Source organism: Mesorhizobium calcicola (assembly GCF_042682105.1).
In the GTDB taxonomy this organism is placed as follows: domain Bacteria; phylum Pseudomonadota; class Alphaproteobacteria; order Rhizobiales; family Rhizobiaceae; genus Mesorhizobium; species Mesorhizobium calcicola.
Map to the genome: position 1 here is coordinate 1 of NZ_JBHUGY010000013.1, position 54,805 is coordinate 54,805.

A 54,805-nucleotide genomic window follows, 5' to 3' on the forward strand; every position below is an offset into this window, starting at 1 on the left:
CACGGCCGCGACGGCGCACGAAGCACGGCAGAGCTTAAAGCCGCTATCGCCTGTCCTCGATGCGGCCGGGGACCAGTCAGCGCGTCCGGAAGCGTGATGAGGGCTGGCATGCTAGCAACTGCGTCCGGCGTTGTGTCGGCGCTGTTGCATCGACTCAGAGACCTGTGACGCGCACATGGCGCTTCGCGCGCGTGCGAAAGGTCGTCGACTATCAGGACATCGCCTATGGCGGCCGACTATCTTGACCGGCTCGACCTGGCTCGTCGCGCTGGACAGCGCCGACATGCTTATGCGCTGTCCATCGCCGCCGCCAAGCATCTCGCCAACGCGCTGTGCTATGACGACATGATCCGCGTCGCCGACCTGAAACACGCGCGACGCGCGACAGGCGCTGTGCGCAAGGAAGTCGGCGTCAAGGACGGCTCGATCCTGCAGGTCACGAATATTTTCATCGCGCATCGAGGAGTTCTGCGGCACGATGCGGCGGGGCTGGGCAGCTATATCGAGAGCCGCGCCCGAAGCTTGCGCTTTCCTCGACCGTCGCATCAACCATGGCCGCCGCATCCGCACGGACAGCTTTGCCGGCTTCGCGGCACTCTGTCATCGGCGGCCTGCGCCGCTGGCGCCGCGGCCCTGCTGCGCCACAGGTCCAGACCGCGCATCTCGATCGCTGGTACGCGCTGGCGCTCGCCCATGCGCCCGAGGACTATGCGCTCGCCGTCGAAATTCTCAATTGCCGCCGGCTGATCAAGGGCTACAGCGACACCCACGTCCGGGCGCAGTCGAAATTCGACCGCGTGCTGTCGGCGCTCCATCTGGTCAAGGGCCGCGCGGATGCCGCCGACTGGATCCGCCGCCTGCGCGAGGCGGCGCTGAAGGACGAGAAGGGCGATATGCTCGACGGCGCGCTGAAGACCGTGGCGACGTTGGGGGACGAGCGTCTGTAACGAGACCTTCCATGCGGGTGCATCCTATGCCCCGGAGCGAAAGGTGTGCTCGATTCCGTTGTCTGCAACACCTTGGGTTGGAGGCCGGCACCGAGGCGCCGGCCCCGCGCATTCTACCAGTGATGCCGGCGATGCCAGACATGGTGCCGATGCCAGGCGTAGAAGGCCGGGCCATGCCAATGGTGGTAACGAGGGTAGACCACCACACGGTTCGGAACGCAGCGTCCCCAGGGATTGGGATGCCAGCCCGGTCCACAGCCCCAGGCGACATGCTCGACCAGCGCCGGCGCGGCTGTTCGATCGAGCGGCGCCATTGGCATCGCCGAGGATGCCGCGGCCGCCGCAACCGTTCCTGTCACGGCAAGAACGGCGGTGAGCGCGTATTTTGTCAGATGATTCATGACCATGCTCCAAAAGTTTCCAATGAAGAAAGACCTGTTCGCACCACACGGGTCCGGCAGGTCCTGCCCTTCTCCTGTTAAACGACGGCGTCGACGCTTTCCGTCGGTCGTCACGGCGATTTTTTTGGCACCGCAAACAGCCGCGGCCCGGCGCGTTTTGTCAGCCCTTCCGCCAGCACGCTGCGACCCTCGGCAGAACTCGCCGCCGCGAACTCGACGATGCGCTGCTCCAGCCGCGTGCGGACTGCGACGTCGGCATTGCGGGCTCGCTCCAGCGCCGCCGACAGGGCCGTCGTGTCCAGAACCGGCTGTTGCAGCAGGTCTGCGGCTTCACGCCTGGCCTGCTGGCCGTCGAGAATGCCCTGTTGGGATTCACGGCGAACGTCGCGCAACGCCTTGCGGAACATCGTGCGATCCTGCTCGGGAAGCCGGCCACCGGCCGCCTCCAGCGAGTAGGGTTGGCCTTTTCCGCTTCTTATCCAGATGGCCCCGCCGGCAAGCGCTCCGGCGAGGAAGACGTTGAGCACCACCGACAGGGTGACAAGGTTGCGGCTCATGTTCATAGGTCTTCCTCGATCGTGTCGCGGTCGGGGCTGGCATTGCCGAACGCCGTCGCATCGGCATCCAGCACATAGTGGTCCGGCTGGACCTCGGGCGTGACGATGCTCACCAGGGCCAGTCCAGCGACAGCGCCGGCCAGACCAATGCCGGCAAGTCCCAGTCCCAGCCACCAGAACCGGCGACGCCGGCGTTGGACGAGGTGCCGGCCGGCGGCCTGCAGGATGGCGCCATGCAGCGCTTTGCCGGGGGTCTCGACGCCATAGCTGTCGAGCAGCCTGTCAAGGGTCCCGGCATGCCGCAGGATGGCCAGGCCTGCCTCGCGTTGAGCAAAGATCGTGCCTGCCATCCGTTCGGCCGCCGGCCATCGTCGCAAGTCACCGCCATAAGCCGCCGCCAAGGCCGCAAAGCGCTTGGCATCCATAGCCGGTTCGTTCCTGGACCCTTCAGCCATGTGTCTCCCCCATCGGTGCAAGGCGCGATGGCCGTTGCGCGGTCAGGCTTGCCCGGTTCTCACTCATTGGCGCCATCCCTGGCCAGGATCGTCTGCAGCGACCGCCGGCCGCGCGAAAGCAGGCTCTCCAGGGCATCGACGCTGATCGCCAAGGTCGTTGCCGCCTCGAGGTTGGACATGTCCTGGTAGTAGACCAGAATGATCGCTTCGCGCTGGCGCGGCGCAATGCCTTGCAATGCCTGTTCGACCCGTTGCGCGTCCTCTTGGCGATGGGCATCGGGAAGCGCCGCGGGATCGACCACATCCGGCACGTCGTCGGTCACCCATTCGCGCCTGCGGCGCAGCCGGTCGTAGCACAAGTTCAACGTCACCCGGTGGATCCAGCTGTCGAAGCGTGCATTGCCGCGCCGCCAGCTCGAGGCATGGCGCCAGATCCGCACAAAGGTTTCCTGCGCGACATCCTCGGCCTCCGCCGCATCGCCGAGCATGCGCACGGCAAGCGCCAGGATGCGCGGCAGCTTGCGCGCGACGAGCGTTTGCACGGCTGCCGGATCGCCGGCGCCGACACGGCGAACCAGCTCCTCGTCCGGATCGGCGCTCATCAGCCGGCGCACTCCCGATGTTCATCGCGCGTCATTGCCTCTTGGTCATTGCTCCGGCTTGGGAGCGGTTTTAAGGCCCGGCAGTTCGTCGCCCGTGAGCACGCCGTCGGCATTCTTGTCCAGCCTGGCAAAGCGCTTGGCGAAGAACGCATCGAGTTCGGCGCGGTCGATGAAGCCGTCATGGTTGGAATCGAGACGTGCAAAGGATTTGCTGGGGTCGCCCTTGACGTTGCGTTTGGCCTGAAAAGCTTCCCATTCCAGCAGGCTGATCTTGCCGTCGCCGTCGGTGTCGGCCGCCATGATCGCCTTTTCCCGCCGCTTCTGGAACTTGGCCAGCGTGATGTCGGATTTTGCCGCCGGGGCAGTCGGTGCGACGGTCGGCGGTGTCGGGGCTGGGGGCGGTGTCGTTGTCTGGGCGAGGGCCGCAGCGGTCTGCAAACCCAAGGCAACGACGATTGTCGAACGGCTGATCATGCTTGGCGTCTCCGGGTTGGCGCGTTGCCGGCGGCCTTGCCGCCATCACGCTTCAACCGTTAAACGCCGCGACGAACGAAATCCGTCGGTCGCCAATGTCGATCCATTCGCGCGGCTGGACGAGCCGCCGGAGCATGATGCCGAAAGTTAGAGGTGGATTCAGATTTCAGGTCGATTCGACCTGAAATCATCCGTCTCTAGTCTGATTGGTCAGCGGCGACCAACTGGTCAGGTTTGAAGCCGGCATGTTGCGGGGTCCACACGTCACCCTCGCGGTTGAACCAATGGCACATAAATATGCCTGAGGCCGCGCCGTCGCTTATGGTCATCTTCGGGCCCCCGGACTTCAGCCTGACGACGTCTCCGGTCTTGAAACTGTTGGGCATTTTCGACCTCCCATGCTGAGGCTCCAAGTTTCACACCAAACCAGGGTCCCGACAATGGCCGATATGCTTCGCCGGACGGCGGCCCGTGGCGCGCCGATCGATCTCCCCGGCCTTAACCCTTCCGTAAATATTTGGCCGCTACTTGAACGGCGATGGCCTCGTGGCGGAGCGGCTACGCTGGAGACGGCAAATCTCTGAAGCCTCGGTTCGATCCCGAGGCGAGGCCTCCAACCTTGCGAAGATGGAATCATCCCTCCAATTTCTCCGGACGCCAGCCGGTTGGTGCCGAAAGGGTTGCGAGAGGACGAAGTCCGTTGCTTCACTGTGGCGGGCTTCAGAACTTCTTGATGGGTGGTACGTTAGAGGATGGCCGAATGATCTTCAGGCTATCCATTTGAACTTGCTTAATTTTACTGGAAAATATGGTGCCGCTTAGGTGACTCGAACACCTGACCCCATCATTACGAATGATGTGCTCTACCAACTGAGCTAAAGCGGCCCGGGAGGCCAAGACCTCCAAGATGGGCTGGGTGATAGACTCAACCGGCCGCGAATTCAAGATGCGACTTGGCAATTCCTGCGGATGTCATGCCGCGTTGACAGTGCCGGAATGGACTTTGCACACCCCGACAAGGCAGAATGCGCCGCTCGCCCGTTGATTGATTGGTCGCCTGCGGCTAACGATCATGGCAAGGTTGGGCAAACGTGCAGAGGGACCCGCTTGGACGCGATCGAAAAAGCGATCCGGAACGCCTTCGAGAAAGGCAACGCCGAGGACCGCGCGTTCCGCGAAAGGGTCTATCGACAGGCTTTTGCCGCGCTCGACCGCGCGCTGAAGGCCAATCCGGACGTGACCGTGGAAACCGCCATCAAGCGCCGCAAGTCGATCCAGGCGAAAATCACCGAAATCGAATCCGAGTACCTGCCGGCGGTGGCGGATGTCGGCCCGCAAGGCGATGCACCGGTGGTCGAGCTTGGCGCGGGCTCCGCTCCCGCGGTCGAAGCCGGCTCACCTCCCGCGGTCGAGACTGGCTCATCGGCGTCATCACCCGCCGTCGACGCGCCGGTGCCATCCGCCTCCGATGCGCCGCGCTCGCGCGTGCTGCCGGTTGTTCCCGACATCATGCCGGACGCCGGCCTTCCCGACGCGCCGGCCATCGACATGTCGGCTCCTGCCTTGGCCGGCGCCGCGACGGAAGTGGCGCCCGATCGCGATGAACGGCGCATAAGGGGGCGTCGGCTGCCGCTGACCGCCATCTTCCTGACCGTGACGCTGCTTGCCGCTGTCGGCATCGGCCTGTTTTTCGCCGTGCAGACCGGCGTGTTCAAGACACAGGCGCAACTCGATACCGCCCCGCCCGAAGCGCCGCCGACCGTCAACGACGACGATTTCACACCCGCCGATGGTGACGCCGGACCGGCAAAGCCCGGTGCCGCGGACCAGTCGCGCGACTGGATCAACGTGTTTTCGCCGACCGACGCGTCGCATGTCAGCGCCCCATCGGATGCCAAGGCCGAGGTGATGAAGGACGATACCGGGTCGTTCCTGCGCATCCGTTCGGGCGCCTCTGGTTCGGCGATCAGCTTCGACGTCGGGCAAGGCGTGCTGGAGAAGCTCGCCGGCAAACATGCCGTGTTCGACATCATTGCCCGCTCCGAAGAGGACAAGGAGACGCAGATGTCCGTCGACTGCAATTTCGGCGAACTGGGCGACTGCGGCCGCAAGCGCTACGCGGTCGGCCAGCAGCAGAACGAATATCTGTTCGACGTGCAGTTTCCCGACAAGCACCCGGGATCGGCCGGCACGATCGCCGTCAATTCCGATTTCGACAAGCAGGGCAAGGCCGCCGACATTTACGAGATCCGCGTCTCGGTCGAACCGTAAGCACATCCGTGCGAGGTGACTTAGCGGTCGAGCAGCGCTTGCAGCGTCTCGATGCGGTCGGCCTCGTTGGCGGGTTTGTCCCAGCGCAGCCGTGAAATGCGGGGAAAGCGCATGGCGACGCCGGATTTATGCCGGGTTGAGCGATTGAGCCCTTCGAAGGCGACTTCCAGCACCAGGCCGTTGTCGCGATCGGCCCGCACCGAGCGCACCGGCCCGAAGCGCTCGACCGTGTTGTCGCGGACATATTTGTCGATCTGCTTCAGCTCTTCGTCGGTGAAGCCGAAATAGGCCTTGCCGACCGGCACCAGTTCCTCCTCGCCTTCCCCGCCGGACCAGACGCCGAACGTATAGTCCGAGTAGAAGCTCGAGCGCTTGCCGTGGCCGCGTTGGGCATACATCAGCACGGCATCCACCGTGTGCGGATCGCGTTTCCATTTGAACCACGGGCCTTTCGGCCGCCCGGCGACATAGGGTGAATCCCAGCGCTTCAGCATCACGCCCTCGATGATCGGATGCGGCGGCGCCCGGCGCAGTGCCTCCAGTGCCTGCCAGTCCGTGAAGTCGACGAAGGGCGAAAGATCGAAACGGCTCGGGTCGAGCGTTCCGACAAAGGTTTCCAGACGGCCGCGCCGCTCGCGAAACGGCAGCGCGCGCAAATCCTCGTCGCGGATCTGCAGCACATCGTAGCAGCGCATGAAGGCCGGATACTGCTGCTGCATCTTCGGCGTCACCGTCTTGCGGTTCAGCCTTTGCTGCAGGTCCGAGAAGGTTCCGGTGGCCTGCCGGGGATCGCCGACGAGCAGTTCGCCGTCCAGCGTCGCGGAAAAATGCATGGCCTCAGTGAGGTCCGGAAAGGCGCCGGAGACATCGTCGCCGGTGCGTGAATAGAGCCGGCGGATGCCGCCTTCGGCGACAGCCTGGACACGGATGCCGTCCCATTTCCATTCGGCCGCATAGTCCGCGGGATCGAGCTTCTCGAGATCGCCGTCGCCGACCGGGTTCGACAGCATCACCGGGCGGAACAACGCCATCGCTGTATTCCTGGGTTTTTCGGCCTTGCCTTCCAGCCACGCGAACAGCGCCGTGTATGGTGGCGACAGCCCATGCCAAAGCTCCTCGATCTCGGTGACGTCGACCTTGCCGAAATCCGCCAGCGCCTGTTTGGCCAGGCGCGCCGACACGCCGATGCGCAGGCCGCCGGTGACCAGCTTGATGATGGCAAAGCGCGCCGAGATGCCGGCGCTGTCGAGCAGCCCTGCCAGCACCTTCGGTCCGTCGGAGCGGCTTGCCGCCTGCAGCCTGGCGACGACCTCGCCAAGCGTCGGCTCGCGGTTCGGGATGTTGCCTGGCGATTGCGGCCAGACCAGCGACACCGTTTCGGCGAGATCGCCGACATAGTCGTAGGAATAGCCGAACAGCACCGGGTCCATGCGCTCGGTGACCAGGGTGCGCAGCATCGCCGGCTTGACCGCGGCTATGTTGAGATCGCCGGTGATGGCAGCCAATGCCAGGCCACGGTCGGGATCCTCGACGCCGCGGAAGTAGTCGACCAACAGCGTTAGCTTGCCGTTGCGCGACGGCGTCAGCACCAGGCGATCGAGAAGTTCGGCGAAGCGGTTCATGACGTGATGAACCTTGCCAACCGGCAAACACAGCGTACATCGGCCACAGGTGCCATCAATCGCCCTCGTCCTCGTAGCCGACCAGATGCATCGGCCGCGCCGCGATGCCTTCGAGCTCGCACCAGCGCACCAGCGCTTCCTCGCGGCCATGCGTCACCCAGATTTCCTCGGCTCCGGTTTCCTTGATGGTGGCGGTCAGTTCGTCCCAGTCGGCGTGGTCCGAGATGATCAGCGGCAGTTCGACGCCGCCTTGCTTGGCACGCTGGCGGATGCGCATCCAGCCCGACGCAAAGCACGAGATCGGATCGGGAAAGCGCCGCGCCCAGCGGTCGGCGAAAGCCGAAGGCGGACCGACCACGATGGCGCCCGCGAAATCTCGGCCGCCGCCCTCCACCGTTGCCGGTTCGAGCGTCCCAAGGTCGATGCCCTGGCCCTGGTAGTATTCGCTGAGCCTGGCCAGCGCGCCATGGATGTAGATCGGCCTGTCGTGGCCGGCGTCGCGCAACAGCCGCATCACACGCTGCGCTTTGCCGAGCGCATAGGCGCCGACCAGATGCGAGCGTTCGGGAAACTGCGCCGCCGATTTCAGCAAGCGGGCGATCTCTTCCGTGTCGGGTGGGTGGCGAAACACCGGCAGGCCGAAAGTTGCCTCGGTGATGAACACATCGCACTGGATAGGTTCGAATGGCGCGCAGGTTGCGTCTTTGCGCCGCTTGTAGTCGCCGGACGCGACGATGCACATGCCCTGGTGCTCGACGGCGATCTGCGCCGAGCCCAGCACGTGGCCGGCTGGATGGAAGCTGACGCTGACGCCGTCGAGAGCGATCGTCTCGCCGAACCGTGCGGCTTGCGTGGCCCCGGCAAAATCCTCGCCATAGCGCAGGCCCATGATGTCGAGCGTCTGCCGTGTCGCCAGCACCGAGCGATGGCCGGAACGCGCATGGTCGGAATGGCCATGCGTGATCAGCGCCCGGTTCACCGGCCGCACCGGGTCTATGAAGAAATCGCCCGGCGGGCAGTAAAGGCCCTCGGGCCGGGGATGAAGCAGGTCTGCGGCGCGCATGATCCCAAGATAGGATATAATTCCGCTGCGGGAAGCCTGTTGTAAGTGACTGCTGACTCCCGCATACAGCACCGCCGGCTCGATCCGCCGGCAGGACCCATCGCCATGAAACCGCTTCAGGCCTCGTCCGGCGACTTGAACGCCGATCGCCGCGCCGATTATGCCGAGATGCTTCATGCGGATGGCGATCATGCGGCGGCGGCGCAATTGCTGCTCGGGGCGCTGGAGCTGTCGCCGCAATGGGCGATGGGCTGGTTCCGCCTCGGCGAAATGCAGCAGGCGGCCGGTGCTCCGGATCTGGCTGCACAGGCATGGACGATGTCGCTGCAACTCGATCCGACGGATCGTCAAGGGGCCGCGCTGAACCTGCAATTGATCGGCAAGGCGCCACGGACCGACGCGCTGCCCAGCGCCTTCGTCGAAACGCTGTTCGACCACTACGCCGCGAGCTTCGATGAATCACTGGTCGACAGGCTGGGGTACCGGCTGCCCGAGTTGCTCGACCAGGCCATTCGAACGGCAAGGCCGGGCCGTTTCCCGCTGGCGCTCGATCTCGGCTGCGGCACCGGGCTGATGGGACAAAGGCTGCGGCCGATCGCCGATCGGCTGGAGGGGTATGACATTTCGGCCAGGATGCTGAAGCAGGCGCGGGCCAAGGGCGTCTACGATTTCCTCGGCAAGGCCGATCTGCGGGGTTTTTCCTATGCCGGCCCGAAAGCCGATCTGGTGACGATGGCCGATGTCTTCATCTATGTCGGTGCGCTCGACGGCGTGGTGAAGACGGTTGCCGACTTGCTGGCCAGGAATGGCCTGTTCGCCTTTTCCGTCGAGAAATTGGCCGGCAACGGCGATTTTGTGCTACAGCAATCGCGCCGCTACGCGCATTCGGAACACTATGTGCGTGAGGTCCTGGCTGCCAACGGGTTTTCGATCCTGTTGCTGGAAACAACCGTGATCCGGCAGGATCGCCGGGAGCCCGTCAACGGGTTGGTCGTTGTGGCAGGCAAGCCGGCAGGTTGAGGCGGCAATCTTCTTTCATCGTCCTTGTGGATATCCATGCTGCGAAAAAGTCTGATTTGCATGCGCGACTGATATTTGCGATCTGGTCGCATCGAGGCGGGATATCAGGAGGAGCATAGTCGATGCGATGGAACATGATTGTCTTGGCATCATGCCTGGTGGCCACCGGCTGCGCAGGCAGTTCCATGGCCGAGCGGCAGGATGCCGACATCCAGTCCTCCCTGCAGTATGACAGCGTGCCCTGCGACCAGTTGCTGGCGCGGCGCAACGGGCTGGCGCAGCAATACAATTTGTCGACGAAGGCCAAGCCGACCTTCTCCAATCCGGCGATGGGCTTCGGCCCATTCACGCCTGATATGCGCTCCAAGGCCAAGCGCGACGCCGACAAGGCGACCGGCGAGATCGATGCCATGAACCGGTCGATCGATCGCCGCGACTGCGGCAAGCCGAACCAGCAGAAGAAGCTGCTGCCTGGCTAGATGGGGCGCCCACCGGCCCGAAATGAAACGTTCGGTGTGCGTCCAAAGGACGCCTGCCCGCTCTAATATCCCGCCTTGCGATCCACCAGATTGTCGAGCTTTTCGCCACGCTCGAAAGCGTCCATCTGGCGCAGCATGATCGGCGCCAGGTGCACGGGGTCGGAGGTCGCCGCGGAGTGCGGCGTCACGAACACTTTTGGATGTCCCCACAGCGGACTGGTCTTCGGCAATGGTTCGACCTCGAACACATCGAGGCTCGCCTCCTTCAGCGTGCCGTCATCCAGCGCCCGCACGATGTCGGCGTCCTTCTGCAGGCGGCCACGTCCGGCATTGATCAGCACCGAGCCGCCGAGACCGTTGCGTTTCCTCAGCTCCTTCAGCACGCCGTAATTGATGATGCCATGGGTGTCTGGCGTCAGCGGCAATAGCACCACCAGGATATCGGTCGCCTTGAGGAATGGGATCAATCCGGCCTCGCCGGAATAGGTCGCGACGCCTTTCATCGGCCGCTCGCTGCGCGACCAGCCATTGACGGCGAAGCCGAGCGACAACAGCACCGAGGCCGCGGCGCGGCCGAGATGGCCGAGCCCCATGATGCCGACCGAAATGTCACTGGCCGGCCGTTGCTGCGGCTCGTGCCAGATCTTCTTCGGCTGCTGCGACCGGTAGAGCAGGCCCTGGCGGTGATGATCGAGCACCCGCCAGACGACATATTCGGTCATGTACTGGGTGAGGTTGTCGGCGACGACCTTGACGATCGGCACGTCGGGCAGGCCTGGGTCGGCGAAGATATGGTCGACGCCGGCGCCGATCGAGAAGATGGCGCGCAGATTGGGCAGCGACGCCAGAATGTTCGGCTTATGCTTCCACACCACCGCATAGGTGATCGAAGGGTCGCTGGCGCCGTCCGGTTCAAGCACCACCTCGCGCTCAGCCGACAAAAGGTCGCGCCAGCGCTGCGGATGAAAGCCGGTGACGGCAAGCAGAATGCGGCCTTTTTCCATCAGTGGAGTTTCCCTGTTATGCGTGCCCGTTGTCCAGGCTATTCGCTGACGATGCCGACCGGCGCCGTCTCTATCTTGAAGGCGGCCGAGATCAGCGCCCGAGTATAGTCCGTTTGTGGATTTCCAAAAATCTGCTCGGACGGACCGGCTTCGACGATCCTGCCATTGCGCATGACGATGACGTCATTGGCCAGCGCCCGGATGACCTTGAGGTCGTGGCTGATGAACAGATAGGCGAGGTCGTGCTTGGCCTGCAGGCCGCGCAAAAGGTCGACGACCTGCGCCTGCACGCTCATGTCGAGCGCCGATGTCGGCTCGTCCAGCATGACGAAGCGCGGGTTGAGCACCATGGCGCGCGCAATGGCGACACGCTGGCGCTGGCCGCCGGAAAACTCGTGCGGGTAGCGGTTACGGGTCGCAGGATCCAGTCCCACTTCCTTCAGCACCTCGGCGACGCGCGCATCGCGCTGGTCGGGCGACAGCTTCGGCTCGTGGATCTTCAGGCCTTCCTCGATGATCTCGGCGATCGACATACGCGGGCTGAGCGAGCCGAACGGATCCTGGAAGACGATCTGCAATTCGCGCCTGAGCGGCCGCATGGCGTTGAAGGACAGCTGGTTGATGTCGCGTCCGTTGAACTGGATGGTCCCGGTCGACGAGATCATGCGCGCCAGCGCCAGGCCGAGCGTCGTCTTGCCCGAGCCGGATTCGCCGACCACGCCGAGCGTCTGGCCGGAGCGTACGGTGACATCGATGCCGTCGACCGCCTTCACATTGTCGACGGTGCGGCGGAAGAAGCCCTGCTTGATCGGAAACCACACCTTGATGTCCTTGCCGGTCATGACAGGCTTGGCCGCGGCGTTGGCGGCCGGCGGCTTGCCCTTCGGCTCGGCGGCCAGCAGATGGCGCGTGTAGGCGTGCTGCGGGTTGGCAAAGATGTCCCTGGTCGGTCCGGTCTCGACGATCTTGCCCTTGGTCATCACGCAGACCCGGTCGGCAATCTTGCGCACGATGCCGAGATCGTGGGTGATGAACAGCATCGACATGCCCTTGCGGCTCTTCAAGCCGGCCAGCAGTTCGAGGATCTGCGCTTGCACGGTGACGTCGAGCGCCGTCGTCGGCTCGTCGGCGATCAGCAGTTCGGGTTCGTTGGCCAGCGCCATGGCGATCATCACGCGCTGGCGTTGGCCGCCGGACAGCTGGTGCGGATAGGCGTCGAGGCGCTTTTGCGGATCGCGGATGCCGACCTCGTTGAGCAGGGCCAGCGTGCGCGCCTTGGCCGGGCGATCGGCCATGCCCTGATGCAGCTTCAGGATCTCGACGATCTGCTGCTCGATCGTGTGCAGCGGATTGAGCGAGGTCATCGGCTCCTGGAAGATCATGGTGATCTTGTTGCCGCGCACCTGCCGCAACTGCTTCTCGCTCATGGCCAGCAGGTCGGTGCCCTGGAACACGATCTTTCCCGATGGGTGGCTGGCGCTGGGATAGGGCAGCAGCTTCAGCACCGACAGCGCCGACACCGATTTGCCGGAGCCGGATTCGCCGACCAGCGCCACCGTCTCGCCCTTGGCGATGTCGAAAGAGACATTGTCGACCGCCAGCGACTGCTGTCCGCCTTGCGCAAAGGCGACGCTGAGGTCGCGAACGGAGAGCAAAGAAGCAGTCATGTATCAATTTCCGCTATGACTTTATCCAGGGCAGAAATCTCCGGTCGTATGATCGAAATTTGTGCTGTCAATTGGGGAGGGACAAGCCGGTTTGGCGTGACAGAATAGGCGTCCTTCAATCTGGTGTCGGCAGTCAGAAATTGCGTGCACCCGAAATGCATCGCCGTCGAAAGGTGAATAGCATCCGGCAGCCTGAGAGAAATGAATTGCGAGCGAAGCTGCGCCGCGTGCCAGAGAACCTCGCGAGTTACCGTCCCGATCGAGACAAAGGCGTTGCCAATCGAGATATTGTCATAGAGCTCAACAAGCGGCTCGTTGCTCTTTTTCAGAGGGTCGACCATCAACTCTGCCAGCACGAGTTCGCTTGTCGCGAGGAAAGGCTGCTTTCTGCCCTCGTTCAGTGAAATGAGCTGAAGCAGTTTTTTTGCCAGAGCATCGTTATTTTCGAAAGCGTAGATGAAAATGTTCGTATCGACATAAAGCCGGAAGGCGGCCATCAATCCTCCCACTCATCGCGGAGGGCACGAACACGCGCAACAGCCTCTTCGAGACTTGTTCCCGCCGCGTTGGCCTGCGCATTCCGCATAAGTTCAAGCAATTGCTTTTGGCCGAGAGGCCGTTTGGCTTCTTCTTCTACCGTCACCTTAACCGAGGCGCTCAAAGCTATACCCTCTCGCAGTTCATCCGGGAGCTTGGATGCAGGGTAATGCTCAAGGATGACCTTATTCACAACTCTGTCCTTCCGCTTGTGATCCGCCACTGACCATGGCCATCAGTCGTTTCGACAATTGATGCATACGCTCATTTTCGTTCGAACTGCCGCATTGAGAATATATCATGCTGAATGCCGGTCCGCATCGTTGTCATCGGAACGTCTTGCGCGGATCGAAGGCGTCGCGCGTCGCCTCGCCGACGAACACGAGCAGCGACAGCATCAGCGAGATGACGACGAAGCCGGAAATGCCAAGCCACGGCGCGTTGAGATTGCGCTGCGCCTGCTTGAGCAGCTCGCCGAGCGAGGCGGAGCCGGGCGGCAGGCCGAAACCGAGATAGTCGAGCGAGGTCAGCGTCGAGATCGAGCCGCTAAGCAGGAAGGGCAGGAAGGTCAATGTCGCCACCATGGCGTTGGGCAACAGGTGCCGGAACATGATGGTGCGGTTGGGCACACCAAGTGCACGGGCCGCGTTGACATATTCGAAATTGCGGGCGCGCAGGAACTCGGCCCGCACCACGCCGACCAGCGCCACCCAGGAGAACAACAGCATCAGCCCAAGCAGGATGAAGAAGCCCGGCGGCAGGATGGCGGCGACGATGAGCAGCAGATAGAGAACCGGGATCGCCGACCAGATTTCGATGAAACGCTGGAACAGGAGATCGGTCCAGCCGCCGAAATAGCCTTGCACGGCGCCGGCCGCGACGCCGATCAGTGCCGAGCCGGCGGTCAGGATCAGGCCGAAGAGCACCGAGATCCGGAAGCCGTAGATGACGCGCGCCAGCACGTCGCGCGCCTGGTCGTCGGTGCCGAGCCAGTTCCAGTTGCCGACGATGCAGGCCGGGTCATCAGCCCCTTGCGGAAACTGGCTGCAGCGCGTCTTGGCGTCATACTGCCAGGACGGCCTGGCCGGTGCTGCTTCCGGGATGGCGTTGTTGACGGTCTGGTAGGAGTAGCGCACCGGCGGCCAGATCATCCAGCCATTGGCATTGATCTCGTCCTGGATGACCGGGTCGCGATAGTCGGTGACGGCATAGAAGCCGCCGAATTTTTCCTCGGGGTAGGCGACCAGCACCGGAAACAGAATCTCGCCCTTGTAGGAGGCGATGATCGGCTTGTCGTTGGCGATGAACTCGGCAAACAGCGACAGCACGAACAGGACGAGGAAGATCCACAGCGACCAGAAGCCACGCCGGTTCGCCCTGAAATTCTGCAGGCGGCGCTTGTTGAGCGGTGACAGCCACGGCCGTGCGATCCGCTCCGGTGCCGCCTGTGTGGTGGTGGCCTCCGACATCAGACGTCTCTCCGCTCGAAATCGATGCGCGGATCGACCCAGGTGTAGAGCAGGTCGGACAGCAATCCGACGAACAGCCCGAGCAGCGAGAAGATGTAGAGATTGGCGAACACCACCGGATAGTCGCGCTCGACCACCGACCGGAAACCGAGCAGGCCGAGACCATCAAGCGAAAAGATGTTCTCGATCAGCAGCGAGCCGGTGAAGAAGGCCGAGATGAAGGCACCCGGAAAACCGGCGATGACGATCAGCATGGCGTTGCGGAAGACGTGGCCGTAAAGCACCTGCCGTTCCGACAGGCCTTTGGCGCGCGCGGTCACCACATACTGCTTGCGGATCTCTTCCAGGAACGAGTTCTTGGTCAAAAGCGTCGTGGTGGCGAAGGCCGACAGCACCAGCGCCGTCAGCGGCAGGGTCATGTGCCAGAAATAGTCGATGATCTTACCCGACCAGGACAATTGATCCCAATTGTCGGAGGTGAGGCCGCGCAGCGGAAACCAGTCCCAGAACGATCCGCCGGCAAACAGCACCATCAGCATGATGCCGAACAGGAAGCCAGGAATGGCATAGCCGACAATGACGACGCCGCTGGTCCAGACGTCGAAGGGCGAGCCGTCCTTGACCGCCTTGCGGATGCCGAGCGGGATCGAGATCAGATAGGAGAGCAGCGTGATCCACAGCCCGATCGAGATCGACACCGGGATTTTTTCCAGGATCAGGTCGAGCACCGAAATATCGCGGAAATAGCTGTCGCCGAAATCGAAGCGGGAATAATTCCACAGCATCATGCCGAAGCGCTCGAGCGGCGGCTTGTCGAAGCCGAACTGCTTCTCCAGTTTCTTGATGAATTCCGGATCGAGACCCTGCGCGCCGCGATATTTCGAGCTGACATCGCTGGCGGCATCGAAGTTGGCGCCGCCGCCCGCGTCGCCACCGCCGCCACCAAGCCGATCACTGCCGCCCTGGTTGGTCAATCGGGCAATGACCTGTTCGACCGGGCCGCCGGGGGCGAACTGGATGACGGCGAAGGATATCGCCATGATGCCGAACAGGGTCGGGATCATCAACAGGATGCGGCGCAGGATATAGGCGCCCATCAGTTTTTACCCTCCCCCTGTGTGGGGAGGGTCGATCCGCGAAGCGGAGCGGGGTGGGGGCCTCGCAAAGCAAGGCTGGCGTCCGCACCCCGGTTCGCCATCCGCGCTGCGGGCGGAGTGCTCACCGACCCTCCCCGCAAGGGGGAGGGTGAAGTGCTGCCCAACATCTCAGCCTTTGCCAATTTTTGCCGCCTTGCCCTTGTCGAACCACCACAGCGTCTCGACCGGAAAGCCGAAATCGGGCTTTTGCTCGAGAAAACCGAACATATCCCAAAAGGCGACGCGGTGATTCGCCAGATAGTATGTTGGAATCCAGTCTAGCCGCGCGCGCAAGACCCGGTCGAGCGCTCTGAGCGCGGTGATGAGTTCTGTTCGGCTTTTCGCCTTGCCCGCGGCCACGATCAGCGCGTCGATGGCCTTGCTTTCCGTACCCGGATAGTTGCGCTGCCCCGGCGTTTTCGCCATTCGGGAGTCGTAGAGTATCTCCAGCCCGTCATCGGTGGGCGTCGCCCCGATCGACCATGCGAGCACGGTGAGATCGAAGTCGAAATCGTTGTGCCGCTGTTCATATTGCGTCGAATCGACCTGCCGGATCGAAGCGTCGATACCGATCGCCTTCATATTCTCGGACCACGGCGTGAAAATGCGAACGATGCCGTCGTCCTCGGCCAGCATTTCCACCCGCAGCCGCTCGCCCTTGTCGTTGACGACGAAACTGCCGGTGCGCTTCCAGCCGGCTTGCGCAAGCAGTCTCGAAGCCTCGCCCAGCAGCTTGCGGTCATGGCCCGAACCGTCGGAGAGAGGCTGCGTCACCGCTTCGCCGAAGACTTCCGGCGGCAGTTCGGCCCGGAACGGCTCCAGCAGGGCCAGTTCCCCCGGTGATGGCAGGCCGTTGGCCTTGTAGTCCGACCGTTCGAAGTTCGATTGCGAGCGCTCGTAAGAGCCGTAAAACAGCGCCCGTTTCATCCATTCGAAATCGAAGCATCTGGCGATCGCCTGTCGCACGCGCTCATCGCGGAATTGCGGACGGCGCTGGTTCAGCGCGGCAGCCTGCATGGAGGGCGATCTCTCGCCGGGAAATTCCCGTTTGACGACCTTGCCGTCCTTCAGCGCCGGAAAGTCGTAACCGGTCGCCCATACCCGCGCGGTGAATTCCTCGCGAAAATGCGTATCACCTTTCTTGAAGGCCTCGAAGGCCGCCTGCCGGTCAAGATAGAAGTCGATACGGATGCGGTCGAAATTGTAAAGGCCGCGGTTCACGGCAAGGTTGCGGCCCCAATAGTCGGCGACGCGTTCATATTCGACCGTCTGTCCGGCTGCCACGCGTCCTATTTTGTAGGGTCCCGAGCCAAGCGGCGGTGTCATCGTCGAGGCATCGAAATCATTGACCGTATAAAAGGCCTTGGACACGATCGGCATGGATACGATCGCAAGGATGTTTTGCGCGGACTGTTCGCCGTTGAAGGAGAGGTCGAGGGTGACCGGATCGACCGCGACAGCCTCCGTCATATATCGCAACGCCTTGGAAAGGTTCGGATGTCCCTTGTCTTTGTAAAGCTTCAACGCGAAGACAACGTCCTCGGCGGTCAGCGGCGAGCCGTCGTGGAAACGCGCTTGCGGGCGAAGCGCGAAGCGGAACCCGTTGCGATCTTGCGACAGGGTGACGGATTCGGCAAGCAGGCCATAGACCGCGTCCGGCTCATCGAGCGCGCTTGCCATCAGGGAGTCGAAACAGAGTTCGGTGCGTGGCGGCGCGTCCCCTTTCAACACCAGGGCATTCAACGTGTTGAAGGTGAGGAAGCTCTGATTGAGGGTGGCGTTCGGCGGTGCGAAATTCATCTGGCCGCCCTTGGGGGCATCCGGATTGACATAGTCGAAATGCGTGAAGTCCGGTTTGTATTTGAGATCGCCGAAGGCCGACAGGCCGTGAAGTTTTACGCCGGTCGGGACGGTGGCGAAGGCTTTGCCGGGCAGCAAGGCGGCGGCAGCGGCAGCACCGCCCAATGCCAGGAAATCGCGGCGGGGCAGAACCGCCATCAATTGCCGCCCCTGTACTTGGCCGCCAGCGCCTTTTCCTTGTCGAGGTCGATCCACCAGGAATCGGTATCGGCGCCACGGTAGCTGGGCTGTTTCTCGGGGGCGCCGAACTTGTTCCAGTAGGCGAGCCACACCACGGCGCGGTAGTATTGCGGAACGACATAGTAGTTCCACAGCAGCACCCGGTCGAGTGCGTGGGTGGCGGCAACGAGGTCGTCGCGGTCGGTTGCAAAGATGATGCGATCGACCAACGCATCGACAACCGGATTCTTGATGCCGGAATAGTTTCTCGATCCGGGCGTGTCGGCAGCCTTCGAACTCCAGAAGTCACGCTGTTCGTTGCCGGGCGATTCCGATTGGCCGAGCATCTGAATGACCACGTCGTAGTCGAAATGAACAACGCGATTGATGTACTGGGTCTGATCGATGATCCGCAACGTGGCGTCGACACCGATCTTGCGCAGATTGGCGATGTAGGGGCTGGAGATCACCTGGTCCGTGTCGGATGAACCGAGTATTTCGAACTTGAACGGTTCGCCGGTCTTGGCGTTCACCATCTTGCCGCCCTTGATCACCCACCCCGCCTGGGCAAAGAGGTCGACGGCTTGTTTCAGATATTTCCGTTCCGACTGCGGCGAATCGTAGACCGGCAGCTTGAATTCCTGGGTGAACAACTCGGGCGGCAGCTTGTCCCTGTATTTTTCCAGGATCTCCAGTTCCTTGCCTTGCGGCAACCCGCTCGATGCCAGCTCGGTGCCTTGGAAATAGCTTTGGGTACGCGTGTTGTATCCGTAAAACAGTGTACGGTTCATCGTCTCGAAATCGAACGGATAAGTCAGGGCGGCGCGCACCAGCCGATCCTGGAATAGTGGGCGCCTCTGATTGAGCATGAATGCTTGCATGGGCACTGGCGACGTCGTCTTGAATTCCTTCTTGATGACGTCGCCGGCTTTGATTGCCGGGAAATCATAAAATGTCTTCCAGCGCTTCGAGCTGTTTTCCGGCTTGATGTCGTCCAGGCCACCCTTGGTGAAGGCCTGCCAGGCGGCGTTGTCGTCAAGGATATAGGTAAAACGCTCGGTATCGAAATTCTCGCGGCCGATCTTCACCGGCAGCTTGGCCCCCCCAGTAATCCGGAACGCGCTGCCAGACGATCTCCGATCCTGGCTTGAAGCTGGCGATCTTGTAAGCAGCGGAGCCGAGCGGTGGCTCCAGTGTCGACTTGGTGATGTCGCGCTTCTTGCCGTTGGCATCGGTGCCCTCCCACCAATGTTTCGGCAACACGACGAGATCACCCATGATCTTGGGCAGTTCCCGGTTGCCCTTCTGGTTGAAATGAAACTGGACTTCGCGATCGGAGATCGCGACCGCTTCGGTGACGTTGTCGAAATAGCGGTTGTATTGCGGGCTGTTGGCCTTCAACACCTGGAACGACCAGATCACATCATCGACGGTGATCGGCTGGCCGTCATGCCATTTGGCGCGCGGGTCGAGCCGGTAGGTCGCGGAGGAATAATCGGCCGGATATTTGTAGGCATCGGCGATCAGCGGATGGCTGGTGCTGCCTTCGTCGGTCGCCTGCTCCATAAGCGTATCGTAGAGCAGACCGCCGCCGAACCCGACCAGGCCGGCGGCCGGCGACCCCTGCACGATATAGGGGTTGAAGCTGTCATAGGTGCCGAGCACCACCGAATTCAGCGTGCCGCCCTTGGGCGCGTTCGGGTTGACGTAGTCGTAGTGCTGGAAGTTGTCGCCGTATTTGGACTCGCCGATCAGCGATGAGGTGGTGCGCCATTCGTCGGCCTGGGTCGCTCGCAATCCCGCCGCCAGAAGGGCTGCCGCCAGCAACGATTTGAGAAGCGTTCGGCCAACCGTCATGCACTGTCCTCTTCGCGCTGCGTGTCCCGGATCGTCCAGGAAGGCAATCTAGATGATTTGCCGCTCGTGAAAACCGCAATGCGCGGCTTTGTCGCTGCATATGCGATCTTCCTAACGAAAAAGCCGGGCTGAACCCGGCTTTTTCAAGATCGTCGAGATGACAATTTGTTTATTGGGCAGGCGCCGGTGCCGGTGCGGCCGGAGCCGCAGGCTTGGCGGGCGCCGCACCCTCGGCCGGCTTCGCCGGGGCGGCTGCTTCGGCAGGCTTTGCAGGCGCGGTCGCATCGGCGGCAGCCCCTGGCGCCGGCAACGGCTTGGGGTTGTCGGACAGCGTGCGCAGATAGGCGATGACGTTGGCGCGGTCTTCGTCCTTGGGCAGGCCGGCGAAGCCCATGGCCGTGCCTTTCACGAATTTCTTCGGCGAGGTGATGAAGTGGTTGATGTTGTCGTAGGTCCACTTCTCGGTGCCGCCCTTGGAGAATTCCTTCATGCCGGCCGAGTAGGCAAAGCCTTCATGCTCGCCGACCGGGCGGTCGATGAGATCCCACAGATCGGGGCCGACCTTGTTGGGGCCGCCCTTTTCGCCGGAATGGCATGCCTGGCATTTCTTGAATACGGCAGCGCCCGCTTCGACATTGGCGGTCGCCAGAAGGTCGGCGATCGGCTTGGCTTCGGCGGCCGGAGCGGCCGGGCCGCCTTCGGCGGGCTCGGTGGCTTCGATGGCGAAGCCGGGCTTTTCCGGCGCTGGCGAAGCAAACAGCGCATCGGACACAAGGCCAACCGAGAAGACCACGAAAACAGTTCCGAGCAATCCGGCGAGCAGCTTGTTGACTTCGTTGGAATCCATACGCCCCTTGCTCCCTTTTCCGGCGGACCGATCCGTCCACTCCGTCCGTCGGTATCGTCACCCGCCCTGCGAAGGCGGTCAAATCGGGCGGAAACTAGGTCTTTTGCTCCGGCGTTGCAACACATATAAGGGCGCTTCCAGTGAGACCTTTTGCCACTTTTCCCTTCCCCTTTTGAGACCCCTTGCGACGCGCATGTCCACGCTGATCCTGATCCCGGCCCGCATGGCTTCGACCCGCCTGCCGGGCAAGCCGCTGGCCGACATCGCCGGGGCGCCGATGATCGTTCATGTCGCCCGCCGCGCCGCTGAGGCCGGCCTTGGCCGGGTGGTGGTGGCGACCGACACGCAAAGCGTGGCGGAAGCGGTGCGGGCGCACGGTTTCGAGGCTGTGATGACGCGCATGGATCACGAATCCGGCTCCGATCGCATCCACGAGGCTTTGGTTGCGCTTGATCCTGAGCGCAAGGTCGAAACGATCGTCAATGTGCAGGGCGACCTGCCGACGATCGACCCGGAAATCATCGTTGCATCGCTCAGGCCTTTCGAGAATGCCGCGGTGGATATCGCCACGCTCGGTGTCGAGATCGTTCGCGACGAGGAAAAGACCAATCCCAACGTCGTCAAGATCGTCGGTTCGCCGCTCTCCGCCACCAGGCTGAGGGCGCTCTATTTCACCCGCGCCACCGCGCCGTGGGGCGAGGGCGCGCTCTATCACCATGTCGGCCTCTATGCCTATCGCCGCGCGGCACTCGAGCGCTTCGTCGCCCTGAAGCCGTCGCCACTCGAACGGCGCGAGCGGCTGGAACAGTTGCGGGCGCTGGAGGCCGGCATGCGCATCGACGCCGAGATCGTGCGTTCGCTGCCGCTTGGCGTCGACACGCCGGAAGATCTCGAACGCGCCAGAACCATTCTTTCAAACTGAAGAATCCCTTCGAACAGAGAAACTTTGAATCGAGACTTGGGCATGCCTGAAAAGACCAACAGAATATCCTTCCAGGGCGAGCCGGGCGCCAATTCCGACACCGCCAGCCGCAACGTCTATCCCTCGATGGTGCCGTTGCCGTGCCCGACCTTCGAGGATGCGTTCAACGCGGTCGAGACGGGCAAGGCCGATCTGGCCATGATCCCGATCGAGAACACCATCGCCGGCCGCGTTGCCGATATCCATCATCTGTTGCCGGAATCGAAGCTGCACATCGTCGGCGAATACTTCCTGCCGATCCATTTTCAGCTGATGGTGCTGCCCGGCGTTAAACGCGAAGAGATCAAGACCGTGCACAGCCACATCCACGCGCTTGGCCAGTGCCGCAAATACATCCGCAAGAACGGCTGGAAGCCGGTGGTCGCCGGCGACACGGCGGGTTCGGCCAAGCTGGTTTCCGAGGTCAAGGATCGCACCATGGCGTCGCTCGCCCCGTCGCTCGCCGCCAAGCTCTACGGGCTCGACATCATCGAGGAGAATGTCGAGGACACCGACTCCAACGTCACCCGCTTTGTCGTCCTGACCAAGAACAAGCAATGGGCCGAACGCCCGTCAGCCGACACCAAGATGATGACGACCTTCATCTTCCGCGTCCGCAACGTGCCGGCCGCGCTCTACAAGGCAATGGGCGGCTTCGCCACCAATGGCATCAACATGACCAAGCTGGAGAGCTACCAGTTGGGGGCTTTCACGGCGACGCTGTTTTACGCCGACATCGAGGGCCATCCGGACGATCCGCTGGTCAAGCTGGCGCTGGACGAGCTTCGTTTCTTCTCCCGCGAAGTGCGGATACTCGGCGTCTATCCGGCCAGCGAATCGCGTGAGCAGTGGAAGGTCGCGGATTAGTGCATGTCGCCCAAAAGTGCGCACAACGACATGCGTCAAACAAGGATTTAAAAGCGCGTCGCGGAATCCGTTTGGACGCGAACGCGCTTTAAATCACCGCGCCAAGCGGCACATAGTCGATCTCCATGAACGCCTCGACTTCCGGCATCCAGCGGTCGCGCACGAAGGCGACGTGGTCGGGATGGTCGTTGTATCTTGTGTAGGCGGCCTGGTCGGCGAACTCCATCGAGAAGCCGAAATGGTAGTCGTTCTTGGGGCTGACCTGCCGCAATTGCTCGAAATGGGTGACGCCCCTGATTGCCGAGAGGGTTTTCTTGGCGTCGACCAGGAACCTCTTTTCCTCCAGCGAATGCGCCGGATGCTTCAGCGTGAACACGACTGTGTGACGAATCATTTTCTGCTCCTGCAATGTCTTTCAGTTTTGGCTACCATCATTCGCTGTCCACCCAGGCGCGGATGAGGTGATGCGCAATGGCGCCTTTCGGTGGCGTGACCAGATCGCCGGGATGTTCCCTGGTCAGCATCAAACGCACCTCGTCGCGGGCGAACCAGCGGCAGTCTTCCAACTCGTTGAGGTCGGCCTGGATGTCGTCGTTGAGCGGTTCGCCGAAGCAGCCGATCATCAGCGAATAGGGAAACGGCCAGGGCTGGCTGGCATGGTAGACGACGCGGCCCAGCTGTATGCCAGCCTCCTCCAGGGTCTCTCGGCGCACCGCCGCCTCGATCGTCTCGCCCGGCTCGATGAAACCGGCAAGAGCCGAATACATGCCCGGCGCGAAATGCCGGCCGCGCCCCAGCAGGCATTTGTCCCGCGTCGCCGTTAGCATGATCGCCACCGGGTCGGTGCGTGGAAAATGCTCGGTGCCGCAATTTGGGCAATGCCGCTTGTAGCCGCCGGCCCGCATCTGTGATTCGGTGCCGCATTTGCTGCAGAAGCGATGGCTTGCATGCCAGGCGAGCAGGGCGGCACCTTGCGCCATCGCGCCGGCTGCCGCGTCGTCGATCAGCCCTTGCATATAGACCGAGCGGTAGTCGATCGCCTTGATGGTCTCGGGCAAATGCTCGGCGTCTATGCCTGCCGGCACCGCCAGCACGGGTCCGTGTTCGGAAAAGCCGAGCAGGACGCCGTGCGCTAAGGAAACCTTGAACGGCAGGCCTTCCGCGGCGCCGAACCAGGGGTCGAAGCCGCCGCTGTCGCCGAGCTTCAGATAGAGCCTGCCGCCATTCATCAGCAGCAGCCGCGCCGCCGGATCGGCGAGCGCCCTGTCGACGGAATCGTCGGCGCGGTTCTCGGACTGCCGGTCGATGGTGTTGCCGGCAAAGCCGACAAACTGGCTCGGCTCGCGCAACGGCGCGTCAAACAGGCGGAAGCTCATGCGGACTCTGGTGCTTGGGGATGGACACGGGGAAGGCTTATAGCGCCGCCTTGATCGTTTCGGCAAACCGGCGCAGGTCGGACCGCTGATAGGGCTCGCGCAGGCCATGTCCCCACACCGGGCCCGGCCAGCCGGGATCGCCCTCCGAACGCGCGATGACATGGATGTGCAGCTGGCGCACGATGTTGCCGAGCGCGCCGGTGTTGATCTTGGTGCAGCCGGTCGATTTCTTCAGCGCCTGTGCCACCATATTGGTCTCGAAGGTCAGCATCGCCTGGTCGAGTGGCGTCATGTCGTGGATTTCCTCCGCGCCCGGCCGCTGCGGCACCAGCAGCAGCCATGGCCAGCGACGGTCGTTCATCACCCGCAATTCGCACAGCCCAAGCCACATCAATTGCTCGCTGTCCGCCTCCAGCCGGGCGTCCAGCGTGAATCCGGCCTTCAGGCCCGGCAGCATCGGCGTTTCCCTTGCTTTTCTTGGTTTTCTCAACTCATGAACGCTAGAGCGGCTGTCACAGGGCTGCAAGCGAATCATTAATCCCAGCGGTTCGCGCCGGTGATTTGCCTGCGCACTTGCATTTCACCGCCGAATTGCCGATATGGACAGCGGGAGGTTGGTGGTGGACGATCCACTCGCCAACCGGGTCAGGTCCGGAAGGAAGCAGCCCTAACGAGCCCGGAACGGGTCATTGTTCCAGCCTCCCACCTCATTGGCCCTCTCGCGACATTGACGACGCATTGCAGCGCGGGCGAGACTATGCGCAGGAATAGGCCGCCTTCTGGCGCGGTTATTTGGAGCTTTACGGGCGCATGAGCGAAGCCGGAAATTCGGGAACGGACAAGGCCGCCGCCTATCGCGTGCTGGCGCGCAAGTACCGTCCTTCGAACTTCTCCGAGCTGGTCGGCCAGGAGCCGATGGTGCGCACCCTCACCAACGCCTTTGCCACCGGCCGCATTGCCCAGGCATGGATGCTGACCGGCGTGCGCGGCGTCGGCAAGACCACGACGGCGCGCATACTGGCCCGGGCTCTGAACTATAAAACCCCTGATATCGACCAGCCTTCGGTCGACCTTGCCGTGCTTGGTGAGCATTGCCAAGCGATCATGGAGGGCCGCCATGTCGACGTCATCGAGATGGATGCCGCCTCGCATACCGGCATCGACGACATCAGGGACATCATCGAGCGCGTGCGCTATGCGCCGGTCTCGGCCCGCTACAAGGTCTACATCATCGACGAAGTGCACATGCTTTCCACCCAGGCCTTCAACGGCCTGCTGAAGACGCTCGAAGAGCCGCCGCCGCACGTCAAATTCATTTTCGCCACCACCGAAATCCGCAAAGTTCCGATCACGGTCTTGTCGCGCTGCCAGCGCTTTGACCTCAGGCGCATCGACGCCAGCGCGCTGGTTGCGCATCTCTCCTCGATTTCGGCCAAGGAAGGCATTTCGGTCGACGACGACGCGCTGGCGATGATCGCGCGCGCCGCCGAAGGCTCGGCCCGTGATTCGCTCTCCATCCTCGACCAGGCGATCGCGCATGGCGCTGGCTCCGTCAGCGCCGACGCGGTGCGGGCGATGCTGGGGCTGGCCGACCGCGCCCGCATCGTCGACCTGTTCGAACATGTGATGAAGGGCGATGTGGCAGCCGCACTTGGAGAATTCCGCGCGCAGTACGACACCGGCGCCGATCCGGCCGCCGTGCTGACCGATCTCGCTGAGTTCAACCACCTCGTCACCCGGCTGCGTTTCGTGCCGTCGGCCGTCGACGACGCTGCGCTGTCGCAGGACGAGCGCCAGCGCGGCGCGGATTTCGCCAGGACACTGTCGGTCAGGGTGCTGTCGCGGACGTGGCAGATGCTGCTCAAGGGCATCCCCGAGGTGCAGTCCTCCAACCGGCCGGTCAGTGCTGCCGAGATGGTGCTGATCCGGCTGGCGCACGCCGCCGACCTGCCGACGCTGGACGAGGCGCTGAGATCGCTTGAAGGCGCAGCACCGCTTCAAAATGGCGCGTCGCGCCCCAATGGCGCGCCCGCGGGTGCCGGCAATGGCGGTGGCGCCAGCGCGGTGGCGCAAACCCGCATGCCATCTGGGCCAGGCGGCGCGCAGACCATGCGGCTGGTCGAGGCTACGCCTGCTCCCATCGCCTTCGTCGCGCCTCCGCAACCGGTGCTGGAGACGCCGCAGGTCCCGCTGAAATCGCTGGCCGACATCATTGCCCTTGCCGACGCGAACCGTGACATCGCCTTCAAGGTGCTGGTCAAGAGCTGCATCCGTCTCGTGCGCATCGAGCCCGGCCGTATCGACGTCGGCCTGACCAGCGACGCGCCCAAGATGCTGCTCAACGACCTGACGACGAAGCTGCGCGCCTGGACCGGCCGCAGCTGGCTGGTCTCGCTGTCGAAGGAAGAGGGCGGCCAGACGCTCGCCGAAATGGAATCGACCAAGCGCGAGACCGCCTTCATCGATGCCAAGAGCGACCCCACCGTAGCCGCCATTCTGGCGCGTTTTCCCGGCGCCAAGATCATCGACGTGCGCATTCCCGACGCGCCGGAAGCCGATGCGAACGAGGCCGATGTGCCGGTCGAGCCGCCGGCCGACGACGACGAAACCTGACCACAGCCACGAATCCGCAAAGGACCCGACCATGAAAGATCTTCTCGGCCTGATGGGCAAGGCGAAGGAAATGCAGGCCAAGTTCCAGGCCATGCAGGACGAGATCGCCACGCTGGAAGCGTCCGGCCAGGCCGGCGGCGGCCTGGTCAACGTGACGCTGACCGGAAAATTCGAGATGAAGTCGCTGAAGATCGATCCGTCCCTGTTCAAGGAGGATGATGTCGAGATCCTGGAAGACCTGGTGCTCGCCGCCCACAACGACGCCAAGGCCAAGGTCGAGTTGATCATGCAGGAAAAGACCAAGGCGTTGACCGCCGGCCTGCCGATCCCGCCAGGAATGAAATTGCCCTTCTAGCGCTCAATGGCAGCACGCCCATGTTCGAAGAGCCGTCCGAAAGAGTGATCGAGCAGCGTGTCCGCAACAGGATCTACGAGATCCTGGAAATCCTTGCCGATTGCGATGCCGGCGTCGATCTTGTCGGCATCAATGGTTACTTCAATCTGTTCGAGGATTTCGTGCATCGCCCGTCGATAGAGGCCGGCACGTCGGCGCTATCGAAGGACGAGCGCGTGATCGTGCTCGAGATCGCCGAATTCCTGGAGGCGGCCTGCGAGACCAATCCGGACTTCACCAAGGCCGAATTCATCGAAAGCGACTGGCCGGGAAAGATCGCGCCAACGGCCAGGGACGCGCTGGCGCTGTTCCTCAGACGCGGCCTGTTTTCCGAGAAAGTCGAGGAGGTCGAACCCGGTCAGCCGGTCTCGACGATTGCGGCGCGTTGACTGGATAAAGCCACGCAACTGTGCCAATTTGGCAACAGCGCCTCACCAATAACGTTTTAGCCATCATTTTGCCTGAAAGTGTCTCATTCTTGCCGCAGCCTGGGGGCGGGCATCGAAATGAGGGTTACCTGTTGATTGCCATGCGATGGAAGACGCCGCTGTTGCTCGGCGCCGTCATTTCACCTCTGTTTTTGGCTGCCTGCAGCCAGACCACTTCGCACGGCATGTCCGTTGCCAGCCTGACCGACGCCATCACGCCGAGTTTCCTGAGCTCCCGATCCTACAGTCACACGCCGAAGGACAAGGAATGCCTGGAACGGGCGATGTTCTTCGAGTCCAACCGGTCGAGCCGCGACGGCATGATCGCGGTCGGCACGGTGGTCATGAACCGGCTGCGCTCCGGCAACCACGGCAGCACCATCTGCCAGGTGGTGGGCGAGCCCGGGCAGTTCGCGCCCGGCGTCATGACCCGCCAGATGAATTCGCGGGCGATGCCCGATGTCGAGGAAGCCGCCGACGCCGTGCTCAAGGGCGAGCGCAAGGCCAAGCTGAAGAACACGATGTATTTCCACACCGCCGGGCTGCGGTTCCCCTACAAGAACATGCGCTACACCATGGTTGCCGGCGGCAATGCCTTCTACGAGAAGCGCGGCCGCAACTGGCAGCCGCTGCCGGATGAGCCGCAGGTCGCCATTGCTTCGGCGGCGCCCGAAATGGCGAAGCCGGTCGCCGCACCGGTGACGCTTGTCGCTTCCGCCGAGCCGGCGCGTCCGGCCAAGCCGGCAACCGTTTGGTCCGCTCCCGCCCAACAGGCTTATATGACCGCCGCGGTGGCGCCGACCGCGAAATCCGCGCGCGTCTCGGCGGAGCCGACGGTGGTGGCGATGCAGGAGCCGATGGAAGAACCGGATGCCGCCCGTTTTGGCGGAACCCTGAACACCCGGGTCATCTCCTCGATCCCGAACGCGCCGCAAGAGGCGTCGATGGGGTTCCAGTCGACGCCTGAGAACACCGACGCCATCGGCGCGATGATCGCCAGCCAGAGCCGTCCGCTCGAGGTCAACTGATCCGTACTCCATGGTCCGCCAGGCAATATGGCGGGTCATGCGGATGCGGGATGTTCCAAACCGCTCTGAAAAATCCTAGATCAGAGCGATGTCCAAGCGAATCGCCGGTCCCGAGATCGAACGCCTGATCCAGCTGCTGGCCAAGGTGCCTGGCCTGGGTCCCCGTTCGGCCAGGCGCGCCGCACTGCATCTGATCAAGAAGAAGGAGCAGCTGCTGTCGCCGCTCGCCGCCGCCATGGCCGAGGCGGCCGACAAGGTGCGCATCTGCTCGACCTGCGGCAATGTCGATACGGCTGATCCTTGCATGATCTGCACTGATCCGCGCCGTGATGCCGGCACCATCATCGTGGTCGAGGACGTCTCCGACCTGTGGGCGCTGGAGCGGGCGGCAGCGATGAATGTGCGCTACCACGTGCTCGGCGGCACGCTGTCGCCGCTCGACGGCATCGGCCCCGACCAGCTCAACATCCGCTCGCTGATCGACCGCGTAGCCGGCGGCGAGGTCAAGGAGATCATCCTCGCCGTCAACGCCACGGTCGAAGGCCAGACCACCGCGCACTACCTCACCGATCAGCTGTCCGGCTTCGACATCAAGGTGACGCGGCTTGCACATGGCGTGCCGGTCGGTGGTGAACTCGATTATCTCGACGAAGGCACGCTGGCCGCCGCGCTGCGCTCGCGGACGGCGTTTTGACGCAATTGGCGGAGAAGGATGCCCCTGAGATGACCGCATTCCTTCGCGCCCCCCTCTATGAACTGGTTACTGCGACTGTCCTCGCAATCCTTATCGCGTTGGGCGCCTCGGCCCCGGCCTCCGCCGCAAAGATCGACGACCAATTCCGCGCCTGGCTGCAGGACAACCTGTGGCCGGAAGCCAAGGCGAAAGGCATTTCCAAAAAAACCTTCGATGCCGCTTTCGATGGCATCAAGCCCAATCTGAAGCTGCCCGACCTGGTGAAGCCGGGCGAGAAGGCGACGACGCCGCAGAAGCAGCATCAGGCCGAGTTCGGCTCGCCCGGCGCCTATTTCGCCGAGAAGACCATCGGTGCGGTGACATCAGGCGGACGGGCGCGCGAGGCGACCAATGCCCGCACGCTGGCCGCCATCGAGAAGCGCTATGGCGTGCCGGGCGAGGTGCTGCTGGCGATCTGGGGCCGCGAGACCGGCTTCGGCGCGGCAAAGATGCCGTATGACGCCTTCGAGGTGCTGGGCACCAAGGCGTTCATGTCGACCAAGAAGGATTTCTTTCGCACCGAGCTTTTGGCCGCGCTGGAAATCGTCGAGCGCGGGCTGGCTCCGGTCGGCGCCATGAAATCATCCTGGGCCGGTGCGCTCGGCCAGCCGCAATTCATGCCGACCTCGTTCCTGAAGCACGCCGTCGATTTCGACGGCGATGGCCGCGTCGACATCTGGAATTCGACGCCGGACGTGCTGGCCTCGATCGCTAACTATCTCGTCCATTATGGCTGGGTGCGGGGGCGAGGCTGGGGTTTTGAGGTGACCGTGCCGGCGACGGTCTCCTGTTCGCTCGAAGGCCCGGACCAGGGCAAGACAATTTCGCAATGGGCTGATATGGGCATCAAGCGCGTCGGTGGAAAAGCGTTTCCGGCGAGCGAGCTGAAGGCCGAGGGTTTTCTGCTGATGCCGGCCGGGCGCAGCGGGCCGGCCTTCATCGCCACGCCCAATTTCTACGTGCTGAAGGAATACAACACCAGCGACCTCTACGCGCTGTTCATCGGCCATGGCGCCGATCGCATCGCCCATGGCGACAGCAATTTTGCCGGCGGCTGGGGTGCGGTCGGCGGTCTCTACCGCTCCGACATTGCCGCCTTGCAGCGGGCGCTGGAAGCCAAGGGCTATGATGTCGGCAGCGCCGACGGGTTGCCCGGCTTCAAGACCCGCCGCTCGATTGGCAAGTGGCAGGCCAAGAACGGCCGCGCCGCCACCTGTTTTCCCGACGCCGATCTGGTCGCCGTGCTGAAATAGCTCGAATATTAGCAGATTTTTCCCGATTGGCGGCATCAATTAGCTGGCGGATGCGTCGACTGACCACAGCCCGTTCTGGTCCAATACGCTGTCTTGCAAATGCTCGTTGCCGGCTTGGAAGCTGCCCGATATGGTGTTGACCAATTGGACAAAAACCACGACGGTAAGTGGCAGGGGGCCGTCACCGGTCCCGAAAGAATACTGCAATCCTGAGCCGGGAACTCAGGCCAACAAAACAGGGAACAATCACGATGATGATGGAAAAGTTTGCTCGACGCTCCCGCATCTTGCTCGCGGGTGCCGCCATGTCCGCGCTGCTTCTGGCCGGCGCGCCAGCGGGCGCGGTCACGCCCGCCGACACGCTGGTCGAAGGTTTCGCGATCGACGACATCATCTCGATGGACCCGGGCGAGGCGTTCGAACTGTCGACCGCCGAGGTCACCGGCAACACCTACGATCTGCTTGTCCGCCTCGACCTCAGCGACACCTCCAAGGTCAAGGGCGACCTCGCCGAAAGCTGGACAGTGTCCGACGACGGCCTGACCTACAGCTTCAAGCTCAAGCCCGGCCTGAAATTCGCCTCCGGCAATCCGATCACCGCGGCCGACGTCGCCTATTCGTTCGAGCGCGCCGTCAAGCTGGACAAGAGCCCGGCCTTCATCATCGGCCAGTTCGGCATCAGCGGCGACAACGTCACCGAAAAGGCCAAGGCGGTCGATGACACCACCTTCCAGTTCACCGTCGACAAGGCCTATGCGCCGAGCTTCGTCTTGAACTGCCTGTCGGCAACCGTCGCTTCGGTGGTCGACGCCAAGCTGGTCAAGGAACATGTCGCGGCGGTGACGCCGAGCGCCGACTACAAATGGGACAATGACTTCGGCAATGCCTGGCTGAAGACCGGCTATGCCGGCTCCGGCGTCTACAAACTGCGCGAATGGCGCGCCAACGAGGCTGTCGTTCTCGAGCGCAACGACAATTACTACGGCGAAAAGGCCAAGCTTGCCCGCGTCATCTATCGCAACATGAAGGAAAGCTCGGCCCAGCGCCTGGCGCTCGAAGCCGGTGACATCGACGTTGCCCGCAATCTCGAGCCGAACGATCTCGACGCCATCGCCAAGAACGCCGATCTCACCACCACCGGCGCGCCGAAGGGCACGGTCTACTATATCAGCCTCAACCAGAAGAACCCGAACCTCGCCAAGCCCGAGGTGCGCCAGGCGTTCAAGTATCTGGTCGACTATGATGCCTTGGGCTCGACCATCCTCAAGGGCATTGGCGAGATCCACCAGACGTTCCTGCCCAAGGGCGTGCTGGGTGAACTCGACGAGAATCCGTTCAAGCTCGACGTCGCCAAGGCGAAGGAACTGTTGGCCAAGGCCGGTATGCCGGACGGCTTCAGCGTAACCATGGACGTGCGCAGCAAACAGCCGGAGACAGGCATGGCCGAATCGATCCAGCAGACGCTGGGTCAGGCCGGCATCAAACTGGAGATCATCCCCGGCGACGGCAAACAGACGCTGACCAAATACCGCGCCCGCAACCACGACATCTATATTGGCCAGTGGGGCCAGGATTACTTCGATCCGAACTCCAATGCCCAGACCTTCGCCTCGAATCCCGACAATTCGGACGCCGGCAAGTCCCATACGCTTGCCTGGCGCAACTCCTGGGACATTCCGGACCTGACCAAGGAAACGGAAGCGGCTCTGCTCGAGAAGGATGCAGGCAAGCGCGCCGATATGTACAAGGATCTCGAGAAGAAGATCCTCGACACCAGCCCCTTCGTCATCATCCACCAGCAGCTGGAAGTGGCCGGCCTGCGCAAGAACCTCAAAGGCTTCGCGCTCGGCCCGAGCTTCGACACCAACTTCGTCGGGCCGGTGTCGAAGGAATAGTGCCCGCGGACGCGCAGCATGAGCGCGATTGAAAACGAGGGCGGGCGCGGCAGCGCCCGCGCCGTCGCCTTTGCATCATCGCTTGGCCGTTTCCTGGTCATCGCGATCACGACCTATCTTGGTCTGCTCGCGGTCACCTTCTTCATCGGCCGTGTCATCCCGATCGACCCAGTGCTGGCGGTGCTCGGCGACCGGGCGCCGGCCGATGTCATCGAACGCACGCGCCGCGAGATGGGCCTCGACCTGCCGTTGGTCGAGCAGTTCTACATTTATGTGAAAAGCGCGCTGCACGGCAATTTCGGCACCTCGGTGCTGACCACCAATCCTGTCATGACCGATATTCGCCGCGCCCTTCCGGCAACGACGGAACTGGCGACGCTGGGAACTCTGATCGGTGCGCTGTTCGGCGTGCCGCTCGGCGTGCTGGCCGCTGTCAAGCGCGGCAGCCTCATCGACCAGATCGTGCGCATCATCGGCCTGATCGGTTATTCCGTGCCGATCTTCTGGCTTGGGCTGTTGGCGCTGGTGCTGTTCTACGCCAAGCTGCAATGGGTCGCCTTCCCGGCCCGGCTCGACGTGGTTTACGAATACACCTTCACGCCGATCACCGGCTTTTATCTCCTGGATTCCATGTGGCAGCGGCAGTGGGATGTCTTCTACGATGCCTTCCGCCACATCATCCTGCCGGCCTCGCTGCTCGGCTACTTCTCGCTCGCCTATATCAGCCGGATGACGCGCTCGTTCATGCTCAACGAACTGGCGCAGGAATACATTGTCGCGGCGCGCGCCAAGGGCCTGTCGGAAACCCGCATCATCTGGGGCCACGCGCTGCGCAACGCCGCGGTGCCTATGGTGACGGTGATCGCGCTCTCCTATGCCGGGCTGCTCGAAGGCTCGGTGCTGACCGAGACCGTGTTCTCGTGGCCGGGCATCGGCCTCTACATCACCAACTCGCTGCAGAATGCCGACATGAATGCGGTTCTCGGCGGCACCATTGTTATCGGCTCGGTGTTCATCGCCATCAACCTTCTCTCCGACCTTCTGTACCGCGTGCTCGATCCAAGGACGAAGTCAGCATGAGCGCCGACGCCATCCAGAGCCGTCTCGACTGGCTGCTCAGCGAGCGGCCGGCCTCGCGCATGCAGGCCAAGCTCGGCCGCGCCTATGTGGCGTGGCGGCGCTTTTCCGCCAACCGGCTGGCGTTTCTCGGCCTGCTCATCATCATTGCCCTGTTGGTCGTCGCCGCTATTGCCGGTGTGCTGGCGCCCTATTCGCCGACATTCGGCGACCTCAAGGGCTCGCGCCTGCTGGCGCCGAGCGCCGAGCACTGGTTCGGCACCGACGATCTCGGCCGCGACATCCTTTCGCGCATTCTCTACGGCTCGCGCTGGACGCTCTACGTGGTCATCCTGGTTGCCATCATCGCCGCGCCGATCGGCCTTTTGGTTGGCACAGTCGCCGGCTATGCCGGCGGCTGGACCGATGCCATCTTGATGCGCATCACCGACATCTTCCTCGCCTTCCCCAAGCTGATCCTGGCGTTGGCTTTTGTCGCCGCCCTCGGCCCCGGCATCGAGAATGCGGTGCTGGCCATCGCCATCACCTCCTGGCCGCCATACGCTCGAATTGCTCGCGCGGAAACTCTGACCGTGCGCAATTCCGACTACATCAAGGCGGTGCAATTGATGGGCGCTTCGCCCTTCCGCATCGTGCTGCGCCACATCATGCCGCTCTGCATCTCCTCGCTGATCATCCGGGTGACGCTCGACATGGCCGGTATCATCCTGACCGCCGCCGGCCTCGGCTTCCTCGGCCTTGGCGCGCAGCCGCCGCTGCCCGAATGGGGCACCATGATCGCATCGGGCCGCCGCTTCGTGCTCGACCAATGGTGGGTGGCCGGAGCGCCGGGCTTCGCCATCCTCATCGTCAGCCTTGGCTTCAACCTGCTCGGCGATGGCCTGCGCGACGCGCTCGATCCCCGCAGTGGTGACCAATGAGCACGCTTCTCGATGTCGACGATCTGCGCGTCACCTTCCCGACCCGCACCGGGCTGATCGAGGCGGTGCGCGGCGTCTCCTTCTCGCTTGGCCGCGAACGGCTTGGCATCGTCGGCGAGTCCGGCTCCGGCAAATCGCAGACCGGCCGCGCCATCATGGGGCTGACGCCGCCGCAGGCCCGGATATCGGCCAACAGGCTGGCCTTCGACGGCATCGACCTTTTGGCGGCGTCGCCACGCGAACGCCGCGCGCTGCGCGGAAAGCGCATCGCCATGATCCTGCAGGACCCGAAATACTCGCTCGACCCGGTGATGAGCATCGGCCGTCAGATCGTCGAGACGCTGCGCACGCATGAAAAGGTCGGCAAGGCGGAGGCGCGCGACCGCGCCCTGGCGATGCTGGAAGCGGTGCAGATCCGCGACCCGGCCCGCGTCTTCGACCTGCATCCGCACGAGGTCTCCGGCGGCATGGGCCAGCGCGCCATGATCGCCATGATGCTGATCGCCGGGCCGGAAATGATGATCGCCGACGAGCCGACCTCGGCGCTCGACGTCACCGTCCAGCTCGACGTGCTCGGCATTCTGGACAGGCTGGTCAGCGAGCGCGGCATGGGGCTGATCTTCATCTCGCACGACCTGCGCCTGGTCTCGTCCTTCTGCGACCGCGTCATCGTCATGTATGCCGGCAAGGTGATCGAGCAGCTCAAGGCATCCGAACTCGGCCGTGCCCAGCATCCCTACACGCGCGGCCTGCTCAACTGCATGCCCAAGATCGGCGCCGACCGCCATCCGCTGCCGGTGCTCGACCGCAAGCCGGAGTGGGCGGCATGACAGCAGCGATCGCCGTCGACAGGCTGGAAGTGATCTTCGACCGCTTTCGCGCGCTGAAGGGCGTCAGCCTGGACGTGCAGCCGGGCGAATCCTTCGGCCTGGTCGGCGAGTCCGGCTCCGGCAAATCGACGCTGCTGCGGGCCATCGCCGGCCTCGCGCCGGTTGCGTCGGGGAGCATCACCGTCAATGGCAAGACGCTTGGCGCACGCCGTGACAAGGCCTTTTACCGCGAAGTGCAGATGGTCTTCCAGGACCCATACGGCTCGCTGCACCCGCGCCAGACCGTCGACCGGCTGCTGCAGGAGCCGCTTGCCATCCATGGTTTTGCCGATGGTGAAAAGCGCATCCAGCGGGCGCTCGACGAGGTCGGCCTCGGCAACGGCTTCCGCTTCCGCTATTCGCATCAATTGTCGGGCGGCCAGCGCCAGCGCGTGGCGATCGCGCGTGCGCTCATCCTCGAACCGTCGATCCTGCTGCTCGACGAGCCGACCTCGGCGCTCGATGCCTCGGTGCAGGCGGAAGTGCTCAACCTTCTGGAAGAGGTTCGCCGGCGGCGCAAATTGACCTTCCTGATGGTCAGCCACGACCTCGCCATCATCACCCATATCTGCGAGCGGCTGATGGTGATGCAAAGCGGCGAGGCGGTGGAGAATCTGGCGGCGAATGACCTTGTCGAACGCCGCGTGACCAAGCACTATACGCGCAACCTGCTGCGAGCCAGCGACGGGTTTGTGCGGGCGTAGTTTCTATTGCTTAAGTCGCGTTCCTTCCCACCCCCCTCTGTCCTGCCGGACATCTCCCCCGCAAGGGGGGAGATCATGCGCACTGCTGCTTTCGCCAATTGTCGTCATCGCAGGAATGAGAGGAGCGCAAAGGTTGCCGATCTCCCCCCTTGCGGGGGAGATGGCCGGCAGGCCAGAGGGGGGTGTGACGGATCGCGGCGCGACTCGAAATTTTCCGTCTCAGGCTGCCCCGCCTTCCGGCACCCCGTGCGCGACTTCGCTCTCCAATCCCCGCCTCGGCTCCTTGATCCGGAACCACGCGACATAAAGCGCCGGCAGGAACAGCAGCGTGATTGCCGTCCCGGCGATGATGCCGCCCATCATGGCATAGGCCATCGGCCCCCAGAACACCTCACGCGCGATCGGGATCAGCGCCAGGCTGGCGGCGGCCGCCGTCAGCGCGATCGGCCTCATGCGGTGTTCGGTCGCCTCGATGACCGCCGCCCAGCGGTCCTTGCCTTCGGCGACCAGATCCTCGATCTGCACGATCAGGATGACCGAGTTGCGGATCAGGATGCCGATCAGCGCCAGCACGCCGAGGATGGCGACGAAGCCGAGCGGCGCACCGCTCGGCAGCAACGCCGCGACCACGCCGATCAGTCCGAGCGGTGCGACGGCTACGACCAGGAACAGGCGCTGGAAGCTTTGCAGCTGGATCATCAGGATCGTGGCCATGATGAACAGCATCAGCGGCACCACGGCGGCGATCGGGCCCTGGCTGTTGGCGCTTTCCTCGACCGAGCCGGCCGTGGCGATGGCGTAGCCGACCGGCAGCTTGGCGATGAAGGCATCGACCGACGGCTTCAACTCGTTGACCACGGTTGCCGGCAGCGCGTCGCCGACCAGTCCGGCGCGCACCGTGATCGTCGGCACGCGGCTGCGTCGCCACACCGTCGGCTGCTCCAGCTCGTAGTGGAAGTTGGCGACGGCGGCGAGCGGGATGGACTCGCCATTGCCGGTCGGCAATTGCATGTTGCGCAGCGTCTCGATCGAGCCGCGTTCGGCCTCACGCGAGCGCACCACGACGTTGATCAGATAGGTGGCGTCGCGCACCTGGGTGATGGTGACACCGCCGACCACGCTGTTCAGCGTATTGGAAATGTCCGACGAGGTGACGCCGAGCTGACGCGCCTTGTCCTGCAGCACGTCGACTTTCAGCACCCGCGACGGTTCGTTCCAGTCGAAAGTCGGCGCGCCGAGTTTCGGATTGGCCGAAATGACGCCGGCCAGCTGCTGGGACAGCGTCCGCACCGTCTGGGTGTCGGGACCACTGACGCGGTATTGCACCGGCCGGCCGACCGGCGGGCCGAGCTCGAGCGTCTTGACGAAGGCATCGGTGCCGACGAAATCCTCGCGCAGCATCTTTTCGATGGCCGTCTTGACCCTTTCTCGAGCCTCGATGTTCTTGGTGACGATGACGGTCTGGCCGAAATAGGGATTGGCCGGCTGCACGTCATAGGCCAGCACGAAGCGAACCGCGCCCTGGCCGATATAGGAACTCCAGTGGTCGATGTCGGGATTGCCGGCAAGTGCGGCCTTCTCGAAGCGCTCCATCTGGTCGCGCGTCTCGGCGATCGAAGAATTCTGCGGCAGGTTCCAGTCGACGATCAGTTCCGGCCGGTCGGAGGACGGGAAGAACTGCTGCTGGACAAAGCCCATGCCGACGATCGAGGCGGCGAACAACAGCACCGTCGCGATGATCGTCAGCCAATGGTGGCGGACCGAGCCGACCAGCACGCTGCGGAACAGCGACGTGAAGCGGCCGGGCTTGTCATGATGCTTCTGTTTCATCGTCGCCGGCAGGATGGTGATGCCGAGCAATGGCGCAAACAGCACCGCAACGATCCACGACACCAGCAGCGACACGGCGATGACGACGAACAGCGTGTAGGTGTATTCGCCGGCGGCGCTGTTGTTGAGGCCGATCGGGATGAAGCCGGCCACCGTCACCAGCGTTCCTGTCAGCATCGGGAACGCGGTCGAGGTATAGACATAGGTCGCCGCCTTGCGCAGCGTGTCGCCGGCCTCCAGCCGCGCCACCATCATCTCGACGGCGATCATGGCATCGTCGACCAAAAGGCCGAGCGCGATGATCAGCGCGCCCAGTGAAATGCGCTGCAGCGAGATGCCGAGATAGTCCATGAACAGGAAGGTGATGGCCAGCACCAGCGGGATCGACAGCGCCACGACGAAGCCGGCACGCATGCCGAGGCTGATGAAGGAGACGGCAAGCACGATGGCGACCGCCTCGAACAGCGCGCGGGTGAAACCCGAAACCGCTTCCTCGACGATCACCGGCTGGTCGGCGACCAGATGCACGCCGACGCCGATCGGCAGGTCGGCGACGATCTTGTCCATCTCGACCTTCAGCGCCTTGCCGAAGTCGAGCAGATTGGCGTTGGGCTTCATGCCGATGGCGAGCCCGATCGCATCCTCGCCGTTGAAACGGAACAGTGCCGTTGGTGGATCGACATAGCCGCGAGTGATGGTCGCCACATCGCTCAGCCGGAAGAAGCGGTCGTTGACGCGCAGGTTGATGGCGCGCAGGCTTTCCTCCGAGGTGAACTGGCCCGAGACACGCACGCTGACGCGTTCCGGCCCGGTCTCGATGACGCCCGAGGGCGCGATCGCGTTCTGCGCCTGCAGGCTGGCCACGATCGCCTGCTGGTTGAGGCCAAGCGCCGCGATCTGGCGGGTCGAGAATTCGAGATAGATCGCCTCGTCCTGGGCGCCGATCAGGTCGACCTTGCCGGCATTGGGCACCGCCAGGATCCGGGTGCGCGCCTCCTCGACATAGTCGCGCAGCTGGCGAGGCGTCAGCCCGTCCGCCGTGAAGGCATAGACATTGCCGAAGACGTCGCCAAAACTGTCGTTGAAGAACGGCCCCTGCACACCCTCGGGAAACTGCGAGCGGATGTCGTTGATCATGTTGCGGACGCGCACCCATGTCGGGGCCACGTCGCGCGCCCTGGTCGACGGCTTCAGGTTGACGAAGACGACGGTCTTGCCGGCGGTGGTGATGGACTTGCTGTAGTCGAGGCTGTCGAGTTCCTCGAGTTTCTTTTCGATGCGGTCAGTCACTTGCCGCACCGTTTCGTCGACCGAGGCGCCCGGCCAATTGGCCTGGATCAGCATCGTCTTGATGGTGAAGGCCGGGTCCTCCTCGCGGCCGAGATTGAGATAGGCCGAGACGCCGGCGACGACGAACACCAGCATGAAATACCAGACCAGCGAACGGTGGCTGAGCGCCCAGTCAGAGAGGTTGAAGCCCTTCACTTGGCGGCTCCTTCCGGGATTTTGACCGTCTCGCCCGCTGTCAGGCTGTGGACGCCGGCGGTGACGACGCGCGTGCCGGCATCGAGCCCTCCGGCGACGGTGAAGGAACCGCCGCGTTTGGCGCCGACCTGGATATCGTGCAAGGCGACCTTCGATTGCGCATCGACGGTCCAGACCTGCTGCTTGCCGTTCTTTTCGAGCAGCGCCGACAGCGGCAGTTCGATCGTCGGGTCGATCGCCGTCACCCGCGTCGCCGTCACCGTCGAGCCGAGCCGGAACGCCGTCGGCGCGTTGAACAGCGTCAGGCGCACGCGGCGTGTGCGGGTCGAACTGTCGGCCTGCGGCGCGATCTCGCGCAGCTTGGCCTCGGTCCGGATCGACGGCCGCGATTGCAGGATCACGTCGAAGCCGGTTCCGACAGCCAGGTCGCCGGTCAACTGGTCGGGAATGTCGACGACGGCTTCGCGCACGTCCGAGCGCGCCACCGTCACAACGGTCTGGCCGGCCGACACGGTCTGCCCGACTTCGGCGCCTGCGGCGGTGACGACGCCGTCGAAATCCGAAAACAGCCGGGCATAGCCGAGCTGTTCCTGCGCCCTGGCAAGAGCGGCCTTGGCGCGCTCGACATTGGCTTGTGCTGACTGGCGCGCCTGCTGGGCCGCCTCAAAAGTTGCCTGCGAGGTGTTCTTGTCGGCCAGCAATGCGCGCTGGCGCTCCTCGCTGGCGGCGGCATTGGTGAATTCCGCCTGCGCGTTGGAGAGACCGGCCTTGGCGGCTTGCTCGGCAAGTTCCAGCGCGGTCGGATCGAGCGTGGCGATCGTCGTGCCCCTGGTGACGAGGTCGCCGACACCGACGTCGCGGCTGACGACGCGGCCGAGCAGGCGGAAGGCCAGGTTGGCGCTGAATTCCGGTTCGACGACGCCGGCAAAACCCAAAGTCTGGCTGGAGCGCGGCTCGACCACCACCGAAAGCACGGGCCGGATGATCTCGGGCGCCTTTTCGGGCTCGGCCGAACAGGCGCCGACAAGGACCAGCGCCGACAGGGCGATCACACTCGTGGGCCGGTTCATTGCGTTGCCCCTCCGGCGATCTCGACCGTCTGGCCCGGGCTAAGCAACTGGCCACTGGCGGTGATGACGTGCTGGCCGGCCTCCAGCCCCTTGTCGACGACGATCACGCCGGAATCATAGGCAAGGATGTCCACCGGAGCGATGGTGACCACCTTGGAAGCCGGATCGACGAGCCAGACCGCCGGCTTGCCGTCGTCGGAGGTGAGCGCCTGCCAGGGCAGGATCACGGCTTTCACCGGGCTGGCGCTGACGGTGCCGGTGACGGCGGCGCCGAGCGGCATGGCGGCGGGGGTATCGGGAATGGCCACCTTGACCCGAACCGAGGCCGAGGCGGCATCGACCACCGGCGATATCTCGCGCACCTTGCCTGTGGCCTTGATCGCCGGGTCGGACACAAGCGTGATCGACACCGGCGGCGCCGCCGAACTGCCGGCAACCAGCGTTTCATGGACATTGAAGACAGCGTCGCGGTCGCCGTCCTCGGCAATGGTGAACACCGTCTGCGCGGCTTGCACCACCTGGCCGGCTTCGACCGCGCGCGCCGTGACGATACCTGGCGCGCCGGCCCGCAATTCGGTGAAGGTGAGGCTTTCCCGGGCATTGTCCAACGCGCTCTGCGCCTGCTGGACGCTGCCTTGCGCCACGCTCTGCGCCTGTGCGGCCTGATCATAGTCGCGCCGCGTTGTGAAGCCCTGGGCAAGCAGCGTCTTCTGGCGTTCGAAGGCGGCGGAGGCTTGCGTCAGCTGCGCCTGCGCGGCGTCGAGATCGGCCTGCGCCGAGCGCAGATCCGATTCCTGTTCCTGCGGATCGATGCGGGCCAGAAGCGTGCCCTTGTCGACATGCTGGCCGATTTCCACCAGCCGCTCGGCGACCCGGCCGCCGACCCGGAAGGCCAGGTTGTTCAGCGTGCGTGCGGCGATGACCCCGGTCAGCGACGTCGTCGGTGCATAGCTGGAGATCTCGACCTCGGCGGTGCGCACCATGATCGGCAGCTTGTGTTCGGCCGCCTCCTGCTTCTGGCAACCGGCGAGAAGCAGGCTCGCCATCGCGCAGGCAAGCATTGGGGTTTTTCGGAACGGCAAAAGGCTGGGGAGCAATGGTTGCAAGGCGGAGGATGTCGCGTTCCTGCTCATGGCTTCCCCTGCCGGCGTGGGACGCTCCCCCACTGCGGAGCCTCGCGGTCCGTTTGAAGATAATCGATCCCGGGGAAAAGGGAACCTCTCTCGTACGCGTATCGGTCGACTGGTTAAGGCGGCGCTCGGCCACAGGCCCAATCGCCTGTTGACGGTGCCGACTTGAGGAAAACGTCAAATAAGGTCAGAAGACGTGTCAGCGACATCAAACAAGAACGGGCGCCGGCCCGATGAGGATATCATGAAAAATTCAGCCATTTCCGAACGCAAGAACCAGTCGATCTCGCGTGGCGTCGGCATGACCACGCAAATCTACGCCGACCGGGCTGAAAACTCGGAGATCTGGGATGTCGAGGGCCGCCGCTACATCGACTTCTCGTCGGGCATCGCTGTCGTCAACACCGGTCATCGCCATCCGAAGGTGATCGAGGCGGTCAAGGCGCAGCTCGACCGCTTCACCCACACCTGCCACCAGGTGGTGCCCTATGAGAGCTATGTGCGGCTGGCCGAACGGCTGAACGGCATGCTGCCCGGCAAGTTCGAGAAGAAGACGATCTTCGTCACCACCGGCGCCGAGGCGGTCGAGAACGCCATCAAGATCGCCCGCAACGCCACCGGCCGTCAGGCGGTCATCGCCTTCGCCGGCGGCTTCCATGGCCGCACCTTCATGGGCATGGCGCTGACCGGCAAGGTCGTGCCCTACAAGGTCGGCTTCGGCGCCATGCCGGGCGACGTCTATCACGCGCCGTTCCCGGTGCCGCTGCACGGTGTGTCGGTCGCCGATTCGCTGGCCGCACTCGACCGGCTGTTCAAGGCCGATGTCGACCCGGCCCGCGTCGCCGCCATCATCATCGAGCCGGTCCAGGGCGAGGGCGGCTTCTACGACGCGCCGCGTGAGTTCCTGACCGCGCTGCGCAAGCTCTGCGACCAGCATGGCATGCTTTTGATTGCCGACGAAGTGCAGACCGGCTTTGCCCGCACCGGCAAGATGTTTGCCATGGATCACCATGAGGTGGCGGCCGACATCACCACCATGGCGAAAAGCCTGGCCGGCGGCTTCCCGCTGGCCGCGGTCACCGGCCGTGCCGAGATCATGGATGCGCCCGGCCCCGGCGGGCTCGGCGGCACCTATGGCGGCAGCCCGATCGGGGTCGCCGCCGCGCACGCCGTGCTCGACGTGATCGAAGAGGAGAAGCTCTGCGACCGCGCCAACACGCTGGGTGCAAGGCTGAAGCAGCGGCTGCAGTCGATCCGTGACGACGTGCCCGAGATCGTCGATATCAGAGGCCTCGGCTTCATGAACGCGGTCGAGTTCAACGACGTCAAGAAGGGCCTGCCGTCGGCCGAGATCGCCAATGCGATCAGGCTGAAGGCGCTCGACAAGGGGCTGATCCTGCTGACTTGCGGCGTCTATGGCAACGTCATCCGCTTCCTGGCGCCGATCACCATCCAGGACGGCGTCATGAACGAGGCGCTCGACATCCTGGAAAGCTCGATCCGCGAAGTCTGCGCCGCCTGATTGGCGGGGCGCCGGCCTGGAGGTCGGGACTATCCAGCCGCTCTGGCCGGTTCACCCTCAAGGAAGGCGGCCAATGCCGCTTTCAGGCCTTCGGGGCCAGCCGCGATCGTCTGCGGCGTCGGCGAGAAGCCGGCGCCGAGCATCTTGCGGCCGAGCATGTGGTCGCCGGGACGATTGACCGATTCGATGCCGAGCAACCGGTCTCCGGCATAGTGGTAGATCGAGAATTTGTTGTCGGGCAGGTCGCCCAGCACGACATGGCTATCGCCGCCGGCGGTCAAGCCGACCATCTGCAGCTTAATGTCGCCGATGTCGGACCAGAACCATGGCACCGCCGAATAAGCGTCGACGTGGCCGGTGACGGTGCGTGCGGCAAGCCGCGCCTGGTCGGTGGCGTTCTGTACCGATTCCAGCCGCACGTCGCCGCCGGTGAACCAGTGTCGGTAGGAGGCGGCGTCGCCAATGGCCAGAATCTCAGGCAACGAGCTGCGCATCTGATGATCGACGCGGATGCCGTTGGCGACAGCGAGGCCGGCTTCCTGCGCCAGTTCGACATTCGGCACGGCGCCGATGCCGACGATGACCATGCGTGCCGGCAGAATTTCGCCTGACGAGGTGACCGCGGCCACGACATGGCCGATTTCGCCTTCGAGCCGGGCAATGCTGGTGCCGGTGAGGATGCGTACGCCGATCGCTTCCAGCCGTTGGCGGACATGGCTCGCCACGACCGGCGCCACGGCTCGGCCGAGCAGCCGGTCAACCGCTTCCACAACCGTCACCGTACGGCCGGCCGCCCGCAGCGTCGCGGCGATCTCCAGTCCGATGAAGCCGCCGCCGAGGATGACGACCTCGTCGCTCTTCGCGCTCAGCTCGCGGATCAGCCGCGCATCGGCCAGCGAGCGCAACGACACCACGCCTGACAGATCAGAACCGGGCAACGGCAGGATGCGTGGCCGCGAGCCGGTCGCCAGGATCAGGTGATCGAAGGCAAGTGTCGCGCCGCCGGCGATATCCAGGCTGCGGCGTCCGGCATCGATACGCTCGATCCTGATGCCCGGCCGGTAGTCGATGGCGCTGCCGGTGTAGAAGGCCTCGCCACGCAAGGGTTGCGGCTTGGCCTCGGCATCCTTGATGAAGGTCTTCGACAGCGGCGGCTTGTGGTAGGGCAGCTCGTTTTCGTCGCCAACGAGGATCACCGGTCCGTCATAGCCCTCCTCGCGCAGACTGGCGGCCGCTTGCACGCCCGCATGACCCGCGCCGATAATGACGACACCGTTCTTCATCGGATTCCAATCCCCGTTCAATTCTAGGACGTCTCGCCAAGTGGCGATTGTCTGGCGCCGCCGCAAGAGCGCTTTTGCGGGTCGCACCCGGAATGGCGGCTGTCAATCGCACGGTTCGGCAGCGAGATCGATGCAGGCAAGTGCATAAAGTTGACTATCGTAGTTTAGAATTATTCTAAACTATTGTTTCAATTGGCTTTTCCTGTCGATTTTCGTTGACTTCCATCAATGTCGAAGCTTTATGGAAGCTCGCGCGTTGGCGCATCCCTTTGATGTCTGGGCCTTGAACCCGTTCGATTGGAGGCAATTCGGTGTCTTTCTTCCGTGACCCACGCCTTGTCGTGGCCATTTTTTTGCCGGATGGCGTTGCCTGCCTGACTTGGTGCGGGCCGCTCGTTGCCGCGCCCATATTTCAGTGAATTCCTGAGGAGATGACAGTCATGAGAGCGATGATAACGGCGCGGTATGGCCGTAGGGTTGCGGCGATCGGCGCCACGGCCCTGCTGACGGCGGCGGTGTTCGTGCTGCCGGCCAAGGCCGAAACCGATGCGAAGGCGGTCATCAAGACCTATGCCGACATCGCGCTCGCCAAATATGAGGATTCGCTGACCACGGCGCAGGCGCTCGACAAGGCGGTCGACGCCCTGCTCGCCAACCCGTCGGCGGAAACGCTCAACGCCGCCCGCGACGCCTGGAAGGCAGCGCGCGTCCCCTACCAGCAGACCGAAGTCTACCGGTTCGGCAACAAGATCGTCGACGACTGGGAAGGCGAGGTGAATTCCTGGCCGCTGGACGAAGGGCTGATCGACTACGTCGCCAAGAGCTACGGCACCGAATCGGATGCGAATTCGCTCTATACGGCCAATGTGATTGCCAACAAGGAGATCGAGATCAACGGCAAGAAGGTCGATGCCACCAAGCTGACGCCGGAATTCCTCTCCGGCACGCTGCAGCAAGCCGGCGGCATCGAGGCCAATGTCGCCACCGGCTATCACGCCATCGAGTTCCTGCTCTGGGGCCAGGACCTGCACGGCACCGGCCCGGGCGCCGGTGAGCGCCCGTATACCGATTATGACCTCAAGAACTGCACCGGCGGCAATTGCGACCGCCGCGCCCAATACCTGAAGTCGGCGAGCGACCTTCTGGTTTCCGACCTGCAGAAGATGGTCGGCGACTGGAAGGAAGACGGTGCTGCCCGCAAGAACCTCGTCGACGGCGAGCCGAACACCGCCATCTCGATCATCTTCACCGGCATGGGCTCGCTGTCCTACGGCGAACTCGCCGGCGAACGGATGAAGCTCGGCCTGCTGCTGCACGATCCGGAAGAGGAGCATGACTGCTTCTCCGACAACACCTACAACTCGCATCTCTACGACGCCATCGGCACTCGCGCCGCCTATCACGCCAGCTATACCAGGCTCGACGGCACCGTCGTTTCGGGTCCCTCGGTGGCCGATATGGTGAAGGCAGCCGATCCGGCGGTCGACAGGGAGCTGTCGGGCAAACTCGATGTCACGGTCGCCAAGATGGAGGCGATCAAGGCGCGGGCACTGGCCGGCGAGGCCTATGACCAGCAGATCGCCGAGGGCAACACGGAAGGCAACGCCACCGTGCAGGCGGCGATCGACGCCTTGATCGACCAGACCAAGTCTATCGGACGCGCCGTCGGCACCCTGAAGCTCAACGCCATCGCCTTCGAAGGCTCCGACAGCCTCGACGCGCCGGACAAGGTGTTCAAGTAAGCATCGACAGGCTGGGGCCTGATCCGGAGCCGGGCAATCGGCTTCGGATCAGGCCCCGGTAAGAAATCAAGCCACACGGCGCGGGAGGCGCCGTCAGCCATCCGGGCCACGTAATGCTGATCTGCCATTGCAACATCATCACCGAACAGGAAATCGAGCAGACGATCGTCGGGCTGCTGGAGCAGGATCCCTGGCAACTGATCGTGCCGGCGAAGGTTTATCACACCATGCAAAAGCGCGGTCGCTGTTGCGGCTGCTTCCCAAATGTGGTCGAAACGATCATTCGGGTCACCGAAAACTACCACGCCCGTTCGGAGGCGATCGGCGTCGATATCGTTTCACACCTGGACCGCGTCAGAGGCCTGCGCGTCCAATATGGGAGCAGAATCCATGAAAGGCGAACCGCAGATCATCGAGCGGCTTAACGGGGCTCTGTTTCTGGAGCTGGGAGCCGTCAACCAGTATTGGGTGCATTTCCGCCTTCTGGAAGATTGGGGATATGCCAAGCTGGCGAAAAAGGAACGGGCGGAATCGATCGAGGAAATGCACCACGCCGACCGGCTCGTGGCCCGCATCATCTTCCTTGAAGGCCATCCTAACCTGCAATCCGTGGCGCCGCTGCGCATCGGGCAGAATGTCAAGGAAGTGCTCGAATCCGACCTTGCCGGCGAATATGACGCGCGTACCGCCTACAAGCGCTCGCGTGAGATCTGCGAGGAAGCGGGCGATTACGTGTCGATGAAGCTGTTTGAGGAATTGCTGTCCGACGAGGAAAGTCACATCGACTTCCTCGAGACGCAGCTCGACCTGCTTGCCTCGATCGGCGAGGAAAAATACGGCCAGCTCAACGCCGCATCGGCGGACGAGGCGGACTAAGGACATGCGGGAATGCGGCGCCTGCTAGAATTCGTGCGCCGCTTGCGGCGGGCCAATGGCTCGCCGCCCCGTCACAAAACGCCAGCCGGATCGGCGCGCGGGCGTTGCGCAATCCTCGTGGTGGCACTCACCTCTTCGGCGATTGCCGGCGACCTTCAGCCGGCCGGCCTCGCCACCACGCGCACCGACCTCAATCCAAAGGACCAGGCGCGCGTCACGGCCATCACCAGGCCGACGTCGGATTTTTCCAGACCCGAGCAGTTCGAACTGATGCAAGGTGGCGCCGGCACGTCCAGAAAGGACGTCAGCCGCGATTCCTTCTCTCAATCCTCGGCCAACCTCACCTTCGAGGAAGAGGGCACCTTCAAGCTCGGCAACGCTCTTTTCCGCAAGAACTGGGTGTCGTCGCCATCCTCGACGCAGGCTTCGGACGGGCTTGGTCCGCTGTTCAACGAACGCGCCTGCCAGAACTGCCATCTGAAGGATGGCCGCGGCCGTCCGCCGCAAGGCGATGCCGGCACCACGTCGATGTTCCTGCGACTGGCCCGCGAGGCAAACAGCGCCGAGGAGAAAGCAGCGCTTGCCGACCACAGGCTGCTCAATGTCCCCGACCCGGTCTACGGCACGCAACTGCAGGAGCTGGCCGTGCCCGGCCTGCGCGGCGAAGGCAGGATGCATGTCGATTACCAGGAACGGCCGGTGGCGCTGGCGGACGGCACCGTGATTTCCTTGCGCAAACCCAGCTATTCGGTTGTCGATCCTGGCTATGGGCCGCTAGATCCACGCACCACGCTGTCGCCGCGCCTGACGCCGCCGATGATCGGCCTTGGCCTGATCGAGCAGATTGCCCCGGCCGATATCCTCGCCCATGCCGACCCGGATGACCGGAACGGTGACGGCATTTCCGGCAGGCCGAACATCGTGCGCGACGGCCAGGGCGGAGAGCTGACGCTTGGGCGTTTCGGCTGGAAAGCACAGACCGCCTCGATCCGCCAGCAGGCGGCGGATGCCTTTGCCGGCGACATCGGCATCTCGACGCCGGAAGCGCCGAAACACTGGGGCGACTGCACCGCCGCGCAGGAAAAATGCCTCGCCATGCCGAACGGCGTGCAGCAGCGTCTCGGCCCGGTCGAGGCGCCACCACCGGTGATGGATCTCGTCACCTTCTATTCGCAGAACCTGGCCGTGCCGGCGCGCCGCGACCTTGATCGGCCGGACGTGCTCGCCGGCAAGAAAATCTTCTACGAGGCCGGCTGCATTGCCTGTCACACGCCGAAATTCGTCACCCGTCGCGGCACGCCGAACACGGCGCAGGCCTTCCAGTTGATCTGGCCGTATTCCGACTTCCTGCTGCACGACATGGGGCCGGATCTGGCCGATGGCCAGGCCGTGGGCGAAGCGACGGGCAATGAGTGGCGTACCCCTCCACTGTGGGGCATCGGCCTCACCGAAACGGTTAACGGCAATTCTTTCTTCCTGCATGATGGCCGCGCGCGCAGCCTGACTGAGGCGATCCTGTGGCATGGTGGCGAGGCGCAGAAGGCGCGCGACCGCTTTGCCGCCGCCGACGCGGCAGACCGCGATGCGCTGCTCAAATTCCTGGAGTCACTCTGATGCTCAAGCGCTCTGCACTGGTCCTCGTTCTGCCGCTGGCCCTGCTGGGCGTCCCGGCGTCGGCGGCTGTGGAAGCCTCCGAAATCATCCAGCGGGCGATCGACGGCTTTATCCGCCCGGCCTATGCCAGCCTCGAGGACCATGCCGGCCATTTGACCAAGGCGATGCACACGCTCTGCACCGCGCCCTCGCAAAAAGACCTCGATGCGGCGCGGGCCCAGTTTTCGGCGACGGTCGATGCCTGGTCGTCGGCCGAGATCATCGGCTTCGGGCCGATCAAGGAGAACAACCGGCTGGAACGCATGCTGTTCTGGCCGGATCGCAAGGGCATCGGCCTGAAGCAGGTGCAGGCGGCGCTGTCCGACAAGGATCCGACCGCCACCGATCCGGCACAGCTGGCCGGCAAGAGTGTCGCCATGCAAGGGCTGGGCGCGCTGGAATTCATCCTTTACGGCGATGGCGCCGATGCGCTGACGGGCCAAGCCGATCCCTATCGCTGCGCCTATGGCGCGGCGGTTGCCGGCAACATCGAAACCATGGCCGGCGAGGTCAGCGCCGCCTGGAACAAGCCGGATGGTTTTGCGGCCCTTTGGGCCAATCCGGGGCCGCAGAACGCGCTTTATCGCGACGGCAACGAAGCGGTGACCGAACTGGTCGGCGTCTTCATCAACGAGCTGGAAATGGTGCGCGACGTGCGCCTGAAGGGCTTTTTCGGCGGCAAACCGGATGCGGACAAGCCCAGGCAGGCAATCTACTGGCGGTCGCACAACACCACCAATTCGCTGGCCGCCAATCTGTCGGGAATCGACGATTTGTTCCAGTCCTCGAAGCTCGGCGATGCACTGCCGCCCGATGCGCGCTGGATGGCGGAATCGATCCACATCCAGCTGGTCAATGGCGTCGCCACCGCCAGGGCTGTCGGCGGTCCGATCGACAAGGCGCTTGCCGATCCGGCGTTGCGCGAAAAGCTCGATCATTTCGCACTGATCACCTCCAGCCTGTCGACCCTGATCGGCACCAGGCTGACCGCCGAATTCGGCCTGACCGCCGGCTTCTCATCGCTGGACGGGGACTGAGCATGGCTACGCCGCTGATCGACCGCCGTGACTTTCTGAGGGCTGCAGGTGTTGGTTTTGCGGCAGCGATGGCGCCTTCGGCCTGGGCGAAGACGCTTGCGGCCGACGCCGTCTTCGCCACCGCCTTCGTCAAGCGCGACGGCAGCTATGGCGCGGCCGTCCTGTCCGAGGCAGGCAAGCTCCTGCATGCGATCGACCTGCCCGACCGCGGCCATGACGTCACTTTCGATCCGATGTCGAAGCGTTCTGTGGTCTTCGCCCGCCAGCCCGGCACTTTCGCCGTCGTCTTCGATCACTCGGGCCGCGAGGAGCCGCTGACCATCGCCAGCATCACCGGTCGGCATTTCTTCGGCCACGGCGTGTTCTCCCCCGACGGGGCGCTGCTCTACGCCACCGAAAACGACTTCGACAATGCCGCCGGCGTGGTCGGTATCTACGATGCGCGGGCGAAATTCAGCCGCATCGGCGAATTCCCGACCTATGGCATAGGCCCGCACGAGCTTCTGCTCCTGGGCGACGGCAGGACGATTGCGGTTGCCAATGGCGGCATCGAGACCCATCCGGACTATGGCCGCGCCGAGCTCAACATCGCCACCATGAAGCCGTCCTATGTGCTGATCGACCGCGTCACCGGCGACCTGGTCGAGAAGCACGAACTGCCGGCGGCACTGCACCAGCTGTCGATCCGCCACATGGACAGCGATCGATCCGGCACGGTCTGGTTCGGCTGCCAGTACCGGGGGCCGGGCACCGATCGTCCGCTGCTGGTCGGCCGCGCGGCGCGTGGCAAGGATTTGCAGCTGCTCGATATGCCACAGGACGTGCTCTCCGGTTTCCGCAACTACATCGGTTCGGTCGCCGCCAATCCGCTTGCCCGCACCGTCGCTGTCTCGTCACCGGAAGGCAATTCGCTTGTTGTGATCGACGCGCCGAGCGGCCGGATCGTCTCGAACAGCACGCTGGCCGAGGTCTGCGGCGTGGCGCCTGACGGAACCGGTTTCATGGCGACCACAGGCGCTGGCGAAATCATCGAGGGCAGCGGTGCGACCCGCTCCGAACCGGACTATGTCTGGGACAACCACATGCTGCGCATCGAACAGGCAGCGTAGATATTTTTTTCCGCCGGGCCGAAACGAACCCGCTTAACAAAATATACACTATCCCCTTGCGGTGGCGGGCCGTGGCGGGCACAGGGAATTGTTTTTTCGAACCGGTCGTTTCATGAAATTGCTTGCCATCGACTGTGCCGCCAATCTCTGCGCCGCTTGTGTCTATGACGCGGCGGCGAAGCAGGAGCTTGGCCGCTCTGTGCTCGCTCTCGGCAAGGGCCATGCCGAGCACCTGATGGCGGTCATCGCCGAAGCGCTGAAGGCGGCCGCGACCGGCTATGCCGGTCTCGGCGCCATCGCCGTCTCCGTCGGCCCCGGTTCCTTCACCGGTCTGCGCGTCGGCGTGTCGACCGCGCGTGGCCTGGCGCTGGCGCTGAAGGTTCCGGCGATCGGGGTAACGACGCTGGAGGCGCTTGCCACCGAGGCAGCAGAGACATTTCCCGGCCGCGCCGTGCTGGCGGCGCTCGATGCAGGGCGCGAGGAAATCCATGCCGCCCTTTTCGATGAAATGTCGGTTTTGACTTACGGTCCGGCGGTGACTACGCTGGCGGATGCCACCGCCATGGCGACGAAAAGCTCTTCCGTGCTTGCCGGGACCGCGGCAATGCAAATCGCCGCATCGGCCGGCCGCGCCTTCGATATCGGCCCTCAGACGGCGACCGCCGACATTGTCACCTACGCCCGGCTGGCTGCCGGTAAAGGCGAGGGCCAGAAGCCGAAACCGCTTTATCTGCGCGGCGCGGACGCCAAGCCGCAGGCTGGTTTCATACTATCAAGGCAACAAAACTGATGCGCATACCTTTTCTCCAACCACGCCGCCGGGACTACGCGCTCGAGCCGCTGAAGATCGCCGACAGCCCGGCGGTCTCGCTGCTGCATCGCGAGGATTTTGTCCGCCCGTGGACCGATGGCGAATTCGCCGCCTTGCTCGAACAGGACACCGTGTTCGGCTATGCCGCGCGCGAAACCGGGCAGGGCGCCAAGCCGCCGGTCGGCTTCGTGCTGGCCAGGCTGGCCGCCGGCGAGGGCGAGATCCTGACCGTCGCGGTGGCGCGCTCCCACCGCCGGCAGGGATTGGGCTGGCAGTTGATGGACGCGGTGCTGCGCGAATTGCACGCGCAGCGCGCCGAGGCGCTGTTCCTCGAGGTCGACGAGACCAATGTCGCGGCGATCGCCCTTTACCGGCGGCTGGGCTTCCGCGAGGTCGGCAAACGCCCCAACTACTACAAGTCGTCTGAACATGGCCCGACCGGCGCGCTTGTCATGCGCCGCGATCTTCGCTAGCCAGAGCGCCAAATCCAAGTGTTACAGCGTCCTTTGCGCGTCCAGAAGGGACGCGCGGCGCTGTAGCGGCAGGGCCAGGACTGTATGATCGGAAAAATCAGGATTTTCCTGGCGCTGGGCCTCGTCATTGCCGGCTCACTGATCCTCGTGCCGTTGCAGATTCTGTCGATGAAGACCGGCTGGTGGCCGGAAACCTACATCCTCAAGATATGGCACAGGCTGATCATCCGGGCGCTGGGCATGCGCATCCACGTCAAGGGTGCGCTGTCGACCACGCGTCCCTTGCTGGTCGCTTCCAACCACATTTCGTGGACCGACATCATGGTGCTGGGCTCCATGGTCGATGTGAAGTTCATCGCCAGGGCAGATATGGAAGGCTGGCCACTGATCGGCATGCTGTCGAAGCTGCAGCGCACCGTCTTCATCGAGCGCGAGCGCAAGCGTTCCTCGGGCGACCAGGCAAGCGAGATCGCCAGCCGCATGGCCAAGGGCGACGCCATGGTGCTGTTCGCCGAAGGCTCGACCGGCGACGGCAACATCGTCCTGCCTTTCAAGAGCACGTTGTTCGGCGCCGCCTCGATGGCGATTTCGGAAGGCGCGGCCGAGCAGGTCTTCATCCAGCCGGTGGCAATCGCTTATACGCGCCTGCACGGCGTGCCGCTCGGCCGCCGGCACCGGCCGCTCGCCGCCTGGATCGGCGATGAGGACCTGATGCCGCATCTCAAGGTGTTGCTGGCGGAAGGCGCCCTCGACGTCGAGGTGCATTTCGGCGAACCGATCGCCTTTTCCAAGGGCTCGAGCCGCAAGGAAACGTCGAAGCTGATGGAAAGCCAGGTGCGTGCGATGATGCAGGCGGCACTCGCTGATCCGCGCCCGAGCCGGTAGGGCTATTCCAGGAAAAGCGCATAGCGCTTTCCCTTGGAATTGCGTCAAAACACAAAGAGATGGAGCATCCACCGGCGCGCATGACAGCGGCAACGGAGAATCGTCTGTTTTTTGTCATCGAAAGGCGTTAGAAGCCGCCTGATGGACTTGAACACGATAGAGCATGACGGCATCGACGCCGCGGCCGAAGCAATTGCCGCGCCGGCGGCAGTGACCAGGAAGGTCTTCATCAAGACCTATGGCTGCCAGATGAACGTCTATGATTCACAGCGCATGGCCGATGCGCTGGCCGCCGACGGCTATACGGCGACCGATGCCATCGGCGAGGCTGATCTGGTGCTGCTCAACACCTGCCATATCAGGGAGAAGGCGGCCGAAAAGGTTTATTCCGAGCTCGGCCGCATCCGCGAGATGAAGGCGGAGCGCGCCGGCGCCGGGCGTGAGATGCTGGTCGGCGTCGCCGGCTGCGTGGCGCAGGCCGAAGGGGCCGAGATCCTTCGCCGTTCGCCGGCCGTCGATCTGGTCATCGGCCCGCAGACCTATCACCGGCTGCCCGACGTATTGGCGCGGGTGCGCGGCGGCGAGAAGATCGTCGAGACCGACTACGCCATCGAGGACAAGTTCGAACACCTGCCGCAGCCGAAGCGCGCCGAGGTCATCAAGCGCGGCGTCACCGCGTTCCTCACCGTGCAGGAAGGTTGCGACAAGTTCTGCACCTTCTGCGTCGTGCCCTATACCAGAGGCTCGGAAGTGTCGCGGCCGGTGGCGCAGATCGTCGCAGAGGCACAGCGTCTGGCGGAAGCCGGCGTGCGCGAGGTGACGCTGCTCGGCCAGAACGTCAATGCCTGGCACGGCCAGGGCGAAAATGGCGAGGAATGGGGCCTTGGCCGGCTGCTGTTCAGGCTGGCCGAAATCCCCGGACTGGCGCGGCTGCGCTACACCACCAGCCACCCGCGCGACATGGACGATGAACTCATCGCCGCCCACCGTGACCTGCCGGCGTTGATGCCCTATCTGCATCTGCCGGTGCAATCAGGGTCCGACCGCATCCTCAAGGCGATGAACCGCAGGCATTCAGCGAAGGACTATCTGGCGCTGCTCGACCGCATTCGCGCCGCCCGGCCGGATATCGCGCTTTCCGGCGACTTCATCGTCGGCTTCCCCGGCGAGACCGAGGCGGATTTCGAAGCGACGATGCAACTGGTCCGGCAGGTCGGCTATGCCTCGGCCTTCTCGTTCAAATATTCGCCGCGTCCCGGCACGCCGGGCGCCGAGATGGCCGGCCATGTGCCGGAAACGGTCAAGGACGAGCGCTTGCAGCGGCTGCAGGCATTGCTTCTGAAGCAGCAGCAGGATTTCGGCACGAGCCTCGTCGGCAGCACCATCGACACGCTGATCGAGAAGCCCGGCCGTCAGGCCGGCCAGAAGGTCGGACGCTCGCCCTGGCTGCAGCCGGTTATTGTTGATGAAAAGGCCGGCGAAATCGGTGACATTATCCAGGTGCGAATCACGAAGACGGGCTACAACAGCCTGTTCGCCGAATTGGCCTGAGGGTCTCGGCAGATGAGGAGAGACGGTTGAGCGCAGCAGAGCTGAAGAACCTGCCCCCGGCACCGGCATCTGGGGCTTCTGACATGGCGCACATCGTTCTGACTTTCGACAACAACAAGCTTGCCAGCGCCCTCTATGGCCAGTTCGATGAAAACCTGGCCAGGCTCGAGCAGAAGCTCGGCGTCGACATCCGCTCGCGCGGCAACCAGCTGACCATCAAGGGGTCGGCATCAGCCGCCGAGCAGGCGCGGCGAGCATTGGACAATCTTTACGGCATTCTCCAGAAGGGCGTCGATATCGGCCAGTCCGACGTCGACGGCGCCGTGCGCATGGCGATCGCCGCCGACGACCAGCTGACCTTGCCGACGCTGGAACGCAAGGGCAAGGTCTCCGCCGCCCAGATCGCCACGCGCAAGAAGACGATCTATGCCCGCTCGCTCAACCAGGACGCCTATATGCGGGCGCTGGAGCGGTCGGAACTGGTATTCGGCATCGGCCCGGCAGGCACCGGCAAGACCTATCTGGCGGTGGCACATGCGGCGATGCTGCTCGAGCGCGGCATGGTCGAGCGCATCATCCTGTCGCGACCGGCGGTCGAGGCTGGCGAACGGCTGGGCTTCCTGCCGGGCGACATGAAGGAGAAGGTCGATCCGTATCTGCGCCCGCTCTATGACGCGCTCTACGACATGATGCCCGCCGACAAGGTCGAGCGCGCCATTGCCGCCGAGGTGATCGAGATCGCGCCGCTCGCCTTCATGCGCGGCCGCACACTGGCGCATGCCGCCGTCATCCTCGACGAAGCG

Annotated in this window: 52 protein-coding genes, 1 tRNA gene, 1 other RNA gene and 2 pseudogenes (1 of these 56 cut by a window edge); 31 read left to right on the forward strand and 25 right to left on the reverse strand. The window is 63.7% G+C overall.

Features of this window, described 5'->3' with window-relative positions; translation table 11 throughout:
- Positions 1 to 191 precede the first annotated feature (191 nt).
- A pseudogene (locus tag ACFSQT_RS05985) lies at positions 192 to 947 on the forward strand (DUF6537 domain-containing protein); the annotation flags it as partial.
- Between the two features lie 113 nt (positions 948 to 1,060).
- Here ACFSQT_RS05985 and ACFSQT_RS05990 read toward each other — a convergent pair.
- The 5 genes from ACFSQT_RS05990 to ACFSQT_RS06010 form a co-directional block, all read right to left on the reverse strand.
- The gene (locus tag ACFSQT_RS05990) at positions 1,061 to 1,348 is read right to left on the reverse strand and encodes a GCG_CRPN prefix-to-repeats domain-containing protein (protein WP_379017466.1); all 288 of its coding nucleotides are present in this window, start codon (positions 1,346 to 1,348) and stop codon (positions 1,061 to 1,063) included.
- A gap of 110 nt (positions 1,349 to 1,458) precedes the next feature.
- Positions 1,459 to 1,905, reverse strand: a complete 447-nt coding sequence (locus ACFSQT_RS05995; RefSeq protein WP_379017468.1) for a periplasmic heavy metal sensor — start codon at positions 1,903 to 1,905, stop codon at positions 1,459 to 1,461.
- Positions 1,906 to 1,907: 2 nt separating this feature from the next.
- Positions 1,908 to 2,360, reverse strand: a complete 453-nt coding sequence (locus tag ACFSQT_RS06000; RefSeq protein WP_379017469.1) for a hypothetical protein — start codon at positions 2,358 to 2,360, stop codon at positions 1,908 to 1,910.
- Between the two features lie 59 nt (positions 2,361 to 2,419).
- Positions 2,420 to 2,962, reverse strand: coding sequence for an RNA polymerase sigma factor (locus tag ACFSQT_RS06005; protein WP_379017471.1), 543 nt, complete (start codon positions 2,960 to 2,962; stop codon positions 2,420 to 2,422).
- Positions 2,963 to 3,007: 45 nt separating this feature from the next.
- Positions 3,008 to 3,262 carry an EF-hand domain-containing protein gene (locus ACFSQT_RS06010; RefSeq protein ID WP_379017473.1) on the reverse strand — a complete coding sequence of 85 codons (255 nt, stop codon included), beginning with the start codon at positions 3,260 to 3,262 and terminating at the stop codon, positions 3,008 to 3,010.
- Between ACFSQT_RS06010 and ACFSQT_RS06015 the strand changes: the two genes are divergently transcribed.
- Positions 3,261 to 3,587: a hypothetical protein gene (locus tag ACFSQT_RS06015; RefSeq protein WP_379017475.1), complete on the forward strand. Its 327-nt coding sequence runs from the start codon at positions 3,261 to 3,263 to the stop codon at positions 3,585 to 3,587. The two genes, ACFSQT_RS06010 and ACFSQT_RS06015, sit on opposite strands and share 2 nt — an antisense overlap.
- A gap of 46 nt (positions 3,588 to 3,633) precedes the next feature.
- On the opposite strand, the gene ACFSQT_RS06020 is transcribed toward ACFSQT_RS06015, so the two are convergent.
- Positions 3,634 to 3,822: a YodC family protein gene (locus tag ACFSQT_RS06020; RefSeq protein WP_379017476.1), complete on the reverse strand. Its 189-nt coding sequence runs from the start codon at positions 3,820 to 3,822 to the stop codon at positions 3,634 to 3,636.
- A 423-nt stretch (positions 3,823 to 4,245) separates the two neighbouring features.
- Positions 4,246 to 4,321, reverse strand: a tRNA-Thr gene (locus tag ACFSQT_RS06025).
- 222 nt (positions 4,322 to 4,543) lie between these two features.
- On the opposite strand from ACFSQT_RS06025, the gene ACFSQT_RS06030 reads away from it, so the two are divergent.
- Complete coding sequence (locus ACFSQT_RS06030) at positions 4,544 to 5,707, forward strand: hypothetical protein (protein WP_379017478.1); 1,164 nt, start codon at positions 4,544 to 4,546, stop codon at positions 5,705 to 5,707.
- Between the two features lie 20 nt (positions 5,708 to 5,727).
- Here ACFSQT_RS06030 and ACFSQT_RS06035 read toward each other — a convergent pair whose 3' ends face one another.
- A complete protein-coding gene (locus ACFSQT_RS06035) occupies positions 5,728 to 7,329 on the reverse strand; it encodes a cisplatin damage response ATP-dependent DNA ligase (RefSeq protein WP_379017480.1) in 1,602 nt (533 codons plus the stop codon).
- Between the two features lie 55 nt (positions 7,330 to 7,384).
- Entirely contained in the window at positions 7,385 to 8,392 is a 1,008-nt protein-coding gene (locus ACFSQT_RS06040) for a ligase-associated DNA damage response exonuclease (RefSeq protein WP_379017482.1), read from the reverse strand.
- Positions 8,393 to 8,497: 105 nt separating this feature from the next.
- Here ACFSQT_RS06040 and ACFSQT_RS06045 point away from each other — a divergent pair, with 105 nt between their 5' ends.
- Together ACFSQT_RS06045 and ACFSQT_RS06050 are read left to right on the forward strand one after the other, a co-directional pair.
- On the forward strand, positions 8,498 to 9,412 hold the full coding sequence (locus ACFSQT_RS06045; RefSeq protein ID WP_379017483.1) for a class I SAM-dependent DNA methyltransferase: 915 nt from the start codon (positions 8,498 to 8,500) through the stop codon (positions 9,410 to 9,412).
- Between the two features lie 122 nt (positions 9,413 to 9,534).
- Positions 9,535 to 9,891, forward strand: a complete 357-nt coding sequence (locus ACFSQT_RS06050) for a hypothetical protein (protein ID WP_379017484.1) — start codon at positions 9,535 to 9,537, stop codon at positions 9,889 to 9,891.
- A gap of 62 nt (positions 9,892 to 9,953) precedes the next feature.
- Here the strand turns inward: ACFSQT_RS06050 and ACFSQT_RS06055 are convergent, their stop codons facing one another.
- The 9 genes and pseudogenes from ACFSQT_RS06055 to ACFSQT_RS06095 form a co-directional block, all read right to left on the reverse strand.
- Complete coding sequence (locus ACFSQT_RS06055) at positions 9,954 to 10,895, reverse strand: 2-hydroxyacid dehydrogenase (protein ID WP_379017486.1); 942 nt, start codon at positions 10,893 to 10,895, stop codon at positions 9,954 to 9,956.
- Positions 10,896 to 10,933: 38 nt separating this feature from the next.
- Complete coding sequence (locus tag ACFSQT_RS06060; RefSeq protein ID WP_379017487.1) at positions 10,934 to 12,562, reverse strand: ABC transporter ATP-binding protein; 1,629 nt, start codon at positions 12,560 to 12,562, stop codon at positions 10,934 to 10,936.
- A complete protein-coding gene (locus ACFSQT_RS06065; RefSeq protein ID WP_379017488.1) occupies positions 12,559 to 13,059 on the reverse strand; it encodes a type II toxin-antitoxin system VapC family toxin in 501 nt (166 codons plus the stop codon). Before ACFSQT_RS06065 ends, ACFSQT_RS06060 begins: the two co-directional genes overlap by 4 nt.
- On the reverse strand, positions 13,059 to 13,292 hold the full coding sequence (locus ACFSQT_RS06070; protein WP_379017490.1) for a hypothetical protein: 234 nt from the start codon (positions 13,290 to 13,292) through the stop codon (positions 13,059 to 13,061). The genes ACFSQT_RS06065 and ACFSQT_RS06070 overlap by 1 nt, the downstream gene beginning before the upstream one ends.
- 133 nt (positions 13,293 to 13,425) lie before the next feature.
- Complete coding sequence (locus tag ACFSQT_RS06075) at positions 13,426 to 14,568, reverse strand: ABC transporter permease (protein ID WP_379017492.1); 1,143 nt, start codon at positions 14,566 to 14,568, stop codon at positions 13,426 to 13,428.
- Positions 14,568 to 15,665, reverse strand: coding sequence for a microcin C ABC transporter permease YejB (locus tag ACFSQT_RS06080; RefSeq protein ID WP_379017493.1), 1,098 nt, complete (start codon positions 15,663 to 15,665; stop codon positions 14,568 to 14,570). Before ACFSQT_RS06080 ends, ACFSQT_RS06075 begins: the two co-directional genes overlap by 1 nt.
- 168 nt (positions 15,666 to 15,833) lie before the next feature.
- Positions 15,834 to 17,702 (reverse strand): extracellular solute-binding protein, encoded by a 1,869-nt coding sequence (locus ACFSQT_RS06085; RefSeq protein ID WP_379017494.1) that lies wholly within the window; start codon positions 17,700 to 17,702, stop codon positions 15,834 to 15,836.
- Positions 17,702 to 19,580 (reverse strand): annotated as a pseudogene (locus ACFSQT_RS06090) (extracellular solute-binding protein). The gene ACFSQT_RS06085 and the pseudogene ACFSQT_RS06090 overlap by 1 nt, the downstream one beginning before the upstream one ends.
- A 169-nt stretch (positions 19,581 to 19,749) precedes the next feature.
- Entirely contained in the window at positions 19,750 to 20,427 is a 678-nt protein-coding gene (locus tag ACFSQT_RS06095) for a c-type cytochrome (RefSeq protein WP_379017496.1), read from the reverse strand.
- A gap of 193 nt (positions 20,428 to 20,620) precedes the next feature.
- Here ACFSQT_RS06095 and ACFSQT_RS06100 point away from each other — a divergent pair, with 193 nt between their 5' ends.
- Both ACFSQT_RS06100 and ACFSQT_RS06105 read left to right on the forward strand, forming a co-directional pair.
- The gene (locus ACFSQT_RS06100) at positions 20,621 to 21,349 is read left to right on the forward strand and encodes a 3-deoxy-manno-octulosonate cytidylyltransferase (RefSeq protein WP_379017497.1); all 729 of its coding nucleotides are present in this window, start codon (positions 20,621 to 20,623) and stop codon (positions 21,347 to 21,349) included.
- Between the two features lie 42 nt (positions 21,350 to 21,391).
- Entirely contained in the window at positions 21,392 to 22,255 is an 864-nt protein-coding gene (locus tag ACFSQT_RS06105; protein WP_379017499.1) for a prephenate dehydratase, read from the forward strand.
- Positions 22,256 to 22,343: 88 nt separating this feature from the next.
- On the opposite strand, the gene ACFSQT_RS06110 is transcribed toward ACFSQT_RS06105, so the two are convergent.
- From ACFSQT_RS06110 to ACFSQT_RS06120, 3 genes are read right to left on the reverse strand one after another with little or no spacing between them, the layout of a single operon-like run.
- Positions 22,344 to 22,649 carry a Dabb family protein gene (locus ACFSQT_RS06110; RefSeq protein ID WP_379017500.1) on the reverse strand — a complete coding sequence of 102 codons (306 nt, stop codon included), beginning with the start codon at positions 22,647 to 22,649 and terminating at the stop codon, positions 22,344 to 22,346.
- Positions 22,650 to 22,686: 37 nt separating this feature from the next.
- On the reverse strand, positions 22,687 to 23,631 hold the full coding sequence (nudC, locus tag ACFSQT_RS06115; RefSeq protein ID WP_379017501.1) for an NAD(+) diphosphatase: 945 nt from the start codon (positions 23,629 to 23,631) through the stop codon (positions 22,687 to 22,689).
- A gap of 37 nt (positions 23,632 to 23,668) precedes the next feature.
- On the reverse strand, positions 23,669 to 24,088 hold the full coding sequence (locus tag ACFSQT_RS06120; RefSeq protein WP_379017502.1) for an HIT domain-containing protein: 420 nt from the start codon (positions 24,086 to 24,088) through the stop codon (positions 23,669 to 23,671).
- A 152-nt stretch (positions 24,089 to 24,240) separates the two neighbouring features.
- On the opposite strand from ACFSQT_RS06120, the gene ffs reads away from it, so the two are divergent.
- The 12 genes from ffs (at position 24,241) to ACFSQT_RS06180 (ending at position 35,545) form a co-directional block, all read left to right on the forward strand.
- Positions 24,241 to 24,337: signal recognition particle sRNA small type (gene ffs, locus ACFSQT_RS06125), an RNA gene on the forward strand.
- Between the two features lie 104 nt (positions 24,338 to 24,441).
- Positions 24,442 to 26,244, forward strand: coding sequence for a DNA polymerase III subunit gamma/tau (locus ACFSQT_RS06130; protein ID WP_379017504.1), 1,803 nt, complete (start codon positions 24,442 to 24,444; stop codon positions 26,242 to 26,244).
- Positions 26,245 to 26,275: 31 nt separating this feature from the next.
- Entirely contained in the window at positions 26,276 to 26,599 is a 324-nt protein-coding gene (locus tag ACFSQT_RS06135; protein ID WP_379017505.1) for a YbaB/EbfC family nucleoid-associated protein, read from the forward strand.
- 20 nt (positions 26,600 to 26,619) lie between these two features.
- Positions 26,620 to 27,027, forward strand: a complete 408-nt coding sequence (locus ACFSQT_RS06140; protein ID WP_379017506.1) for a hypothetical protein — start codon at positions 26,620 to 26,622, stop codon at positions 27,025 to 27,027.
- Between the two features lie 131 nt (positions 27,028 to 27,158).
- Complete coding sequence (locus ACFSQT_RS06145; RefSeq protein WP_379017507.1) at positions 27,159 to 28,094, forward strand: cell wall hydrolase; 936 nt, start codon at positions 27,159 to 27,161, stop codon at positions 28,092 to 28,094.
- A gap of 88 nt (positions 28,095 to 28,182) precedes the next feature.
- On the forward strand, positions 28,183 to 28,788 hold the full coding sequence (gene recR / locus ACFSQT_RS06150; protein WP_379017509.1) for a recombination mediator RecR: 606 nt from the start codon (positions 28,183 to 28,185) through the stop codon (positions 28,786 to 28,788).
- Positions 28,789 to 28,817: 29 nt separating this feature from the next.
- Positions 28,818 to 30,080 (forward strand): lytic murein transglycosylase, encoded by a 1,263-nt coding sequence (locus ACFSQT_RS06155; RefSeq protein ID WP_379017510.1) that lies wholly within the window; start codon positions 28,818 to 28,820, stop codon positions 30,078 to 30,080.
- 251 nt (positions 30,081 to 30,331) lie between these two features.
- A complete protein-coding gene (locus ACFSQT_RS06160) occupies positions 30,332 to 31,975 on the forward strand; it encodes an ABC transporter substrate-binding protein (RefSeq protein WP_379017511.1) in 1,644 nt (547 codons plus the stop codon).
- 18 nt (positions 31,976 to 31,993) lie between these two features.
- Entirely contained in the window at positions 31,994 to 33,055 is a 1,062-nt protein-coding gene (locus tag ACFSQT_RS06165; protein WP_379017512.1) for an ABC transporter permease, read from the forward strand.
- On the forward strand, positions 33,052 to 33,972 hold the full coding sequence (gene nikC / locus ACFSQT_RS06170; protein WP_379017514.1) for a nickel transporter permease: 921 nt from the start codon (positions 33,052 to 33,054) through the stop codon (positions 33,970 to 33,972). Before ACFSQT_RS06165 ends, nikC begins: the two co-directional genes overlap by 4 nt.
- Positions 33,969 to 34,802, forward strand: a complete 834-nt coding sequence (locus ACFSQT_RS06175) for an ABC transporter ATP-binding protein (protein ID WP_379017516.1) — start codon at positions 33,969 to 33,971, stop codon at positions 34,800 to 34,802. The genes nikC and ACFSQT_RS06175 overlap by 4 nt, the downstream gene beginning before the upstream one ends.
- On the forward strand, positions 34,799 to 35,545 hold the full coding sequence (locus ACFSQT_RS06180; RefSeq protein WP_379017517.1) for an ABC transporter ATP-binding protein: 747 nt from the start codon (positions 34,799 to 34,801) through the stop codon (positions 35,543 to 35,545). The genes ACFSQT_RS06175 and ACFSQT_RS06180 overlap by 4 nt, the downstream gene beginning before the upstream one ends.
- Positions 35,546 to 35,764: 219 nt before the next feature.
- Here the strand turns inward: ACFSQT_RS06180 and ACFSQT_RS06185 are convergent, their stop codons facing one another.
- From ACFSQT_RS06185 to ACFSQT_RS06195, 3 genes are read right to left on the reverse strand one after another with little or no spacing between them, the layout of a single operon-like run.
- Complete coding sequence (locus ACFSQT_RS06185; RefSeq protein WP_379017519.1) at positions 35,765 to 38,860, reverse strand: efflux RND transporter permease subunit; 3,096 nt, start codon at positions 38,858 to 38,860, stop codon at positions 35,765 to 35,767.
- Positions 38,857 to 39,930, reverse strand: a complete 1,074-nt coding sequence (locus tag ACFSQT_RS06190; protein WP_379017520.1) for an efflux RND transporter periplasmic adaptor subunit — start codon at positions 39,928 to 39,930, stop codon at positions 38,857 to 38,859. Before ACFSQT_RS06190 ends, ACFSQT_RS06185 begins: the two co-directional genes overlap by 4 nt.
- On the reverse strand, positions 39,927 to 41,063 hold the full coding sequence (locus ACFSQT_RS06195) for an efflux RND transporter periplasmic adaptor subunit (RefSeq protein WP_379017522.1): 1,137 nt from the start codon (positions 41,061 to 41,063) through the stop codon (positions 39,927 to 39,929). The genes ACFSQT_RS06190 and ACFSQT_RS06195 overlap by 4 nt, the downstream gene beginning before the upstream one ends.
- 241 nt (positions 41,064 to 41,304) lie before the next feature.
- Between ACFSQT_RS06195 and ACFSQT_RS06200 the strand changes: the two genes are divergently transcribed.
- The gene (locus ACFSQT_RS06200) at positions 41,305 to 42,582 is read left to right on the forward strand and encodes a 4-aminobutyrate--2-oxoglutarate transaminase (RefSeq protein WP_379017524.1); all 1,278 of its coding nucleotides are present in this window, start codon (positions 41,305 to 41,307) and stop codon (positions 42,580 to 42,582) included.
- 29 nt (positions 42,583 to 42,611) lie between these two features.
- Here the strand turns inward: ACFSQT_RS06200 and ACFSQT_RS06205 are convergent, their stop codons facing one another.
- Positions 42,612 to 43,865 carry an NAD(P)/FAD-dependent oxidoreductase gene (locus tag ACFSQT_RS06205; protein ID WP_379017525.1) on the reverse strand — a complete coding sequence of 418 codons (1,254 nt, stop codon included), beginning with the start codon at positions 43,863 to 43,865 and terminating at the stop codon, positions 42,612 to 42,614.
- Positions 43,866 to 44,314: 449 nt separating this feature from the next.
- On the opposite strand from ACFSQT_RS06205, the gene ACFSQT_RS06210 reads away from it, so the two are divergent.
- From ACFSQT_RS06210 to ACFSQT_RS06260, 11 genes are all read left to right on the forward strand, one after another.
- Positions 44,315 to 45,607 carry an imelysin family protein gene (locus ACFSQT_RS06210; protein WP_379017666.1) on the forward strand — a complete coding sequence of 431 codons (1,293 nt, stop codon included), beginning with the start codon at positions 44,315 to 44,317 and terminating at the stop codon, positions 45,605 to 45,607.
- A gap of 113 nt (positions 45,608 to 45,720) precedes the next feature.
- Positions 45,721 to 46,032 (forward strand): (2Fe-2S)-binding protein, encoded by a 312-nt coding sequence (locus ACFSQT_RS06215; protein ID WP_379017526.1) that lies wholly within the window; start codon positions 45,721 to 45,723, stop codon positions 46,030 to 46,032.
- A complete protein-coding gene (gene bfr / locus ACFSQT_RS06220) occupies positions 45,998 to 46,483 on the forward strand; it encodes a bacterioferritin (RefSeq protein ID WP_379017528.1) in 486 nt (161 codons plus the stop codon). The genes ACFSQT_RS06215 and bfr overlap by 35 nt, the downstream gene beginning before the upstream one ends.
- 12 nt (positions 46,484 to 46,495) lie before the next feature.
- Entirely contained in the window at positions 46,496 to 48,097 is a 1,602-nt protein-coding gene (locus ACFSQT_RS06225) for a di-heme oxidoreductase family protein (protein WP_379017531.1), read from the forward strand.
- Positions 48,097 to 49,173, forward strand: coding sequence for an imelysin family protein (locus tag ACFSQT_RS06230; RefSeq protein WP_379017532.1), 1,077 nt, complete (start codon positions 48,097 to 48,099; stop codon positions 49,171 to 49,173). The genes ACFSQT_RS06225 and ACFSQT_RS06230 overlap by 1 nt, the downstream gene beginning before the upstream one ends.
- 2 nt (positions 49,174 to 49,175) lie before the next feature.
- Complete coding sequence (locus ACFSQT_RS06235; protein WP_379017534.1) at positions 49,176 to 50,282, forward strand: DUF1513 domain-containing protein; 1,107 nt, start codon at positions 49,176 to 49,178, stop codon at positions 50,280 to 50,282.
- A gap of 112 nt (positions 50,283 to 50,394) precedes the next feature.
- Complete coding sequence (gene tsaB, locus ACFSQT_RS06240) at positions 50,395 to 51,072, forward strand: tRNA (adenosine(37)-N6)-threonylcarbamoyltransferase complex dimerization subunit type 1 TsaB (protein WP_379017535.1); 678 nt, start codon at positions 50,395 to 50,397, stop codon at positions 51,070 to 51,072.
- Positions 51,072 to 51,566 carry a ribosomal protein S18-alanine N-acetyltransferase gene (gene rimI, locus ACFSQT_RS06245; RefSeq protein WP_379017536.1) on the forward strand — a complete coding sequence of 165 codons (495 nt, stop codon included), beginning with the start codon at positions 51,072 to 51,074 and terminating at the stop codon, positions 51,564 to 51,566. Before tsaB ends, rimI begins: the two co-directional genes overlap by 1 nt.
- An 84-nt stretch (positions 51,567 to 51,650) precedes the next feature.
- Positions 51,651 to 52,451 (forward strand): lyso-ornithine lipid O-acyltransferase, encoded by an 801-nt coding sequence (gene olsA / locus ACFSQT_RS06250; RefSeq protein ID WP_379017538.1) that lies wholly within the window; start codon positions 51,651 to 51,653, stop codon positions 52,449 to 52,451.
- 141 nt (positions 52,452 to 52,592) lie between these two features.
- Positions 52,593 to 54,002, forward strand: a complete 1,410-nt coding sequence (gene miaB / locus ACFSQT_RS06255) for a tRNA (N6-isopentenyl adenosine(37)-C2)-methylthiotransferase MiaB (RefSeq protein ID WP_379017540.1) — start codon at positions 52,593 to 52,595, stop codon at positions 54,000 to 54,002.
- Between the two features lie 83 nt (positions 54,003 to 54,085).
- Positions 54,086 to 54,805 carry the 5' portion of a PhoH family protein gene (locus ACFSQT_RS06260; RefSeq protein ID WP_379017667.1) on the forward strand. 273 nt of this gene lie beyond the right edge of the window, so the window shows 720 of its 993 coding nt (coding positions 1-720); its start codon is at positions 54,086 to 54,088; its stop codon lies beyond the right edge, outside the window.

What these genes read in the sequence shown, in the direction of transcription:
- ACFSQT_RS06140 (WP_379017506.1), top strand. Translation starts at nt 26,620, where the DNA reads ATGTTCGAAGAGCCGTCCGAAAGAGTGATCGAGCAGCGTGTCCGCAAC.
- ACFSQT_RS06050 (WP_379017484.1), top strand. Translation starts at nt 9,535, where the DNA reads ATGCGATGGAACATGATTGTCTTGGCATCATGCCTGGTGGCCACCGGC.
- ACFSQT_RS06205 (WP_379017525.1), bottom strand. Translation starts at nt 43,865, where the DNA reads ATGAAGAACGGTGTCGTCATTATCGGCGCGGGTCATGCGGGCGTGCAA.
- ACFSQT_RS06110 (WP_379017500.1), bottom strand. Translation starts at nt 22,649, where the DNA reads ATGATTCGTCACACAGTCGTGTTCACGCTGAAGCATCCGGCGCATTCG.
- recR (WP_379017509.1), top strand. Translation starts at nt 28,183, where the DNA reads ATGTCCAAGCGAATCGCCGGTCCCGAGATCGAACGCCTGATCCAGCTG.
- ACFSQT_RS06100 (WP_379017497.1), top strand. Translation starts at nt 20,621, where the DNA reads ATGTCCACGCTGATCCTGATCCCGGCCCGCATGGCTTCGACCCGCCTG.
- ACFSQT_RS06040 (WP_379017482.1), bottom strand. Translation starts at nt 8,392, where the DNA reads ATGCGCGCCGCAGACCTGCTTCATCCCCGGCCCGAGGGCCTTTACTGC.
- miaB (WP_379017540.1), top strand. Translation starts at nt 52,593, where the DNA reads ATGGACTTGAACACGATAGAGCATGACGGCATCGACGCCGCGGCCGAA.
- ACFSQT_RS06015 (WP_379017475.1), top strand. Translation starts at nt 3,261, where the DNA reads ATGATCGCCTTTTCCCGCCGCTTCTGGAACTTGGCCAGCGTGATGTCG.
- ACFSQT_RS05995 (WP_379017468.1), bottom strand. Translation starts at nt 1,905, where the DNA reads ATGAGCCGCAACCTTGTCACCCTGTCGGTGGTGCTCAACGTCTTCCTC.
- ACFSQT_RS06190 (WP_379017520.1), bottom strand. Translation starts at nt 39,930, where the DNA reads ATGAACCGGCCCACGAGTGTGATCGCCCTGTCGGCGCTGGTCCTTGTC.
- ACFSQT_RS06130 (WP_379017504.1), top strand. Translation starts at nt 24,442, where the DNA reads ATGAGCGAAGCCGGAAATTCGGGAACGGACAAGGCCGCCGCCTATCGC.
- ACFSQT_RS06135 (WP_379017505.1), top strand. Translation starts at nt 26,276, where the DNA reads ATGAAAGATCTTCTCGGCCTGATGGGCAAGGCGAAGGAAATGCAGGCC.
- ACFSQT_RS06045 (WP_379017483.1), top strand. Translation starts at nt 8,498, where the DNA reads ATGAAACCGCTTCAGGCCTCGTCCGGCGACTTGAACGCCGATCGCCGC.
- ACFSQT_RS06120 (WP_379017502.1), bottom strand. Translation starts at nt 24,088, where the DNA reads ATGCTGCCGGGCCTGAAGGCCGGATTCACGCTGGACGCCCGGCTGGAG.
- olsA (WP_379017538.1), top strand. Translation starts at nt 51,651, where the DNA reads ATGATCGGAAAAATCAGGATTTTCCTGGCGCTGGGCCTCGTCATTGCC.
- nudC (WP_379017501.1), bottom strand. Translation starts at nt 23,631, where the DNA reads ATGAGCTTCCGCCTGTTTGACGCGCCGTTGCGCGAGCCGAGCCAGTTT.
- ACFSQT_RS06155 (WP_379017510.1), top strand. Translation starts at nt 28,818, where the DNA reads ATGACCGCATTCCTTCGCGCCCCCCTCTATGAACTGGTTACTGCGACT.
- nikC (WP_379017514.1), top strand. Translation starts at nt 33,052, where the DNA reads ATGAGCGCCGACGCCATCCAGAGCCGTCTCGACTGGCTGCTCAGCGAG.
- ACFSQT_RS06080 (WP_379017493.1), bottom strand. Translation starts at nt 15,665, where the DNA reads ATGGGCGCCTATATCCTGCGCCGCATCCTGTTGATGATCCCGACCCTG.
- ACFSQT_RS06060 (WP_379017487.1), bottom strand. Translation starts at nt 12,562, where the DNA reads ATGACTGCTTCTTTGCTCTCCGTTCGCGACCTCAGCGTCGCCTTTGCG.
- ACFSQT_RS06235 (WP_379017534.1), top strand. Translation starts at nt 49,176, where the DNA reads ATGGCTACGCCGCTGATCGACCGCCGTGACTTTCTGAGGGCTGCAGGT.
- rimI (WP_379017536.1), top strand. Translation starts at nt 51,072, where the DNA reads ATGCGCATACCTTTTCTCCAACCACGCCGCCGGGACTACGCGCTCGAG.
- ACFSQT_RS06175 (WP_379017516.1), top strand. Translation starts at nt 33,969, where the DNA reads ATGAGCACGCTTCTCGATGTCGACGATCTGCGCGTCACCTTCCCGACC.
- ACFSQT_RS06230 (WP_379017532.1), top strand. Translation starts at nt 48,097, where the DNA reads ATGCTCAAGCGCTCTGCACTGGTCCTCGTTCTGCCGCTGGCCCTGCTG.
- ACFSQT_RS06200 (WP_379017524.1), top strand. Translation starts at nt 41,305, where the DNA reads ATGAAAAATTCAGCCATTTCCGAACGCAAGAACCAGTCGATCTCGCGT.
- ACFSQT_RS06095 (WP_379017496.1), bottom strand. Translation starts at nt 20,427, where the DNA reads ATGGATTCCAACGAAGTCAACAAGCTGCTCGCCGGATTGCTCGGAACT.
- ACFSQT_RS06160 (WP_379017511.1), top strand. Translation starts at nt 30,332, where the DNA reads ATGATGATGGAAAAGTTTGCTCGACGCTCCCGCATCTTGCTCGCGGGT.
- ACFSQT_RS06020 (WP_379017476.1), bottom strand. Translation starts at nt 3,822, where the DNA reads ATGCCCAACAGTTTCAAGACCGGAGACGTCGTCAGGCTGAAGTCCGGG.
- ACFSQT_RS06000 (WP_379017469.1), bottom strand. Translation starts at nt 2,360, where the DNA reads ATGGCTGAAGGGTCCAGGAACGAACCGGCTATGGATGCCAAGCGCTTT.
- ACFSQT_RS06010 (WP_379017473.1), bottom strand. Translation starts at nt 3,262, where the DNA reads ATGGCGGCCGACACCGACGGCGACGGCAAGATCAGCCTGCTGGAATGG.
- tsaB (WP_379017535.1), top strand. Translation starts at nt 50,395, where the DNA reads ATGAAATTGCTTGCCATCGACTGTGCCGCCAATCTCTGCGCCGCTTGT.
- ACFSQT_RS06225 (WP_379017531.1), top strand. Translation starts at nt 46,496, where the DNA reads ATGCGGCGCCTGCTAGAATTCGTGCGCCGCTTGCGGCGGGCCAATGGC.
- ACFSQT_RS06105 (WP_379017499.1), top strand. Translation starts at nt 21,392, where the DNA reads ATGCCTGAAAAGACCAACAGAATATCCTTCCAGGGCGAGCCGGGCGCC.
- ACFSQT_RS06035 (WP_379017480.1), bottom strand. Translation starts at nt 7,329, where the DNA reads ATGAACCGCTTCGCCGAACTTCTCGATCGCCTGGTGCTGACGCCGTCG.
- ACFSQT_RS06055 (WP_379017486.1), bottom strand. Translation starts at nt 10,895, where the DNA reads ATGGAAAAAGGCCGCATTCTGCTTGCCGTCACCGGCTTTCATCCGCAG.
- ACFSQT_RS06215 (WP_379017526.1), top strand. Translation starts at nt 45,721, where the DNA reads ATGCTGATCTGCCATTGCAACATCATCACCGAACAGGAAATCGAGCAG.
- ACFSQT_RS06085 (WP_379017494.1), bottom strand. Translation starts at nt 17,702, where the DNA reads ATGGCGGTTCTGCCCCGCCGCGATTTCCTGGCATTGGGCGGTGCTGCC.
- ACFSQT_RS06165 (WP_379017512.1), top strand. Translation starts at nt 31,994, where the DNA reads ATGAGCGCGATTGAAAACGAGGGCGGGCGCGGCAGCGCCCGCGCCGTC.
- ACFSQT_RS06210 (WP_379017666.1), top strand. Translation starts at nt 44,315, where the DNA reads ATGATAACGGCGCGGTATGGCCGTAGGGTTGCGGCGATCGGCGCCACG.
- ACFSQT_RS06180 (WP_379017517.1), top strand. Translation starts at nt 34,799, where the DNA reads ATGACAGCAGCGATCGCCGTCGACAGGCTGGAAGTGATCTTCGACCGC.
- ACFSQT_RS06065 (WP_379017488.1), bottom strand. Translation starts at nt 13,059, where the DNA reads ATGGCCGCCTTCCGGCTTTATGTCGATACGAACATTTTCATCTACGCT.
- ACFSQT_RS05990 (WP_379017466.1), bottom strand. Translation starts at nt 1,348, where the DNA reads ATGAATCATCTGACAAAATACGCGCTCACCGCCGTTCTTGCCGTGACA.
- ACFSQT_RS06195 (WP_379017522.1), bottom strand. Translation starts at nt 41,063, where the DNA reads ATGAGCAGGAACGCGACATCCTCCGCCTTGCAACCATTGCTCCCCAGC.
- bfr (WP_379017528.1), top strand. Translation starts at nt 45,998, where the DNA reads ATGAAAGGCGAACCGCAGATCATCGAGCGGCTTAACGGGGCTCTGTTT.
- ACFSQT_RS06075 (WP_379017492.1), bottom strand. Translation starts at nt 14,568, where the DNA reads ATGTCGGAGGCCACCACCACACAGGCGGCACCGGAGCGGATCGCACGG.
- ACFSQT_RS06005 (WP_379017471.1), bottom strand. Translation starts at nt 2,962, where the DNA reads ATGAGCGCCGATCCGGACGAGGAGCTGGTTCGCCGTGTCGGCGCCGGC.